Origin of the sequence: Chelativorans salis (assembly GCF_025336525.1) — a bacterium.
Classification (GTDB): Bacteria; Pseudomonadota; Alphaproteobacteria; order Rhizobiales; family Rhizobiaceae; genus Chelativorans; species Chelativorans salis.
In genome coordinates this window covers 165,479-220,388 of record NZ_JAOCZP010000007.1, presented here as the reverse complement: position 1 = coordinate 220,388, position 54,910 = coordinate 165,479, and the positions used below count along the sequence as shown (strand labels likewise).

The following is a 54,910-nucleotide window of genomic DNA, read 5'->3' as shown; positions in this document are numbered from 1 at the left end:
CAGCACCACGGGCGATGACGAGTTCGAGGGCGACACGATGACCCTGCCGCGCGTGGAAACCCGCGCCGTCCCGGCCGAGGAGCGCGACCCCAACGATCCCGCCACCTGGGGCAAGGTCGGCCGCAACGAACCCTGCCCCTGCGGCTCCGGCAAGAAGTACAAGCACTGCCACGGGGCGTTTGCGTAGGCGCAAATTCTTCCGGTCACGCCAGGACTTTACCGTCCCTGGTTACTGTAAGACAGCTGCCAGGTGACGCGCCGGAAGCGGCGGTGTGGGGATTCGAAATTTTCCTACTCCGCCGGTAGCCCTTCAACCAGGTACTGTCTGGTATCGGCCGTTCGGTGCCGAATTCCTTTGACGGCGCTATACTCGGGAGATGTCAGCCATTTCTGAGCTTGGTCGACGCTGCCGAATTTTATGATGACGATATTTCCGTTCGGTTCTGCGCCTTCGACAGTCTGCGCGGTTGCTCCAAGAACCATAAAAGCTCCGCCATGTTGGTGTACCGTCTCGGTCGCCTTCTCGGCATATTCGTTGAACCCTTCCTGATCTTTCACATTCACCTCAACCACGAGGTAGGCTGGACCAGGTTGGCTCTGCGCCCATGTTGCCGTCGTCCCGGCGAATGCGAGAGCAATGACGGACCCGGCAACCGTTGCCATCTTAAGCATCGGTTTCATCGTTGATCTCCTGATATGCAAACACGTCCTGCTCCGACCGAGGTCTTGGTCGGCGATGTCCGGCGAAAGCAGTGGAAGGTATCTTGCGCCTGTCCCGTCAGTGGCCCGAATGGTGCTCGCAGGTTATCGTGGCATGAAAGGGCTGAACCGCTGCATCGGCGTCGTCACCTCTGAAGTAGACGTGCTGATCATAATGCGCTTCGAAACCATGGGCTTCATCTCCCGGCGTTGTGGGATCGTCTTCCATGGAATCCCAAGGTCGTCCCGCGAAGGCTGGGGGTTCTGTATTGCCCGCCGCCGCCCATGCTTTCTTGAACACCAGGTTCTCGGCCCCCACGAGAAGCAGGGAGCCATCGGCCTGCGGTTCGTATAGAAGGATCGCCGGTTTATCGAAATCGGTGTGAATCCCGGTGCCATCCACGCGAGGCTTCGTTGCGGTGATGCCCAGCAGTCCCGGGTGCAAATAATGGATGCCCATCCCGCCCAATTCCGCGGGAAGTCCTTCGGCTGCGGCCGTCACGCAGTGGCTGCCCGGATCCGCGACATAACCCTCGGCCAGCGCGACATTGACATCCTGGAACCGTTCCGCGGCAACTTTGACCTTGGCTATCGCCTCCGCCAGATCCTCGGCTAAGGCCATTTGGGGGAAGAGGGATATCAGCCCCACGGCCGCAAAGGCGATGTGGCAAGACTTCCTCGATTTCGTTGGCGTTGCGTTCATGGGGCTCTCCTCCGGCGACCCAAAATTGGTCTTGGCCGCGCTGATGAGCTAGATTTTACCCGCCGGCACTACCTTCCGGGAAATTGTCTTTTGATATTGGGGCTATTCCCATGGTCAATTTTGCCGCCCTGGACCTCAATCTCCTGCGCGTGTTCGACGCGATGATGATAGAATTGAGCACTGTGCGGGCGGGCGAACGGGTGGGTCTTACGCAGCCTGCCGTGAGCTCAGCCCTGGGACGGCTGCGCCAAATCCTGCACGATGATTTGTTCATTCGCGTCGGCAACAGGATGGTGCCCACGCCGAAGGCGCTTGCGTTGCGCGAACCCATACGCAACGCCTTGCGACAACTCGAAGACGCGTTCAATTCTACCGTCGAATTCGACCCTGCGAGGGCTGACCATAACTTCTTGATCGGCGGCTCAGACTACGTTTCCACGCTCCTGATGCCCGAGATTGCAAGGTCGCTCATGCCGGAAGCACCCGATATCACCTTTCAGATGCTCGACGTTTCGGCCAAACAGGTGTTTGCCGCTCTCAGCGAGGGCAAGGTGGACGTCGCTCTTGAACGAGAATTGGAGTCGCCCGACTGGATCAGCCGAAGGGCGCTATTTCGTTCCTTTGTCGTCTGTGTCGCGAGAAAGGGGCACCCATCCCTTGCGCAAAGCGGCATAGCGCCGGGCGGCCGTATTCCGCTCGAGATCTTCTGCTCGATTCCTCACGTATTTCTTTCAACCGACGGCAGCAAGGTAGGGTCACTCGGCCCGGGACTTCGTCAACGTGGACTAAGCAGAAGGATCGGAGCAACGGCCTCTCACTTTCAAGCGGTTGCCCTTGCCGCCGCAAGTAGCGACCTTCTCGGTAATCTGCCTGTCCGCTTTGCCCAATATGCTGTCAGACTGCTTGATCTTGATCTCTATCTGCCGCCTTTCGATCCACCTGTTGTCCAGATATGCATGTATTGGCACCGCCGAGTAGAGCGAGACCTCGCACAGATGTGGTTGAGGGAGAAGATCGCAGCCGCGATGGATTTCGACACGGCTTATCCGCCAGTCAATCTCGACAAGCTCGAAAAGCCACCTTGGGAAGCCTGAGGACTTCGGAACGTTTCACGCAGCGACCGGATGACCGGTTGGTGTGCAATCGTACCACAGATCGCAACAGCCGCGGCTTCCGCTCGCCACGCCAAGCCGACCTGTCCGGAAGAAGCTTGCATACCCTAACTGCGTTCCGTCTCCTCCTCCGCCAGCGCGATCAGATTCCTGATCGCCTCCACGCCCAGGCGGTTCATGTGCTTACGGCAAAGGGCGATGTCGATGCGCATGGCGATCATTTCCGGATCGGCGCCGGCGAGGTCGGAGAGACGTTCGATGCCGATCGCTTCGAGATAGGCGACCATTTTCGGTCCGATGGAATGGGCGCGCAGCATGCGCCGGCGCTCGCTCTCCTCGATCATGGTTCCCCTCTTACAACCTTTCGCAACCTGCTCTTAAAGACTTCTATCCTAAGAAACAGACTGAAAACGGCGAAGCGGAGAGTATAGCGTGCGCTTTTCAGCGGCAACGACGGCCGAACGCCTCCTGCCGGAGCGGCTGGCAGCGCGCGCTCTGCCGTGGGCGACGCGTTTCGATGCGCTGATGCGGTCGGCTGACGCGCGCGGTCAGGCCGGGCGCATGTCGCTGATCGTCTTCGGAGCTCGCATCGTCAACGCCGCCATCGCTTTTCTGAGCCAGGTGCTGCTCGCCCGCTACATGGGCGGCTTTGAATACGGCATCTTCGTCCTCGTTTGGGTGACGATGATCATCCTCGGCAGCGTCTCCTGCCTCGGCCTTCACAGCTCGATCATCCGCTTCGTCCCCGAATACCAGACCAAGGGGCAGCTGGCGGAACTGCGCGGCATCCTTGTCGGCAGCCGCCTGTTCGTGCTCGTCTTCTCCAGCGCCTGCGCGGCTCTGGGCGCATTGGGCATCTGGCTCCTCGAGCCATCCATTGAGAGCTACTATGTCGTGCCCTTCTATCTGGGCCTCATCTGCCTGCCGATGATCGCGCTGGGCGATCAGCTCGAGGGGTTGGCGCGGGCCCATTCCTGGGCTCTGTGGGCCATGGCGCCGGCCTATTTCATCCGTCCGCTGCTCATCCTCCTGTTCCTTTGGGGCGCGCACATGGCCGGATACGTGCCCGACGCCACGAGCGCGGTGATCGCCGCCATCCTCGCCACCTACATCACCACGATCATCCAGCTTGCAGTCGTCGCCAGGCGCGCCGACCGAGGCGTGCCGTCTACCAAGCCGCGCTTCCTGCCACGCCAGTGGGCAGCCGTGTCCCTGCCCATCTTCCTGGTGGAGGGCTTCTTCTTCCTTCTCACCAATGCCGACGTCCTGATGATCGGCCACTTCATGCCGCCCACCGACGTTGCGGTCTACTATGCGGCAATGAAGACGCTCTCCCTCGTTCATTTCGTCTATTTCGCCGTCAAGGCGGGCGTCGCACAGCGCTACGCCGCCTATATCCACGGCGGCGAGACGGCAGCGCTTGCCCGCTTCGCCCGCGAAACCGTCTCCTGGACCTTCTGGCCCTCGCTCGCCATGGGGCTGGTCGTGCTCGTCCTCGGCAAGCCGATCCTCATGTTGTTCGGCCCCGGCTTCGACGCCGGATACCCGCTTCTCTTCCTGCTTGTGGGCGCCCTCGTCGCCCGCTCAGCGGTGGGGCCGGCCGAAAGCCTGCTGACGATGAGCGGCCATCAGAACGCCTGCGCCGCCGTCTACGCTGTGACGCTGGCGATCAATATCGGGCTCAACATCATGCTGATCCCCGTGCTCGGTCTGTGGGGCGCGGCGATCGCCACCGCCGTCGCCATGCTCTTCGAGGCCACGGTGCTGTCACTCACCGCCTGGCGCAAGCTGGGCATCGCGATGGCCGTTTTCCTGCCCGCGATGCCGAAAAAGGAGGCCATGTAATGGCTGCTATACCGCTTATCGAGGAAGTCGGCGGCACCGCCTCGGGGGCCATGATCGGCGAGTTTGCCGGGGTGGAGAAGGCAGCCGAGAGCGCCGACATGGAACTCTTCTCATCCACCCGCCCCACCCGCAAGCTCGCCGTCTACTCCGCGTCCGCGGGCTTCGACCTGGTCGAGGAGCTCGACCATCTCGCCGCCCGCGCCATGGAGCCGAACGTCTTCTTCAATCCGCGCTTCCTGGCGCCGGCCATGCCGCGGCTGGAGGATCGCGAGGTGCGGCTTGCCGTCATCCGCGACGGCGACGAGGAGAAAAGCCGACTGCGCCTGCTGGTGCCTTTCTCCATTGAGCGGCCGGCCATCCCCATCGGCGCGACGGTAATGCGCACATGGTCGAACCCGTTTGGCCCGCTCGGTACGCCGCTGGTCGACTGTGACGATCCGGTCGGGGTGCTCGAGGATTTCTTCGCCATGCTGGCGCGGCCGCATCTCAAGCTGCCGAAGGTCTTCGTGCTGCCCGAGACGCGTTTTGACGGCCCCTTCGCGGCCACGCTTCGAACGGTTGCCGAGGCCTGCAACCTGCCTCTGGTGACGGCCAGCGAGGCCGAGCGTCCATTCCTCGAAAGCGATCTCGACGGCGAAGCCTACCTGCGGCAGAGCCTCAGTTCGCACCACCACCGCGAGTTCCGCCGCCTGAAGCGGCGGCTGGCCGAACAGGGACAGCTCGAACACCACATCGCCCGGCAACCCGAGGAAATCCGCCAGGGCATTGAGACGTTCCTGACGCTGGAGGCCTCCGGTTGGAAGGGCCGAACGCGCACGGCCATGGTCATCGACCGCTACCGCGCCGCCTTCGCGCGCGAGGCCGTGGACGGGCTGGCCGAGCGCGACCTGTGCCGCATCCACACGCTGACGCTAGACGGGAAGCCCATCGCCTGCATCGTCGTGTTCGTCGAATCCGGCCTCGCCTACACCTGGAAAACCGCCTTTGACGAGAACTATGCGGCATTTTCGCCAGGCACGCTCCTGATGATCGAGGTCACCAGGAACCACCTCGAGGATCCCAACATCGCCGCCACCGATTCCTGCGCAGTGCCGGACCACCCGGTGATGAGCCGCCTTTGGTCCGAGCGCCGTGCCATCGGCACGTTCATTGTGGGGTTGACGCCCGGCAGCGAAAAGCTCGCCCATCAGGCGGCGGGGCAGATCCACTTCCACCGGGAAACGCGCAACGCCATGCGCATCCTGCGCAACAGGGTGCGGCGGCTGGTGCGGCGGTGAATGGTGGCGGATTGGGTAAGGCGGTGCTGTGGAGCGTATGCCCACGAGCCGGGTCCGTTTTCGCTCTAAGGGCCAATGCGCGGCTGTGCCAGGCATAGCCCGTAAGGGCGAAGCGTGGTGCCCCTGGCCGGACTCGAACCAGCACTCCTTGCGGAAACCGATTTTGAGTCGGTCGCGTCTACCAATTCCGCCACAGGGGCCCTTTACCGATATGGGCAGGCGCGGACTATACGTGCAAGGGCGGCGACGTCAACTCTCGGATTGCTGCGTCGGCATGTCCGTTGCGCTGCTCTGTCCCGCTCGCTAGATAGGACACCTCACCGAGGACCCTTCATGCTTCGCAGACTTTACGACTTCACCATGTCGCTGGCGGCGACGCGGCATGCGGAAAAGGGGCTGGCCGGCGTTTCCTTCGTCGAAAGCTCGGTCTTCCCTATCCCGCCGGACGTGCTGCTCATCCCCATGGTGCTGGCGGAGCGGGCGAAATGGCTGCGCTACGCCTTCATCTGCACACTCGCCTCGGTGGCCGGCGCCCTGCTCGGCTATGCCATCGGCGCCTTTCTTTACGAGACTCTGGGTGAGCCCATCTTGCGTTTTTACGGCCAGAAAGATGCATTCCAGCGCGTTGCGGAATGGTATAATCGCTGGGGCGGCTGGGGCGTTCTCTTTGCCGCCGTCACGCCGTTTCCCTACAAGGTGTTGACCATTTTCTCCGGCGCCACCGGGCTAAATCTGCCGGTCTTCATCGCCGTCTCCATCGTCGGGCGGGGCTTGCGCTTCTACCTCGTTTCCTGGCTGCTCTACCATTTCGGACCACCGATCCGTATATTCATCGAGAAGAATCTCGGCCTTCTTTTCACCCTTTTCATGGTTTTGCTCGTCGGCGGCTTTGCCGCCGTACGCTACGTCTTTTAGAGGTTGGCATGACCCTTACCGCCCCGACCGGCAGGCTGCAGACCATCACCGCAGGTTTCCTGGCGCTCGCCATGGCGGCCACGGTGGGCACGGCGCTCGGCTTCGAGCATCTCGGCGGCTTCATCCCCTGCAAGCTGTGCCTGGAACAGCGCACACCCTACTATATCGGCGTGCCCCTTATGCTGGTGGCCCTCGTCTCGGCCACCATGCATTGGCCGGCGGTGCTTACACGCGGGCTGCTGCTTGCGGGCGGGCTGTTGATGCTGTGGGGACTGGGCCTCGGGGTCTACCATGCGGGCGTGGAGTGGAACTGGTGGCAGGGGCCCACCGACTGCGGCGCGGTGGCGCCGTCGAGTGGCTCCGGCAGCCTGCTCGACCAGCTCAACACGGTCGTCCCGCCCGCCTGCGACCAAGCGGCGGGGCGTTTCCTGGGACTGTCCTTCGCCGGCTGGAACGTGGTGGCAAGCGCCGTGCTTGCGGCGGTGGCGCTGCGCGGGGCCTTGAAGCGCTGAGAGCGCCTTACGGCTCCAGCTCGACGTCCCAGTAGAGAAAGTCCATCCAGCTTTCGTGCAAATAATTGGGCGGGAAAAGCCGCCCATTGTTATGCAGGTCGTGGACTGTCGGCCGAAACGGTTTCTGCTGCGGCCACATCTTGGCCTTTTCCGGCATCAGCCCGCCCTTCTTCAGGTTGCAGGGCGAGCAGGCGGCGACCACGTTCTCCCACGAGGTGACGCCGCCGGAGCGCCGGGGCACCACGTGGTCGAAGGTAAGGTCCTCCCTCGTCCCGCAATACTGGCACTCGAAGCGGTCGCGCAGGAAGACGTTGAAGCGCGTGAAGGCGGGATAGCGGGACGGCTTCACATAGGTCTTGAGGCTGACGACGCTGGGAACCTTCATCGAGAAGGAAGGCGAGGACACCGCATGCTCGTATTCGGCGACGATGTTCACCCGGTCGAGGAAGACAGCCTTGATGGCATCCTGCCACGACCACAGCGACAGGGGGTAGTAACTGAGCGGACGATAGTCCGCATTCAACACCAGAGCGGGCATTCCGTCCGGCGATACAGCGATCGTCACGTTCCCTGAACTCCTTCTCCAGGCAGATCGATCGGTGCGGATACTGTAAGCAGGTGATGACAGGAATGTGAAGCTGTTATTCGCCACGGCAAGGTGGCAAATGCACGAAACGGCTGATTTTCCAGCCTTTCAGGCCGCCGGAGCCGCCTCCCGGCCCTTCATTTCACGATAGTAGGCCCAGAAAAGCCGGGCCGCGACGGAGCGCCAGGGGCTCCATGATTCGGCCATCAGGGCGAGATTCTTGCCGTCGGGGCGCGAATCAAGCGCCAGCGCGTGCGCTGCAGCGCTTTGCAACGCGACGTCGCCGGCGGGGAAGATATCGGCGTGGCCTGCCGCTACCAGAAGGTAGACCTGGGCCGTCCACGGGCCAATGCCGGGAACCGTGGTCATGGCGGCGATCGCCTCGTCCGCGGACAGCGCGCCGAGGCCTTCGAGGTCCAGCGAGCCGTCGGCAAGCGCAGCGCAGAGCGCCACCAGCGCCCGCTGCTTGGCGCGCGAGAGGCCCGCCTGCACGAGCGCCGGTTCGCCGGCGACCAGGAGACGCTCCGGCGTCAGCGGCTCTACGAGCAGGCACAGCCGGCCGAAAATGGCATCGGCACTGGCCCTTGAGACCTGCTGCGAGACGATGACGGAGGCAAGGCTATGGAAGCCGGGCGGACTGCGCCTCAAGGGTACGACGCCCGCCGCTGCACGCACCGCGCCCAACCGGCGGTCGGCGGCGACCAGCGCATCGAGCCCATGGGCGATGTCCTCCGGCGTTTCGATACGCTGCATGTGCTCGGGTCCTTGCGGTTTTTCCGGCCGGAGCCTAGCAATGCCGGGATGGCCACCACAATCCGTTTCCCGCGCGGCTCATGACAACTCCTGTCTTCCGCTTCGCTCCCAGCCCCAACGGTGCCCTGCATCTGGGCCACGCCTATTCGGCGCTCCTGAATTTCGCCATGGCCCGCGAGGCGGGAGGCCGTTTCCTCCTGCGCATCGAGGACATCGACATCGCCCGCTGCACGCCGGAGTTGGAAGAACAGATCTACCGCGACCTTGCCTGGCTGGGGCTCGAATGGGAGACGCCGGTGCGCCGACAGTCAGAGCATTTCGACGACTACGCCGAGGCGCTGGAGCGCCTTGTCGAGGCGGAGATCGTCTATCCTTCCTTCATGAGCCGGGGCGAGGTGCGTGCCTACATCGCCGATGCAGAGGCCGACGGCCAGTCCTGGCCACGCGACCCCGACGGGGCGCCGCTCTTTCCGCCGCTCGACAAGGAGAGGCCGGCGTCCGAGAGGCGGCGGCGCATGGAAGAGGGAGAGCCCTTCGCCTGGCGGCTCGACATGGAAGCGGCCATGGCGCATTGGGGCCGGCCGCTTTTCTGGGACGATAGCGGCAGCGGGCCCGACGGCGAGACGGGCAGCGTGCCGGCGCGGCCGGAGGTCTGGGGCGACGTGGTGATCGCCCGCAAGGAGATGCCGGCGAGCTACCACCTGTCGGTGGTGGTGGACGATGCGTTGCAGGGCGTAACCCACGTGGTGCGCGGACGCGACCTATTTCACGCCACAGCGGTTCATCGGCTGTTGCAGGAGCTTTTGGGCCTGCCTGTGCCTGCCTATCACCACCACGCGCTTATCCTCGACGAGGACGGACGCAAGCTCTCCAAGAGCCGCGGGGACACCGGGATTGCCGCGCTGCGCGCGGCCGGCACCACGCCGGGGGATGTGGGGCGCATGGTGGGGCTGGAGGTGCCGGATGAGGGGTTCAGTCACCAGGCGAGGAGATGATGACGCCCTCTGTCCTGCCGGACATCTCCCCCACGAGGAGGGAGATTAAACGGCCGCTTTGACGGCGCTTTTCTGTAACACTGACGATTGGCGAAACCACCCGCGACGGCCAATCTCACCCCTCGTGGGGAGATGTGAGGCAAGACAGAGGGGGGCGCGAAGGGGCTTTGACCTCACCATTTGGACGAGATTAACAGCGCTCTCCTAAATCAGCCGGCTCAGTGCCAGCTTCGCCAGCACCAGCAGCATGAAGAGGATGAAGGCGCCCACGAGGCCGGCGAGTGCGGCGTCCAGCAGGCTGCCGAAGCGCGTGCCATACATGTTCACCGCCTGTATGGCCCCGAAGAAGCCGACCATGATGATCGCCGTGTTGCCGAGGACACCGAAGCCGGCGTCGTGCAGGAGGGCGTTAAGGGCGATGGAAAACAGGTAAGCAAGCAACGCCACCGTCACGATGGCGAAGATGAGCCAGCTCGCATCGAGCTTCATCAGCATGTGCGCCCCCGCCGGCCGTTGGGCCAGCGCTCCCGAGCTTCAGCACCATTGACAATAGGACGCAAAACTTTCGCTTTCCTTGCCGCCGCGAAAAGCGCAGAGAGCGCTCCGTTCAACAAATCTCTTCCGGATCATCGATGGCCGACGCCGCCAAAGTCATTCCCGTGCTTTTCGTCCTGCTCTGGGCTACCGGCTTCATTGGCGCGCGCTATGCCATGCCGTGGGCGGAGCCTTTCACCTTCCTGTGGGTGCGTTTTGCGCTGAGCTTCGCGCTCCTCCTGCTGCTTGTGCTAGTAATGAAGGCGCGGAAGCTCGCCCCGCGCACGGCCTTCCACGCAGGCATCGCCGGCATGCTCATGCATGGCGTCTATCTGGGCGGGGTGTTCTGGGCAATCCGCAACGGCCTGCCGGCGGGGCTGGCCGGCCTCATAATCGGGCTGCAGCCGCTGCTGACGGCGGCGATGGCCGGCGCGTTTGCCGGCGAATCGGTGGATCGGCGGCTCTGGCTGGGGCTTGGTGTCGGGCTCGTCGGCGTCGCCATCGTGCTTTCGCCGAAGCTGGGAGAAGCCACCGGTGGCGTGACGCCGGCGACGATCGGTGCGGGGCTTTTCGCCGTCATCGCCATGAGCGCCGGCACAGTGTGGCAAAAGCGTTTCGTTGCCAATGCCGACCTGGTCACGGCGACGCTCTATCAATACCTCGGCGGCTGGCTGATCGCTTTTACCGCCTCGCTCCTGCTGGAAAACCAGCAATTCGTACTCACCGGCGAACTCGTCTTCGCCATGGCGTGGCTGGTACTGGTGCTCTCACTGGGTGCGATCTTCCTTTTGATGGTACTGATCCGCAATGGGGCGGTGGCGCGTGTCGCCTCGCTTTTCTACCTCGTGCCGGCGGTAACGGCGGTGATGGCCTGGGCACTTTTCGGCGAGACGCTGACGCCGCTGCAGATCGCCGGCATGGCCGTCACCACGCTGGGCGTGGCGCTCGCCACGGGTCAGTCGGCCACCGTCCGCCGCCCGCGGTAGTGCATGATGGCGGCGTTGATCTCGGCGCCCAGAATGAAGATCACCGAGACGATGTAGAGGAAGACGACGGCGATCATGATCGAGGCGAGCCCGGCATAGGTGCTTGCATAGCTGTTGAAGCGGGCGAGATAGGCCGCGAACAGGCTGGAGCCGGCGATCCACCCGATGAGCGTGAAGACAATGCCGGGCATGATATCCGTCAGCGTTCGATGGCCTCCAGGTAGCCACAGATGCATGGTTATGAGCGCCGCCACTAACACGACCACCGCGATCACATAACTCCACATGTTGATCGTGCCGAGATAGGGCTTGATCCACTCCATGTGCCGGGCCGCCAGTTCGGCGGCCACGGGGGCGACCACCAGAAGCAAGCTGAGCGTCAGGAAGCCCGCCGTCGCGATAAGCACGAAACCCAGACTCTGCACCCGAAGCCGAATGAAGGAACGCTGTTCCCCCACGCGATAGGCACGGTTGAGCGACAGCCTGAGCGCCTCGACGCCATTCGAGGCGAAGAGGGCGGCGCCGACGACACCGAAGGTCAGAATATCGCTGCGCCGCACCTTCAGCACCTTATCCACCTCCGCACCGATCGGCCCCGCCACCTCCTCCGGCAAGGTTTCGAAAATGAGGTGCACCACCTCGTCCGCATAGGCGCCCGCACCGAGAAAGCTCGCTAGCGCCACGGCGAAGATCATGAACGGGAACAGCGCCATGATGGCGCTGATCGCCAGATGGCTGGCCATCGCCCAGCCGTCATCGGAATTGAAATGACCGAATGCTTCGCCGGTGATTTGTCTGAGCGCTGTCAATCCACGCACGATGAGCCCTCGACCATTCCCGCTTTCCCGGATCTGTCTCGCCTTGGCTGGATAGAGGTGCCGCCGCCCCTCCGCACGTCATCCCGGAAGCCGGTGCGAAGCGGCGGCTGTCGGGGACCCATTCCGAGACGTGGAAAGGTCACGGAATTGATCCCGGCTCTGCGGGAACTTACGCTCCCTTGACCGGGATGACGCTCGTTGTGTGATGCGCGAAGGGTCACCGGTATTTCCAAGACGGCTAGTTCCACCTGAACACTTCTCGAACTACTTATGTGGACCTAGGGTCCTTATAGGCAATCAGCCACCGCAACGAAACGACACCCGATGAACAAGAACAAGACCATCCTCCTCACCGGCGCCTCCTCCGGTATCGGCGCTTATTGCGCCCGTGCGCTCAAGCGCGAGGGGTGGCATGTCTTTGCCACGGCGCGCAAGGTGGAAGATTTGGCGGCGCTGGAGAAGGACGGTATGGAGGCCTTCTATCTCGACTACCGGGAGCCCGCTTCCATCGCCACGCTGGCCGATGAGGTTCTTTCGCGCACCGGCGGTACGCTCGACGCGCTGTTCAACAACGGCGCCTATGCGCAGGCGGGCGCGGTGGAGGATCTGCCGGTCGAAGCGCTGCGCGAGCAGTTCGAGGCGAACTTCTTCGGCTGGCACGACCTGACGCGGCGCATCGTGCCGGCGATGCGCGCCCAGGGGGATGGCCGCATCGTCCACTGCTCCTCCATCCTCGGCCTCGTGCCGGTCACCTATCGCGGCGCCTATGCGGCCTCAAAGCACGCGCTGGAGGGGCTGATGCTGTGCTTGCGGGCCGAGCTTCAGGGCTCGGGTGTTCACGTTTCCCTGATAGAGCCCGGCCCGATCCGCTCGAAGATCGCCATCAACGGCCTTCCCTGGTTCGAGAAGAACATCGACGTCGAGAACTCCGTCCACCGCGAAGCCTATCAGGCCCAGCTGACCCGCCTGCGCGGCGGGGGAACCAAATCGCGCCTGAAGCTCGGGCCGGAGGCCGTCCACAAGGTTTTGCGCCATGCGCTCCTTCACCCGCGCCCCCGACCGCATTATGTCGTAACCTTGCCGGCGAAGATCGGTGTGGCGCTAAAGCGACTGATACCCGCTTCCGCCCTCTATCGGATACTCGCCACCCAGGGCTGAACCAGCCCGCAGCAGAAGCAGGAGCCCATGTCCACCGCCTTCAACATCCTGGCCGTCATCGTCATGGTCGCGGTCGTCTTCGTGCTCATCCGCGGCCTCATCAACATGATGCGCGGCGGCTCGGGCAGCACGTCGAACAAGCTGATGCAGGCACGCGTGGCGCTGCAGTTCGTCGCTATCGTGCTGATCGTCCTGGCAATGTGGTACGCCCAGTCGCGGGGTTGAGCCATGGTGAAGCTGAACAAGATCTACACCCGTACGGGCGACGACGGCACGACGGGTCTTGTCGCCGGGGGCCGGCGGCTGAAATCGGATCTGCGCGTCGCCGCATACGGCACAGTGGACGAGGCCAGCGCCTGCATCGGCATGGCGCGCGTCCACACCGCGGAAACGCACCCCGAAATCGACGCTATGCTGATGAACGTGCAGAACGACCTTTTCGATCTCGGCGCCGACCTTGCCACGCCGGAGACCGATAAGAAGCCCGCCCATGAGCCGCTGCGCATCGTCGCCGCGCAGGTGGAGCGCGTGGAGCGTGACATCGACACGCTGAATGCCAAGCTCGCACCCCTCACCTCCTTCGTGCTGCCGGGCGGCACGCCGGCTTCCGCGGCACTGCACCTTGCCCGCACCGTCGCACGGCGTGCCGAGAGGCTGATGGTGGAACTGAGCCGGATGCCGGAAGAGGCGGTGAGCCGGGAGGCGATCGGCTACATCAACCGCGTCTCCGACCTCCTCTTTGTCGCCGCCCGTGTCGTCAATGACAACGGCGCGCGCGACGTGCTATGGGTGCCCGGGCAAAATCGCTGAGAAGAGCGGGCCGGTCGGCCCGGGACAAGGCCGATGTTCATACCGCTCCACGATGCCAATCGGCTGAAGCATATCGATCGCCAGCATGTTACCCTCGGCATCATCGCTCTCAATGTGCTCGTATGGCTGACGACAACGGTCGGCGGTGCCGATTTCGCGCAAGCGGCCGCCCTTGGCCTCGGCTACATCCCCTCCGTCGCCCATGATCTGGCGGTGCTGCCGCCGGAGCTCGAGTTGGTGCCGGCGCAGCTGACTTACGTCACCTATGCATTCCTGCACGGCGACATCATGCATCTGGGCGGCAATATGCTGTTTCTGTGGGTGTTCGGCGACAATATCGAGGATGCGCTTGGCCATGTCCGCTACCTTATCTTCTATCTCGCCTGCGCCATCGCGGGTGCGGCCTTTCATGGCATGGTGATGCCCGAATCCCAGGCTCCGCTCATCGGCGCCTCGGGCGCGGTGGCGGGTGTCATCGCCGCCTATCTGATGCTGCACCCCAGGGTGAAGCTGTGGGTGCTCGCATTTGCCCGTATCCCGCTGCGCGTGCCGGCGTTCCTGGCGCTGGCGCTGTGGATCGGCACGCAGTTCTTCATGTTCGTGGTCGACCGCGAGAACCAGATTTCCTGGGCGGCGCATATCGGCGGCATCCTGGCCGGCGCCGTCCTCGTTGTCGTCATGCGCCGGCCTGGCGTGCCGCTTCTCGATCGGCGTATCGTGCCGCCGGAGGCGGTGGAGTTGGAATAGAGTGAGTAGTGAATTGGGAATAGCGAAGAGCGGCGTCGGACGGCGCCAGCCGAGCGGTGTTCCGACCTTGCTTTTCTCTGCTCACTACTCACTATTCGCTATTCCCTAATCCCCCATATTGACGTGCACGTCAGGCCTCACTACGGTTCGGCGGCTTCCGGCAAAGCCGCACCTTTGGGGAACGACCCAGCTGTCTCGTTTTGCCCCGAACGTGGCGGAAATCAGCCATCGGACCGGACCTGGCGCTGCTATTCCAGCGCTGGGTTGCGGAGTTGAGAAAGGTGAATGCGCATGAAGGTCCTTGTACCGGTGAAGCGGGTGATCGACGCGAATGTGAAACCGCGCGTGAAAGCCGACGGCTCCGGCGTCGAGCTCGCCAACGTCAAGATGGCGATGAACCCGTTCGACGAGATTGCGGTGGAAGAGGCGATCCGCCTCAAGGAGACCGGCAAGGCCGAAGAGATCGTGGCCGTCTCCATTGGCCCGGCGCAGGCGCAGGAGACACTGAGGACGGCGCTCGCCATGGGTGCGGACCGCGCTATTCTCGTCAAGACGGACGAAGCGGTGGAACCGCTCGACGTGGCGAAGATCCTCAAGGGCGTGGCCGATGAGGAGAAGCCGGGCCTCGTCATTCTCGGCAAGCAGGCGATTGACGACGATTCCAACCAAACCGGGCAGATGCTGGCGGCCCTTCTTGGCTGGGCGCAAGGCACGTTTGCCTCCAACGTGGAGATCGCCGGCGAGAAGGCGACGGTGACGCGCGAGGTCGACGGCGGGCTGCAGGTGGTGGAACTCAAGCTGCCGGCGATCGTGACGACGGACCTGAGGCTCAACCAGCCGCGCTACGCCTCGCTGCCCAACATCATGAAGGCGAAGAAGAAGCCGCTCGACGAGAAGAGCCCGGCGGACTACGGCGTTGAGATAAAGACGCGGCTGAAGGTTCTGAAGACCGAGGAGCCGGCGGGCCGCAAGGCCGGTATCAAGGTAGGCTCGGTAGCCGAGCTGGTCGACAAGCTGAAGAACGAAGCCGGCGTGCTTTAGGGAAGGAAACCGACGAGATGGCAATTCTCCTCATCGCCGAACACGACAACCAGTCGCTCTCCGACCAGACAGCCAAGGCGCTTTCGGCGGCAGCCAAGATCGGCGGCGACATCGACATTCTGGTGGCCGGAAAGGACGCCAAGGCGGCGGCGGAAGCGGCAGGCAAGCTTGCCGGCGTGCGCAAGGTGCTTCTGGCCGAGAGCGACGCCCTTGCCGAGCGTCTGGCCGAGCCGCTGGCCGCCACCGTGCTTTCGTTGGCCGACGGCTACGACACGCTGATTGCGCCGGCCACGACGGCGGGCAAGAACGTCATGCCGCGCGTTGCAGCCCTCCTCGACGTAATGCAGGTCTCCGATATCGTCGAGGTGGTGGACGAAAAGACTTATCAGCGCCCCACCTATGCCGGCAACGCCATCCAGACGGTGGAGACGACCGACGCCAAGCGCGTTGTCACCGTGCGCACCTCCTCCTTCCAGGCGGCGGGTGAAGGCGGCTCGGCGCCGGTCGAGACGGTGAATGCGGCCGAAGACCCCGGCCTCTCCACTTTCATCGAGAACAAGATCGAGCATAGTGAGCGTCCCGAGCTGACCTCGGCGAAGATCATCATTTCCGGCGGTCGGGCCCTCGGCTCGGCGGAGAAGTTCCAGGAGGTGATCCTGCCGGTGGCCGACAAGCTGGGAGCTGCGGTCGGCGCTTCGCGCGCGGCCGTCGACGCCGGCTATGCGCCGAACGACTGGCAAGTGGGACAGACGGGCAAGGTGGTGGCGCCTGACCTCTACATCGCCTGCGGCATCTCCGGCGCTATCCAGCACTTGGCTGGCATGAAAGATTCCAAGGTGATCGTCGCCATTAACAAGGACGAGGAGGCGCCGATCTTCCAGGTCGCGGATTACGGGCTGGTGGCCGATCTCTTCGACGTCCTGCCGGAGCTTGAAAAGGCGCTTTGACATTCCTCAAGGCGCGTGCACAATTTGTGAAGGGCGGGGTAGACGCGGCTCTCCCGCCCTTTTAGGTTGCGCTGCAACAAGAACATGCGCGGGAGCGACAAGCACGCCGCGGCGGGATCGGTGAGATGACGGGCAAGATCGAGACGGTGGGTATCGTGGGCGCCGGCCAGATGGGCAGCGGTATTGCCCATGTAAGCGCGCTAGCCGGCTATCGCGTGAAGCTTTACGACATTTCGCCGGAGCGCATCGAGGCGGGCATCGCCACCATCAGCGGCAACATGGCGCGCCAGGTGTCCTCCGAAAAGCTCGAAGACAAGGAAAGGCAGAAGGCGCTCGGCCGCATCGCACCGGCGAACGCGCTGGAGGACCTGGCCGACTGCGATCTCGTCATCGAGGCGGCGACGGAAGACGAGACGATCAAGCGCAAGATCTTCGCCCAGCTCTGCCCGATCCTCAATCCGGAGGCGCTGGTCGCCACCAATACCTCCTCCATCTCGATCACGCGGCTGGCCTCGCAGACTGACCGCGCTGAGCGCTTCATCGGTATCCATTTCATGAACCCGGTGCCGGTGATGAAGCTGGTGGAACTGGTGCGCGGCATCGCCACCGAGGACCTGACCTTCGACACCGCCCGGGCCTTCGTCGAGAGCCTCGACAAGACCATTACTGTGGCGGAGGACTTCCCGGCCTTCATCGTCAACCGCATCCTGTTGCCGATGATCAACGAGGCGATCTACACGCTCTATGAGGGCGTGGGCTCGGTGGAAGCGATCGACACGGCCATGAAGCTCGGCGCCAACCATCCCATGGGGCCGCTGCAGCTTGCCGATTTCATCGGCCTCGATACGTGTCTGTCCATCATGCAGGTGCTCTACGAAGGGCTGGCCGATTCCAAATACCGCCCCTGCCCGCTGCTGGTGAAATATGTCGAGGCGGGATGGCTTGGCCGCAAAGCGGGCCGAGGCTTCTACGACTACCGCGAAGACCCGCCGGTTCCGACGCGCTGAAACGTCCTATGGGTACACCGGGCTTTAGTGCAGGGCCGCGCCTTGCGGCTGGTCGAAGCTGATGCGCGTCAGCATGATGCGATTGCGGCCGGCGTTCTTGGCCTCATAAAGGCGCTCGTCGGCAACGCGGAAGAGCTCGCTGAAGCCGACCCGGTGCGCGAACGTGGCACATCCCACGCTGACTGAAAGCGGGCAACTCTCGCCGCCAGGGTTAAACGCTGCGCGATTGACCCTCTGGCGGATGCGCTCGGCGACGCTTGCCGCTCCGCGCTCGGTCGCGCCCGGCAGGAAGACGCCAAACTCCTCCCCGCCGAGCCGGCCGACAAAATCTGTCTTGCGCACGGCGGAGCGGATGGCCTGGGCGATCGCCTTCAACGCCATATCGCCCTCGTAGTGGCCGAAGCGGTCGTTGATTTTCTTAAAGTGGTCTGCGTCGATCACCAGGAGCGCCCCTGTGACGGCCTGGTCATGGCCGCCGTCGACCAGCCATTTCTCAACGCGTGCGGAGAAGGAGCCGCGATTGAGGCAGCGCGTCAGGAAGTCCGTCGCCGCCGCGTCGGCCAGCTTGTAGTTGACGATGGCCAGTTCGCGCAGCTTGAGGGTCAGGTAGAAGAACAGCGGTCCAGCAAGCAGAATTGGGATCACTACGGCGGAGAGGATGGCCCGCTTCCGCACGACCTCGTCATAGGGAAGGAACAAGGCATAGTTGATGCTGACTGCGACAGCGATACAGCCTGCTGTACCGAGAATCGTCCAGCACGCCAGCTTGATGCGGCCGCGCCTGGACATTCCCCGTAATGAGGCAAGCAAACGCATTCTACCTGACCCCCCCGGTAATCCCCCAACCTTACAGGAAGATATAAAGAAAGGGTTTATCGCGGCGCCATCTGAAGGATCTACTGCGCCGGCTCCTTCTGGCGGCGGGTGCGGGTGCCGGATCTCTTCGCCTTCTTGTGCTGGGCGGCGATGGGGGAGATCTCGTCCATTGGAAAGGCGTCCACCGCGATCACTTTGTGAACGGCCTCCTTCACCTTGGCGACGAGGGCGGGCTCGCTTTCGGTGATGATGCCCTTTTCGTGGGCCGCCTGCGGGTCCTCGATCTTGCTATCGCGCATCTTCTTCTCGATGGGTGCGGCTTCCATGACGAGTTGGAACGCTTCCTCGAGGTCCTTGACGGGGTGCTCGGCATGGCCGGCGCCAACGTAGAGGCCCGGGGTCAGCCGATCGCGCTGGGCGGAGGGCTTCATGAGGATTTCCGCCACCTGCGAGATCAGGCGGTCGGAGGGAACAGGCTCCGGCACGCCCATGGGAAAGGCGATGATGCGAACGGACCAAGCGGCCCATCGCGCCGGCAAATTGTCCAGCACACCCTTGAAGGCCGCACCGATGCGGCTTTCGCCCTGGCGCATCAGATAATCGACGATCGGCCGGTCCTCCTCTTGCTGTCCCTCGTCCTCGAACCGCTTGAGGACGGCGCCGAGCAGATAGAGCTCGGCCAGGATGTCGCCTAGGCGCGCCGAGATCAGCTCCTTGCGCTTCAGGGCGCCGCCCAGGGTCAGGAGCGCAACGTCGGTGAGGAGTGCAAAGGCGGCGGCATAGCGCGACAGCCTCTTCCAGTGGCGCGGCATGGCGGCGCCGTTCGGCGCCGGGCCGATCCGCCCGCCCGACCAGCCGCGCACAATGGCCCGCCACTTGGTCTTCGCGACATGCCCGAAATGCGCCCAGAAGGAGCGGTCGAAGGCTTCCAGGCCTTCTGCCTTGTCGTCATTCGAAAGCGCCAGCATCTCCTTAAGTATGAAGGGGTGCGAGCGCACTGCGCCCTGGCCGAAGATCATCAGGCTGCGGGTGAGGATATTCGCCCCCTCGACGGTGATACCGATGGGCACCGAGCGGTAGCCGCTGGCCAGATAGTTGCGCGGGCCGTCGATGATGCCCTTGCCGCCGTGGATATCCATGGCGTGAGTGAGAGAGCGGCGCATGCGCTCGGTGGCGTGGTATTTCATGATCGCCGAGAGGACGGAAGGTCTGTGCCCCTGGTCGAGTGCCGCCACCGTCAGCCGCCGCGCAGCATCGATTAGGTAGGCGTTGCCGGCGATCTCAGCGAGCGGCTCCTGCACGCCCTCGAACAGGCCGATGGGTACGTTGAACTGGGTGCGCACCCGTGCATAGGCGCCCGTGACACGCGCGCACATGGCTGCCGATGCCGCCGACTGCGACGGGAGCGAGATGCTGCGGCCGGCGGCAAGTGCGGTCATCAGCATGGTCCAGCCCTGGCCGATCTGCTCTTCCCCGCCCAGGATATGGTCGAGCGGCACGAACACGTCCTTGCCGTAGAGAGGGCCGTTCTGGAAGAAGGTGAAGAGCGGGATGTGCCGCTCGCCATGGGTCACCCTCGGCGTGTCAGTGGGCAAGAGCGCCACGGTGATGCCCAATTCCTCGCCGCGGCCCAAATGGTTTTCCGGATCGCGCATCTTGAAGGCGAGTCCCATCACTGTGGCGATGGGGCCGAGTGTGATGTAGCGCTTGTGGAAATTGAGGCGCACACCCAGCACCTTTTTGCCCTTCCACGTGCCGTATTCGACCACGCCCGTATCGGCCATCGCCGCGGCATCCGAGCCGGCGTCGGGTGATGTGAGCCCGAAGCACGGAATTTCGCGGCCGTCGGCGAGCCTGGGGAGCCAGTAGTCGCGCTGCGCATCCGTGCCGAAGTGCATGAGAAGCTCGCCCGGGCCCAGCGAGTTGGGCACCATCACGGTGACGCCGGCCACCACGCTGGCCGAGGAGACCGTGCGCACCACTTCCGAGTGGGCCGTGTTGGAGAAGCCGAGCCCGCCATATTCCTTCGGGATGATCATGCCGAAGAACTTCTTCTTGCGCATGAAATCCCAGACAGGTTTGGCCAGGTCGCGGTCGCGCCAGTTGAGTGTCCAGTCGTCGACGAGAGCGCAGAGTTCGCGGACTTCCCCGTCCATGAACGCCTGCTCTTCCTCCGACAGCTTCGTCGGCGGCGTCGCCAGAAGCGCGTCCCAGTCCGGATTGCCGGAGAACAGCGCCCCGTCCCACCACACGGTGCCGGCATCGATCGCCTCGCGCTCCGTTTCAGAAATGGGCGGCATGATACTCGAGGCCCACTTGAAGATCGGGGCGGTGACGTAGTCGCGGCGAAGTGTGCGGAGATCCATGGCGCTGCCTTCCGTCCGTCTGCCTCTCATCGCGGGCCCTAATGCAGAATGGCCGGCCCTGTGACCATGTTCCGTCGGAGAAGGAGGCCTCCGATCGCACGGCGAGCCTGCCCTGACTATGGCAAAGAAACAACACTCCCCGGCAATCACGCAAAATATATGCCCGAAACGATGCGTTACTGATTGTGATAAATCTCGATTGCGATTATTTGGATGACCGGGAGCAGGTTTGTGTGAGCTGAACGCTTTCATGCCTTCTTGCGGGCGGCGGGGCTATGTTTCGATTTCCCATGCTCAGGTGGCTGAGCATTACCGGAATGGTTGCGACATTTGCGCTGGCGGCGGGTGCGCCGCCGGCGGCAACCGAGGACGGCACGGCGATCGGACTCTCCGACACCCTTGCCGCGCTTTCCCGGCAAAGAGGCAAGAGCGTGAAGAGCGCCAACCGGCAGCTTGAACTGGTCCGCGACCGCCTTGCGAATACGCGCGGCCCGCGCCTGAACGGCAGGAACATCAATGCAAGCTCGCTGGCGATGCGGTTCGCCGGCGGATCGAAGAAGGACAGCGCGGCCTTCGAGACCAAGCACCTTCTCGCACCGAAAAAGGAACGCCGCACGCGGCACCGCGCGGCCTGGCTCGGCGGCGATGTGATGCTCGACAGCGCACGCGCAGAGAATCCGCGCCTGGCGGCGCTTTACACCAATGGTCTCACCTTCGGCGCCGACGCGCGCCTCAGCTCTCGTCTTCTGGTGGGGAATGCCGTCGGCGCTGCCTTCGACAGGACACCCTTCGGTGCCGATGGTTCGCTGGGAACCTACTACCTGTCCAACACGCTCTACGGCAGCCTGACGACGTCGACGGAGACTTTTCTGGATGTCGCGCTCGGCGCTTCCCGCAGTGAATTCTCGGGCGACTACGGCGCCGCCGGGGGCTCCGCCTCGGGCCGCCGTTCGGCCAACCAGTTCTACGGTCAAGCGCGCTATAGCCATCGCTTCGAGCGCAATCGGGTGCGCGTCCGCTCCTATGGGCAGGCAAAGCTCCTGCATACGCGCCTCGGCGACTATGTGGAAAACGGCGACGGAGCCCATCTCGGCCAAGCGCAGTCGATGGGTTCGCTCGAACTTACGTTTGGCGTGCGCGGAGAAACATCTGTGATGTCCAGCGTCGGCAAGCTAACGCCGCACGCCGTCCTGGAGATGTCGCGGACGGCAAGGCGGGCGTCGAGCGCCGTTGTGACCTCGCTGGATGAGGCGACGGACGACAACCATGTGATTGCGTCGTCGAGCGCCCAATCGGGCAGGCTCACCGCCCGCACCGGGCTCAACTGGGCGATCAGCGACGACGCCACGTTCAAGGGCGAATATTCGGTCTCCTCGGGCATGGCCGAGTTTCGTCCGCGACAGAAGGTAACGGCCAGGTTCAAGCTGAAATTCTGATGCCGGGCCGCCCCGCCCGCGGTGTCAGCTCTCTCCGCCCAAGGCAGCAGTGACAAGCCGTTTGGCGTCCTCGCTCGCCCATTCGGCCGGGCCGTTCATATGGGCAAGCAGGCAGCCTTCTTCGTCGATCAGAAGCGTTACCGGCAGGCCGAGCGCCAGCCCGCGCCGCTTCAGATCGTTGAAGATGGCGAGCGATTCGTCGCGGTAGTAGCCGAGCGCGCGGATGCCGACCTCTTCGAGGAAGGCTTTTGGCTTTTCATTACCACCGCGGTCGATATTCACGGCCACCACCTCAAAGCGGTCGGACCCCATTTCCCGCTGCAGCACGTCGAGCGCTGGCATCTCCTCGCGGCAGGGGACGCACCAGGTTGCCCAAAGATTGACGAGCAACGTCTTGCCGGCAAAGTCGGCGACCGTCATGGCCTCGCCGTCAGGACCGTTGAAGGCAAGGTCGCTCAAGAATTGGGAGGGATCAGCCGGCAGCAGCGCAGCAACTTCACCGGTGATGGAGGGCTTAAGCGCGGCGGCTCTTTCGGTGGTGGCGGCGCAGGCCGTCTGCTCGCTTCCGCCGGCGGCGTTGTTGCCATCGGCCCCGCCCATCACGTATACGGCGATGGCCCCGGCGACGACGCCCGCCACCGCGGAGATCGCGATCAGGCGAAGCGCTGGAAGGTTCCGCATAGTGTCCGCCATTCCTAAAACACCACTCCGAGCCCGGTTATCACAATGAGCGAAAACAAAGCCAGCAACCGCATGTGGGGCGGACGTTTTGCCTCAGGCCCCGACGCCGTGATGGAAGCCATCAATGCGTCTATCGGCTTCGACAAGAAGCTCTACGCCCAGGACATCCGCGGCAGCCTGGCACACGCCGCCATGCTGGCCCAAACTGGCATAATCTCGGCGGAAGACGAACGAAAGATCGCTCACGGACTGAACACGATCCTGTCAGAGATCGAGGCCGGCACATTCGAGTTCTCCGCTAAGCTGGAGGACATCCACATGAATGTGGAGGCGCGGCTTGCCGAACTGATCGGCCCCGCCGCCGGACGGCTGCACACCGCGCGCTCGCGCAACGACCAGGTGGCGCTCGATTTCCGCCTGTGGGTGAAAGAAGAGTTGCAGCGCGTCGATGCAGCGCTTGGCGGGCTACTGGAGGCCTTTCTGGTTCGGGCCGAAGAGCATGCGGCGACGGTGATGCCGGGCTTCACGCATTTGCAGACCGCGCAGCCCGTCACCTTCGGCCATCACCTGATGGCATATGTGGAGATGTTCGGCCGCGACCGTTCACGCGTGCGCGACGCCATCGATCGGCTGGACGAATGCCCGCTGGGCGCCGCAGCGCTTGCCGGCACCGGCTTTCCCGTCGACCGGCACATGACAGCTAAGGCGCTCGGCTTTCGCGAGCCGACGCGCAATTCCATCGACACTGTGTCGGACCGCGATTTCGCGCTGGAGTTTCTTTCGGTGGCCGCCATCTGTGCGACCCATCTTTCGCGGCTTGCAGAGGAGATCGTCGTCTGGTCGACGCCGCAGTTCGGCTTCGTGCGGCTCTCCGACGCCTTCTCGACCGGCTCCTCCATCATGCCGCAGAAGAAGAACCCGGACGCCGCCGAGCTGATCCGCGCCAAGACCGGGCGCATAAATGGCGGGCTGGTCGGGCTGCTCACCGTGATGAAGGGCCTGCCGCTCGCCTATTCCAAGGACATGCAGGAGGACAAGGAAGCCATCTTCGACGCCGCCGAGACGCTCGACCTGATGCTTGCGGCCATGACCGGCATGGTGGGTGACCTGGAGGTGAACAGCCGAGCGATGAGGAAGGCCGCCGGTAGCGGCTTTTCCACCGCCACGGACCTCGCCGACTGGCTGGTGCGCGAGGCGAGCCTACCTTTCCGCGAGGCCCATCACGTGACCGGCCGCGCCGTGGCGCTGGCGGAGGAACGGAAATGCGGGCTGGAGAAGCTGCCGCTCGACGATCTCAAGGCGATCCATCCGGCAGTCACCGACGGTGTATATTCGGTCCTGTCGGTGATGAATTCGGTGAAGAGCCGCACCTCCTACGGCGGCACGGCGCCAGCCGAAGTGCGCCGGCAAATCCGTGCCTGGAGGAAACGGCTGAAAGCGGATGCAACGGCGATGAAAAGACGCTAAAAACCCCGCACCTTTGTTTGCTTGAAGAGAATGGACGGCTCATGACGGCCCGCGGAACGCTCATCTTTCTCGTGCTCGGCCTGGCGCTCGGCCTCGCCGCCTGCGGCCGCAAGGCGCCGCTCGACACGCCCTACGAGGCGGCCGTCGAAGCGCGCAAGGAGGCCGAGCGCAATGACGAGCCCCTGCCGCCGGAGCCGAAGAGGCCGGTCAGGGATCGGCCGTTCATTCTCGATGGATTGATCTAGACCGTGAACCACTTTCAGTACCAGGATGGCATCCTGCATGCCGAGGACGTGCCGCTGCCCGACATCGCGGCTGCCGTCGGCACCCCCTTCTATTGCTATTCCACCGCCACGCTGACGCGCCATTACCGCGTTTTCACGGAGGCGCTTTCGGGCCTCGATTCGCTTATCTGCTACGCCTTGAAGGCCAACTCGAACCAGGCGGTGGTGAAGACGCTGGGCGACCTCGGCGCCGGTGCCGACGTGGTGTCCGAGGGCGAGCTGCGCCGCGCACTCGCAGCCGACATTCCGCCGCAGAAGATCCTCTTCTCCGGCATCGGCAAGACGGAGCGCGAGATGGATTTCGCGCTTTCCGCCGGCATCCTCTGCTTCAACGTCGAGTCCTTACCCGAATTGGAACTTCTTTCCGCCCGTGCAGAGGCGCTGGGCCTCAAGGCGCCGGTCTCGCTGCGCATCAACCCGGACGTGGACGCCAGAACGCACAAGAAGATCTCCACCGGCAAGGCGGAGAACAAGTTCGGCATTCCCTGGAAGGATGCGCGTGATGCCTACCGGAGGGCGGCAAGCCTGCCCGGCCTCGAAGTCACGGGGATCGACATGCATATCGGCAGCCAGATCACCGAGCTCCAACCCTTCGACGACGCCTTTGCGCTTCTGACGGAGCTGACGGAGACGCTGCGCAAGGACGGCCACGCCATAGAGCATGTGGACCTTGGTGGTGGGCTCGGCGTGCCCTACCGCGAGGACAACGAGCCGCCGCCGCTGCCTGGAGCCTATGCCGGGATCGTGCGCAAGCACGTGACGCGGCTGGGCGTGAAGGTGTTTCTGGAACCGGGACGGCTGATCGCCGGCAATGCCGGGGTTCTGGTGTCTGAAGTTATCTACGTGAAGGAAGGCGAGGCGAAGAACTTCCTCATCGTCGACGCAGCGATGAACGACCTCATCCGCCCGACGCTCTACGACGCCTATCACGCCATCCGCCCGGTGCGCGAGCCGGCAGCGGATGCCTCGTGGATGACGGCGGACGTGGTGGGCCCGGTCTGCGAGACCGGGGACTTCCTGGCGCTGGACCGCGACCTGCCGGCGATGCGGTCGGGCGACCTGATCGCCATCGCCACGGCAGGTGCCTATGGGGCGGTGCAGGCAAGCACCTACAACTCACGCCTCCTGGTGCCGGAGGTGCTGGTCAAGGACGGGCGCTTCCACGTGGTGCGTCCGCGGATGACCTATGAGGCGCTCATCGGCTTGGATTCGATGCCCGACTGGCTTTGACTGGCTGCGGCGAGAGGCGGTTCGGGCAAGGCGGCGGTGCGCCTTTTCTTCTCCGAAGTCTCCGCGAGGAAACGAGCAACCGCGTATTGCAGGAGGATGCCGCCAAGGAGCAGCGCGGTGTCCTCCAGAACCGTCGTCTCGAAGCGCGCGCGCAGGACCTGCAGCGCGATCGATAGTACCGAACCCGTAGCGAAAACCGCCAAGCCGTTCTGCCCCATGAGCGCAATGGGCCGGAAGAAAGGTTCCGCCAGAAGGCGCGACACTGCTGCGAGGTTCGTCAATACGTAGGCCAGCGCCAGTGTGTGCAGCAGGCGCGGCAGGGACAGGAACGTCTTGTCGAATCCGGCGATGAAGAAGGGCAGATTTTGCCGACCGGGCAAGGCGCCCATACGAAACTTCACCCACACCAACGCGAAGGCGAGGAAGACGGCGGCGGCATAGAACAGCCTGCGGTCGAAAGGCACCAGCTTTCGCCCCTCGCTCGCGGACAGACCGGCGGCGATGCCGATGGCGTAGATGAGCTGCCAGGATAGCGGATTGAAGAACCAGCCGCCTGGGTTGGGGTAGTTAGGCAGGTTCAGCCGGAGCGTTCCCGCCGCCAGCCAGATCAGAGCGGCAAAGCCGATCATCTTCCAGCGGTTCCTCAGCCCGATCATGATGTAGAGCGGCGATGCGAGCAGCAGCGTAAAATAGAGCGGCAGGATGTTGAAATAGCCGAGCTGGTGGCCAAGCGTCGGCACGCCAACCATCGCCGAGAGCGGGCGGTCGAGAAGGCGGGTGAAGTTGAATTTTTCCACCAGCTCCGCCGTATCCAGGAACAAGATTCCGCTGGCGATGATCGCGATGGCGAACACGGTGATGACGATATGCGTGACATAGATCGTGCCGGCCCGCCGCCATACCCGCAGCAAAGCATTGCCGAGGTCGCCGGACCTGAAGCCGCGCGCATAGGCTAGCCCAACGGCAATGCCCGACATCAGAACGAAGGCCTCCGCCGCATCGGAGAAGCCGAAATTGCGCGACGTCAGCTCCTCGTAGATGTTGCCGGGAACATGATTGATGAAGATCGTCATCAAGGCCAGTCCGCGGAAGACGTCGAGACGATGGTCCCGACCCCCAACGGCCGGCGGAATAGATGTACTCAATGGGTTCTCCCCGCCCCGGCAGGTGTATGGGTATCACGCAGCGGCTGTATAGGTCGCGCCGCAGCCTCGCCTGCCTCTGCCGCCACGTCGCTTCTCCAGCGCAAAAGAATGCCCTCTTGCAGGCGCATCACCGAGGTCGGTACCCGCTCCTCGATGGTGGCGAAGAGGCCAAACCGCCGGCGAAGCGCGGCGGCGGCGAAAGATGTGCCGCTGATGAGAAGCGGCGCTAGAAGCTGCGGTCCCGTCACCAGCATGACATAGGGCAGGTAATCCGGCGCCAGCCGGTAGGCAGCGCCGATCGTCAGCGAGCCCGCCACGACGATCCACCAGCTTGCCGCCCACGCCTCGCTGAGGCTCACCCGCTCCGCCTCGCGGTTGGCCGCCGGCCATCCGGCATCCAACCCCGCCAGCACCTGGATCACGGCGCGCGACTGAAACATCATCATCACCGGGGCAAGCAGGCTCGTGCAGGCGACCTCGGCCACGACGCTGAAGAAACAGCGGAGCGATCCGCCGAAACGGCGGTTGCGCCCGGTCATCGCGCCATCGAGAAGAATGAGGAGCTTGGGCCCGATCAGGAGGCCGAAGACGCCCGTCAGAAGCGCCAGTGCGTTGGCCTGTTCCACGCGCGGAAACACCGGCAACAGCCCTGGGACGGGGAAATAGTCCGGGATCACCTTCATCGCCGGTGCGACGATGCTGGCGACAAGGAACAGCGCCCACAGGGGGGCGGCCACGTAGGCCATGATGCCCTGGATGAAGACGAAGCGGTTCCAGGCCTTCAAGCCGGGAACGGCGAGGAGACGACCATGCTGCAGGTTTCCCTGGCACCAGCGGCGGTCACGCTTGGCGAAGTCGACCACATTGTCCGGCCCTTCCTCGAAGGAGCCGCGCAGATCCGGGTCGAGACGCACTCTCCAGCCGTTGCGCGCGAGAAGCGCGGCTTCGACGTAGTCGTGGCTCAGAATATGGCCGCCGAAGGGCGGCTGGCCCGGCAGCTCGGGCAGGCCGCAGCTGCCGGCGAAAGCGCGCGTGCGCACGATGGCATTGTGCCCCCAGAACGGCCCTTCCCTGCCCTGCAGCATGGCCAGCCCGCGCGCATAAACGGGCGAATAATAGGAAGCGGAAAACTGGATCGCTCGGCCGAAGAAGGACCGAGCGCGGACGACCTTGGGCAGCGTCTGCAGGAGGCCGAGATCCGGCTCGGCCTCTATGCGCCGCACCATCTCCACCATCGTGGCGCCTTCCATCAAGCTGTCGGCGTCGAGGATGATGAGGTAATCGTAGAGCGCGCCGGACGTCTTGATGAAATCGGAGATGTTGCCGGCTTTCTTGCCTGGATTGGACTCCCGGCGGCGGTAGAACACCTTACAGGCCTCGCCCACCTCGCCCTTCAGCCGGGCGAGCCAGAATTCCTCCTGGCGCGCAATGCGCGGGTCGTTGGTATCGGAAAGGATGGCGAAGTCGAATTGCCCGCCGATGCCAAGGCGGTCGAGGCTTCTGGCCATCGCCGCAACATGCGAGAAGCTCTTGGTCGGGTCCTCGTTGTAGACAGGAACGAGCACCGCCGTCCTCGCCGTAGATACCCTCTGCGGGGGAGCGGCCAATGCTCTTTTTTCACGTGCCGAAAGCAGGCCGTTAAGGGCCAGCCCCGCACCCCAGGCGAGCCAGGCGGTGCTGATCGCCAGCAGCACGACGCGCGCCGGGTCGAGCCACTGCACGCCGTCGGCATAGAAATAGCCCGCCGCCAGGAAGCTAGCGATCGATGCCATCGTCACTGCGAACGAAAGGGAGAGAATACGCCGGAGCGTGACCATACATTGGACCCTATAAGGCCGGACTCACGCAGCGCCTAACGCAGCGCAAACCAGTGCATCAGCGGTCGCAGGAACAGGCTGCGGCGCTGTCGAACGAGTGTCTGCTCCGGCATCGCCATCGGGGCGGCTGGTAGGCCGCTTTCCTCGACAAGGTGACGCATGCGGCTTTTTCCCTCAGGAACGCCCATCACTTTCTCTCCACTGATACACCCACGTTTCCGATAACTTGCGGTCGCCCAGGTTCAGCGAACCGCTCAGTTCCACCGGCGCATCGCCCTCCGGCTCCAGATCGATCGCCATTCGCCATGCGCCGTTGGCGTCGATCCGCGACACTGCCGTATGCACAACCTCTGCGCGGCTGACGGAAATGATCGCTTCAACGCCTTCATCTGCAGAAAGGTTCCGCAGCGCCTCGCCCTCGAAATCGACCACGAACTTGCGCAGCGTCTGCGAGTTCTCGACGCCCGATACGCCGCCGATACCCGTCCTGAGGGCGGAGACGCGTGCCAGCGCATCGCTCGGCTCCTCGATAGCGCCCCATGTGAGACGGTAGCGGAACTCGAGCTCCTGGCCGGCCTTCACATCACCTTCCGGAATCCAGAAGGCGACGATGTTGTCGTTAATCTCCAGCTCCGTCGGCAGCTCGACCAGGTTGATCGCGCCCTTGCCCCAGTCGCCCACGGGCTCGACCAGCAGCGAGGGGCGGCGCTCGTAGCCGGCGCCGGCATCCTGGTAGTGGTCGAATTCGCGGTCGCGCTGGAAGAGGCCAAAGGCCTTCGGGCTCGTCTCCGAAAAGAACGAGTTGGCCAGCTCGTGCGGGTTGTTGAGGCTCCGCCACAATTCATCGCCGCTGGCGCGGACGATCTTCAGCCCGTCGCTGTCATGCACCTGGCCTCGGAAATCGTCAAAGGCGCTCTTGTTGTTCTCGGCGAAGAGGAACATGGAGGTCATGGGCGCAATGCCCAGGCGCTTGATGTCGTTGCGGATATAAAGCCGCGCCGTCACGTCCATCACGGTGTTCTGCCCGGGCGCGATCTTGAAGGCATAGGCGCCGGTCACGCTTTCGCTGTCGAGCGCGGCGTAGACAGTCACGTCGGCGCTTTCGCGGGTCGGCTTCTCTATCCAAAAATCGGTGAAGCGGGGAAACTCCTCCCCCTCGCTCGTCGCCGTGTTGACGGCGAGCCCGCGTGCCGAGAGCCCGTAGACGTTGCCACGGCCGAGCGCACGGAAATAACTGGCTCCGAGGAATGCCACCAACTCGTCCATCACCTGCGGATCGTTGAGCGGATAGTGCAGCCGGTAGCCGGCGACACCCGGCAGCTCGAGCCCTGCGAAATCCTCCGCGTTCAGCGGCTTGCGGTACTCGAACATGCTGCTGTCGATATGGACCGGCGAGGCGCGGCCATTCTCGACCACGTGGACCCTCACCGGCTGCTTGAAGAGCCAACCGGGATGGAAGGCCTGGAGCTCGAACGGCGCCTCGCCGACCCACAGCGCATCTTCCGGGCGAAAGCGGATGGCGCGGTGCTGGTCGTAGGTGAGCTCCGCAATGACGTCGGGCAGCGTGCTCTCCGGCGGCTCATAGGCTTCGCCGGCGCGCTGTTTCATGGCCGCGTTTAGCTGCTCGAACGAAAAGGCAGGGCTTTCGTCGGTCGCTTGGCCCCCTGCACGCGGCGTCTCCGTCCGCTCCTGTGCGAAGACGGCCGAGCCACTGAGAACCGCCGAAGCACCCAGCAGAAAACGGGCACCAGAAACGATGAATGAACGACGCTGCATGAACATCCTGCTTGGTTAACGGGAAGTGCGCGGAAGCTGCGATAGGCGCTCCGGAAGTCCCTTTGAATGCTATGAGTTGGAAAAGGTTGAGGCAGCTTTCATAAAATTCAGAGACGATCTGTCACAGAATATGAATAGCCGCCTAACCGCCGCCATAGTTGGACCGTCCCGGGGCAGGCGGTCGAATACGGAGGGCGCTGGTATTAGAGCGATTTCAGGAAAAATGGAAAGCGGATTTCTATCCGGAATTGCGACCGGTGAAAGTACTTGGATCGGACCACTCTTTCCGTAAAACGGCCATCCGATCCAAAGGCCGGAAAATCAACCTGAGAGCCTAATCCGCTTCGATGTCGAGCGCGCGCAATGTGGCCGCCTTGAGCCCTTGCCGGCTGCCATAGCTCTCCCAAGCGGATACCGCCTGCGGATCGGATCCGCCGAGGCGGAATACGTCTGCAGCATCGATTGAACCCAGTTCGTCCCAGTCGACGGGCCAGGCGAGCGGGGCGCCTTTTCTGGCGCGCGGCGAAAAAGGCGCGATCGCCGAAGCGCCGCGCTCGTTGCGGAAATAGTCGATGAAGATGCGTCCCTTGCGCTTTGCCTTACTCATGGTTGCGACATAACGCCCCGGATCATCTTCGACCATATGCTCGGCCAGCGCCTTGGCGAAGGCTTTTACCGTCGGCCATCGATAGCGGCGCACAAGCGGGCATACGACGTGAATGCCCTTGCCACCGGTAAGCAGAGGAAAGCTCGCAAGACCGTGCGCCTCAAGCACGTCGTGCATGTGAACCGCCGCTTCCCTGACCTTCTCGAAGCCGACCGTGGGGTCCGGATCGAGATCGAAGACGAGCCTGTTCGGCCTCTCGATATCGTCCACCCGCGAACCCCAGATGTGGAGTTCCAGGACTCCTATCTGCGCGGCCGCGACGAGCCCGGCCGTATCCCTGATGTAAAGATATTCTCCTTCGCCGCCTTTCTTCTGATGCACGTCGAGGCGGTGGAACTGCTGCGGCATGCCGGCGCTGCCGTGGCGCTGGAAGAAACACTGCTTTGCCCGGCCCTGAGGGCAACGCACCAGACTGACGAGCCTGTCCTTAAGGTAAGGCAGCATATGTCCCGATGCCTGCTCCATATAGACGGCGAGATCGCGCTTCGTGACGCCCTGCTCCTTGAACAGGATTCTTTCGGGGTGGCTGAGGCTAATTCCGGCGATTACTGAGGACTTATTCTTGACTTGGCCGGCAGCCTCTTCGACTGCCTTCGGTGCCACGCGGCGCACCTGTTTCATGGGTTTGTCCTCCCGCAGGGGTGAAGGAAAGGTTGGGATGTCTTCAACTATCGTCCACCTTTTCTCCCGGCAGCTCCACCTTCTCATGAAGGCTGTCTCGCACCCAGAGCTGTTTCACCGCGATAAGTAAGAGAACAGCAAGCGGCGTTGCGAGAACGACTCCAAGAGGGCCGAACAGGATCCCAAAGGCGAGGAGCGCAAAGAGCGTGACCGCCGGCGGAAGCATGACCGCCTGCTCCTGTATCAGCGGGAGCAGAAAATTCCCCTCGATCTGCTGAATGAAGAGATACAAGGCAGCAACCCATAGTGCGAGTCTCGGCCCCTCCGCCAGCGCGATAGCGATTGCCGGAGCGGCGCTCAGGATGGGACCCACAAAAGGAATGAACTCAAGCACGCCCGCGATGACGGCCAGAGCGAGGGCCGACGGGACGCCAAGAGACCGGAGACCGATATAGGTCAGCACCCCGACGAGCAGCATGGCAAGCAGTTGCCCCATCAGCCATCGCCGCAGGCCGGTGTCCATCGCATCGAACGTTTCTTCCGCATGCGGGCGGTAACGCGGAGGAAATAGATGGACCAGGCCGTATCGGTACAGTTCCGGGCGGTGGGCTATGTAGAGAGCGGCGACGAGAACAAGGACAACATTCGCCAGAAGCCCCACCGCCGCCGACGACAGTCCCGCAATGCGGCCGAGCAGGAAAGTCTGCGACATCATCGCTTCTGCCCGCTCCGCAAGCCAGGTCTCGGTGTCGCTCACACCCAGCCATCTCTCGACCGGCCTGATGAGTTCCGGCAGCCGGTTCCAAAGTTGCACCAGCTGTTGCTGGAGCTGAGATCCCAGGACGATGAAGAACACTATGAATAAAACGAATAACGCTACCGTGACTATTATAAACGATGCCGTTCGGTTGAGACGCGCATGTCTTTCAACGAAGGAGATCATGCTCGTTAGTGCGATCGATACAAGAATTGAAGAAAAGACAAGGAGAATGAGATCCTGCAGCCTCCAGGCTACCAATGCGGCAGCTATGACCAAGCCAACAGTCAGCAATTGCCAGGGGACAATCGCGAAATCCCTACTGTTTTTTCCTGTCATGCAAGATCACACCAGAAAAAGCCCAAATGATCCATCCACTGAAAGCGTCGGTTCCTGGGGCCTGGGAAACGTCGGATGCATGAACACAAACAGCAGCATGCACGGAAAGTTCCGTATCGCCGATCTGCTTCAACAGCGGAAACTATGCTGGGGGGGTTACCGTGAATGCTTGTGACAGTCAGCTCCAGCACATGATGGCGCACATGGTCGCCCCCTGCTTAAAAGACGTAGCGATCCCAGCTGCCATAGTGCTCTTTACTGCGCGCGCCGCGCGGCAAGCTCAACGCGATCAGTATAAGACCGGTGACGACGCCATGCGCCGCGGCTAGCGTGCCGCCGCCGGTCAGGAGCCAGGGTGCCGCGATCAGCCAGAGGCCGAAGGCGACGTTGATGAAGCGCAGGGGACGCCCCACCTCGGCCATGGCCATGACGGCGACGGTGATAATCAGCGCGCCGACCAGATGATCGCTGTCGGCCATCGGCGGTTCGGTGCCGAAGACCAGGCGGCTGAACATCAACCAGGCGCCGAGCACTGAGCTCGCGACCAGTGTCCACGGCACCGTCACACCGCGCGCGGCCGAACGGACAAGCTCGCCAATTGGCACGTCGAAGCCGGGCCGCTTCGTGTCCTTGCCGCTGCCCGGCAGCGCATCGCCCATGAAGAAGGAGCGCCAGAAGGGGTGGCCGCGGCGGGTGTTGGCAAGCTGGAACTGGCCCATCGCCACCAGCTCATCGAGAGCGAAGGGGATCATGATCAGCATGGCGAGCGCCGCCGCAAGGCACAGCGTGCAATAGGTGCCGATCATGATCGGCTGGATGATGATGAAGTAGATCGATATGACGCCGAGCGGCACCACGACGATGCCGAACAGAAGCACCATCCACGGCATGGTGCGCCAGCGCGACCGCCCGCCCATCACCCCCATCAGGATCTCGAACATGTAGCTGGTTGCACCCAGACCGCCGTCGGCGATGGGCCAGGCCTTTGACACGTCGGAGGTGATGATGAACTCGGTGCCGTTGCGGTCGCCTTCCCCCGCGAAGAAAGGCTCCCATACGTAGTCGATATGGCCGAGTTGATAGGCGGCGAGCGCGCGGGCGATGACGAAACCGATGGCGCCGAGCGCGATAATGGGGAGGCGCTGCAAATAGGTGGAGGGGCAGTAGGTCCATCCGGGCGGCATGTCGGATTCGTCCATCATGCCCTCGTGGCTCATGCCCGGCATCATCGGCACGAGGATGGAAAAGGTGATGACAAGCGCACCGACAAAAGTGTCGTTGGCGTAGACGGCCGCGCTCGGCGCCCAGAAGACGAGCGGCGCGAAGAGAAGCCATATACCGACCGCTGTATTGGCCCATGGCGCCCAGCTGAAGCGCGGCGAGAGCGCGAAGGCCGAGAACGCGACGATCAGGATGCCGCTTAACAAGTCGCTCCAGGCGGTGAGCGAACTGCGGAGCGAAGGATCCCACAGGCCGCGCTCCTCGGTCACGCGCATGACCGCGTCGCTGAAGGTGTCGGTGCCGAAGGTGCCGAAGACAAAGGGGCTTGTTGCCAGCCAGAGTCCGAGCAGCATATTGAAGAAGTGTACCCAGAGCACATCGAAGTGCATCATGCGCATCTGCTGCATGTGTTCGCGCATGGCAGCCTGATGTTGCTCGGGGTCCGTCTTCTCCTCTTCTTCGCGTTCCTCCGTCTCGACCTGCTCCGGCGCCACTGAGGCCGGATTGAGCTTGTTGGCCTTGTACCATCCCGCAGGATCGGCTTTCAGCGCGTCGATCATCCTGGGGAGGGTCTGGCGTAGAGAATGCTTTGGTTCCCAGTCCAGGAGCTTTCGGGCCCGCGAAATGTCCAGCTCATAATGGTCGTCCGAGATGTCGACCATCCACGGGCGGATGAAGGGATCCTGATCCAGCACCTTGCCCTGCACCCACGATCCGGTGCGCGCGATGCTCTTCGGGATTTGCCGTGTCTCCCACTCCTCGCCGTGAATCAGTCGACCGAGTTCCTTCTGCAGTTCACCAAAGCTCGGCGTCTCCGTCTCCCCGATGAGAAGCGGCAGTTCCGCCGGCAGCTCTTTCCTGCGTTCCACGACTGCAAGAAGTGCATCCATGAGATCATCGAGATGGACGAAAGGCTGACCCGTGTCCAAGTCGCCCGGATAGACATGGCTAACAAGCAGACGCTCGTGGATGCGGGCGATCTGGTGCGCGAGAAAGGTCGCGCGGCACATCTCGTCATAAACGCCGGCCGGCCGCACCAAGACGGCCGGAATGTTTCCCCGCTGCTCGCGGATCAGCTTTTCCGTCCTGATTTTCGAGGCGCGGTAGGGAAGCTTGGGATCGAGCGGCCAGTCCTCGTTGATCGGCTGCCCCTTCTTACCCGGAGCGTGGACCAGCATGGTGCTCGAAAAGACGAATTGCTCGACCTCGAAATCCTGCAGCGCCCGGAGCAGCCGCTCCGTGCCGCGCACCGTCACTGCTTCATACTTCGGGTCCGGTTCTCCGGTCAGGTCGAAATAGGCGGCCAGGTGGATCACGGAGGCGATGCGGTCGCCGTAGCGCTCCCGCACTTGCCCCAGCGCCTGGCCGACGCTCTCGTCGGAGGTCAGGTCGATGTGGATGTATTCCGCGTCTGCCGGGGTGTGCTCCGGTACGAAAAGGTCGAGGCCGACCGGCACAAACCGGTCCGCCAGCTTCTTAACCAGCGTGGAACCGATAAAGCCGCTGCTGCCCGTGACAATGACGACGTCCTGCCTGCTATTCATTCGTATCCCGTTGGCGAGCGATGCGCCCGTCCTACGTCTTCAGCTTTCTGGTGTGTGCGGCGAGCACGGGGATTATTGGGGTGTTTGCAGATCACCAGCGGGCTCGTTCGGAGCGATCGCCACGCCGTAGATTTCAGCACCCCACCATGCGAGCGCCGCAAGCAGAAGCCCCACGATCAATATGAAGAGAACCGGGAAACCGCGGCGGCCCTGTCTCGCTTTGTTTCTGGGGACCTTTTTAGGCATCAGAACCTCTCCCGTGGATCTTCGATTTCCCAACACCTGCACGGTGGGAACCGCTACGGTAGGGGCTGCGGGATCATGCAGTTGTGCGTCTCGCGCCAATGCCGGCGGATGTCCTCTGGCAGCATTGTCTGCTCTATTTCAGTCCTCAACAAAATCACGCGGCCGAATGTTCCCGTGCCACGGTTCATACCGGAAAGGGAACTTCGCTCCGGGTTCGACGTTGCTGTGAAAGGTTGCTTTGACAGTAAGAAAGGAAGCTTCCCGATGGCAACCACGACCAGAAAATCCCGTAAAACGGAGGGAAAGATGAGCGTATCGACAAGCGATATCGAAGACGATATCCGGCAACTGCGTGCCGATGTGGGTCAGCTCATGACCCATCTGAAAGAAATGGGCGGACAAACCGGCCCCGCTGCTCGCAGGGCCGCGAGCGACGGACTTGACCAGCTGCGTGCGCAGGGCGAAGCGGCAATGGAGAATGTAAAGGGCAGCGCCGAGGAATTGGGGCAAGGGGTATCTCAAATGGTTCGCGATCGGCCTTTCAGCTCTCTTTTACTCGCGGGCGGGCTCGGCTTTCTGCTTGCACTTGCGACAAGGCGGTAAGCGCTCGGCGATGCTAGCGCGATCGCTCACGTCCATGGCGGCAGGGGAAGTCCTGATCGCCGTAAAGAGACTGCGCCTTGCAGCGGTATTCTATGCCGTGGCGGCATTGCTGGGGCTCGTCAGCGCAGGCTTTCTCGTCTTCGCAGCCTATATCGTGGCGTCGGCACGTTGGGGAAACGTTACGGCGGCGGTTGGCTTTGGCGTGGCATTTGCAGTCCTGTCGCTCGCAGTCATATTGACCTTGAGAATTTTGGCGAGACGGCGCACCCGCCGCCTGCGCCAGCAGCAAAAGGCCAACGCAGATATGATTGCGGGGAATGTCGTTCTGAACTTGCTACCGACGCTTATGGCTCGTCCCGGCGGCGTTGCAGCTTTCGCTCTGCCGTTCATGGTGTTGGCCGGATACGCGCTCGCGCGATCCATCAGGAAAACTTCCAGTGGGGCGGCAACTGAACGGGAGGTGCACCGAGACAGGAGGTGACCGTGGAACCGCTGATGAACTACCTGTGGCTTTTCGCCGTCGCCGGCGGCCCCGCCATCCTCGCGGCTGCGTTTATATACGCCCTTCTGAAGCGCCGGCGGCTCAAAAGGGAAGAGCGCAAGAAACGCGACGAGGCCACCCGCGAGCTCTACCGTCAATAGGCTCAAGATCTTGCCGCTTCTCTTGAGAGGTAGCGCTGCGGAAGCATCCGCCGACAAGCCGTATTCATAAAATGTTTGGACGCGGCGCCTGATCCCCTAAGATGCCGTCATGAGCAAGGATGATTCCATCGGCGGCAAGAATACCCCTCCTGGTGCGTACCCGCGGGACATACAGCTTCTTCTGACCGAGATCGAAAAAGAGCCTGTTCCGGAACGGATTCTGGCCTTGGCCATGGAGTTGCAGGCAGCGCTCGTAGAACATCGCCAACGGGAGGCCGCAAGGCGCCGATAGCATCCGCCGCTCTCCTCCCGTCTCTGGGACGAACGAATCGGCGCGCGTGCGGTTTGGTTCAGCATGTAGAACTGGTTGGACGAAAACAGTGGCGCGGCAAGCGCCCTCCCCGCAGTGATGACGCTGATGGTCTGGGCGCTTTATTTCCAAGTTGCTGCTCAACAGCTACCGCATCGCGTCCGTCCCAAGATACTCATAAACATGGGGCCGGCTACACGACCCGCGCCAGATGCGTTATCGCCAAAATGAGCGCCGAACCGCTCTACGTCGACCCCGAAAGGGAAAGGCGGCCGCTGGGGCGTCTGCTCCTTGAGCGATCTGGACGTTCCGCTTTCGGCGAAGACCGACCACCGCCCGCAATGGTATCAGGGTCCGCTCACCAGCGGCGAGCACATCGACATCGGCTCCTTCGGAGGGCTCATCAGCCGTGCCGCCAAAAACCTCGATGGCGAAGATGGTGACAGCGTCAAGGGGGAACCGATCGAGAGGCTCCCGGGACATATACGGCCGATGACGGCGTGATAGCAGCGGAGCGTAGCTCCAAGGTGAGAGACGTGGACGGAAAACGGCGGCTGCTGCCGGAAACCTTCTCCGCACGTCAAATCCGGTCCCGCAGAAAGCGCCGTGCGATTGAAAGGTTTATCCTGGATTGGCACAAGAAATATGGCCGCGCCGACTGACGCGGCGCCCGGTGCAGCGCGCCGTCACTCCACGAGAGAACCGTTCTTTATCGAAGCGACGGGATGTTCATTGGTTGATTCCACAGTGGACCGGGAAGCATTCTCGCCCAACTCGTCGAGAAGCCGCAGGCGGGCGCGGTTGAGGCGGCTTTTGACCGTTCCCATCGCACAGCCGCAAATCTCAGCCGCTTCCTGGTAGCTGACACCGAGAACGCCGACGAGCACGAGCACCTGGCGTTGCTGCTCGGGAAGTCGCTGGAGGGCTTCACGCACTTCGATTCCACGCACCGACCATTCCTGCTCCGGGTCGACCGCCGGGCGCATGGAAGCACAGTCCTCGAACCCGGGCAGCTCACGCTTGGCGATCTTGCCGCGCGTGCAGAACGTGTTGCGCATGATGGTGAAAAGCCAGGACTTCATGCTGGTGCCGGCTTGAAACCGATGGATGTTCGCCAGCCCCTTGGTCAGCGTCTCCTGGACCAGATCGTCCGCATCGCAACGATCACGGTAGAAGGTGCGGGCGAAGGCTCTGAGTGCGGGAATAAGATCGAGTAGTTCACTGTCTTTCTGAGGTAGTTCACTATCTTTCGGAACGCCAATTTGCGGGCGCGGTGACGGCAGCATACCGTGATCTCCTGTGGGTTCGAGTAACAACCAAACCTCAGGCCCCCGGTGTCACCCCTTCCCATTAATGCGCTGTGAGCAATAGCGTTCCGAGGCAGTAACACACAGTGATAGCTCGACCGCGGCCGGGGCGGAACGCTTGAAAGTTCTCGGCTTTTCCGCTGCTCCGCCCCCGGAACATTTCCCGCAGCATCTTGTTCGGCTGGAACAGAATCAGCGAACGAGCAAACGAAATGGCATCCGCTTCCACAGCACTGTCTGGCCAAACGTCCTTGCGCCGGGGCGCGCAAACGATGCGTGGCGCCGTCGTGACTGGGCCCGGCGAGATAGCAATCAAAGAGATGCCGATCCCGGAACCCGCAGCCGGGGAGGTGCGCGTGCGCCTGGAAGGCTGTGGGGTCTGCGCCTCAAATCTTGGGCCGTGGTCCGGTCCCGAGTGGATGCAGTTTCCCACGGAACCCGGCGATCTTGGCCATGAGGGCTGGGGCGTCGTGGATGAAGTAGGACCGGGCGTCGAAGGGCTGAGGCCTGGCGACCGCGTGGCCGCCCTCTTCTACCGCAGCTATGCGGAATTCGATGTCGGACCGGCAAGTTCGGTCGTGCCGTTGCCGCCAGCCTTTGCCGGGCAGCCTTTCCCCGGCGAGCCGCTTGGCTGTGCCATGAACGTCTTCCGCCGCAGCGATATCGAGCCGGGACAGACGGTGGCGATCGTCGGGATCGGCTTCCTCGGCGCGCTGCTCACCCAACTCGCGACGGCAGCCGGCGCTCGCGTGATCGCCATCTCGCGACGCGCGTTCGCACTGGAAGTGGCACGCGAGATGGGTGCATCCGAAACTATGACGACGGACGATCCGGCTGCCGTCATCAACCGGGTTGCGGAGATCACCGGCGGTACGCTGTGCGACCGTGTGATCGAGGCAACGGGGCTGGCGGGCCCGCTGGAGCTTTCTGCGGAACTGACAAGGGAACGCGGCCGTCTCGTCATCGCCGGCTATCACCAGGACGGGCCAAGACAGGTCAACATGCAACTCTGGAACTGGCGCGGTCTCGATGTGGTCAATGCCCACGAACGCAACCCCGCAGTCTATGTCCAGGGCATGCGCGCGGCGGTGGAGGCAGTTGCCGACGGTCGGCTCGATCCCGCACCGCTGCTCACGCACACCTATCCGCTGGAGCGTCTCGATGCGGCACTGAACGCGACGCGGGATAGGCCGCACGGCTTCCTCAAAGCCATGGTAGTCATGTGACGGATGCATCAGCAAAGAGCCATCGCCACACGCTTGCCAAGCCGCGCCTCGGCTTCCTCGGCGTCGGGTGGATCGGGCGGCACAGGATGCAGGCAATCATCGAAAGCGGGATGGCGGAAGCCGTGGCGATTGCCGATCAAACGCCGGAAATCGCCGCGACGGCAGCCGAACTCGCGCCGGACGCCGAGATCGCGCAATCGCTCGATGACATTCTCGATACCGGCGTGGACGGCCTCGTCATCGCAACGCCAAGCGCCTTGCACGCATCGCAGACGATCCGCGCCCTCAAGCGTGGCGCCGCTGTTTTCTGTCAGAAGCCGCTTGGCCGCACCGCTCATGAAGTGGGCTCCGTCATCGACACCGCACGTATGGTCGACCGATTGCTTGGCGTCGACATGTCGTACCGCTTCACGGAGGCTGCACGGCAGGTTCGCGATGTGGTCACTTCCGGCGGGATCGGGCGTGTACATGCGGTGGAAATGACGTTTCACAATGCCTACGGGCCGGATAAGGCCTGGTTCCATGATGCCAGGCTCTCGGGTGGCGGCTGTGTCATGGATCTTGGCGTCCATCTGGTTGACCTGGCGCTGTGGGTTTTGGATTTCCCACGCGCCCACGGCGTCTCGAGCAGACTGCACGCGCGCGGGGCGCCTTTGCGCGACGGCTCGGGAACCGTTGAAGACTATGCAGTCGCGACGATCGATCTCGAAGGAGACACGGTGGTTCGGCTCGCCTGTTCCTGGAACCTTTCGGCAGGCTGCGATGCCGTCATCTCCGCCGCTTTCCATGGGACAGAAGGCAGCGCCGCGCTAACGAACATAGACGGATCTTTCTACGATTTCACGGCCGAGCGATATCACGGCACCGCGCGTGAGGTGCTTGCCCGGCCGCCGGATGCGTGGGGAGGCCGCGCTGCCATCGACTGGGCGGCGCGATTGGCTGAGAGCAATCGCTTCAATCCCTCAGTCGAAAGGCTGGCAGACGTCGCCGAGATTCTTGACCGCATTTATGGACGAGATGGGTGACTTCGGCCGGCATAACGCGCCACTCCACCAGAAAATATGACTTCTTCCCCGAACAATCTGCGCCGCTTGGCGGTTGGGATGGAATGCAGTCCCGACTCAGCAACGGCCGGCCTACAGTCGAGCAGCTTCGCGACGACATCGACCATGGGCGCGCGGGCGACAAGGTCGCATATCCCGACCCCGCCGCAGCGCCACTGGGCGCCGACGACGAGGCGGGCGGTCATCCGCCGACCGCCGATCAGGTGGCCGAAGCAATGCGGTGTGAGCTATCGCGGTACGAAGAGGAGGAGCCGAGGATGCCGGCCTCCCTGCGCCTGCTCCTCAGGGAGACCATGATGGAACCGCTCCCCACGCGTCTACTCGAACTGGCGCGCCGCCTCGAGAAAGCGCTTGCCGCGCATCAAGATGACCGCTGACCGCGCCTGCGGTTGAATTGCTAGCCCTCGCCGAAGCGACCTTTCTCTTGCGATGGATTGCGCAGAAGGTCGGACTCTTCCTCCGAGTCGGGAAGTGCTTCGTCCGGTTGCTGATAAGGATTGTCGTCTTCCTCTTCCAGCGAAGGTGTCGCGACCGGCGTCTCCAAGGCGCGGCCCGAGGCATCAACCTCGACATCTGACAATGGCAGCGGATCTTCGCCTTCGGTGGCCGAGACCGCATCGAGCAGAGCCGCCCGGGCGCTGCCGACAAGCATGCCACTGTCCTCGGTAATCTGATCCTCCGAGTGGGGAAGGCTGACGACGATCGTTTCGCCTCTGGTGCCACGAAAGGTCACCACCGCCCGATAGCCGTCCCCGGCGCCGAGCCGCTGCACCTGCACATCGTTGAACTGCATTTGCCCTGTTCCTTATGTCTGTTACGGACGGAAACGGGAAAGCGGGGCAGATAGTTTCAAGAATATCGGAGGCGTCAAAGCGGCGGCGGCTCGACCATCTCCGGTCTCCTGTCGCGCCGGCACAGATAGACCTCGCGCTCCGGGTGCTTCTCGATGCGGAAGCCGGCGCTGCGCAACATGGCTTCCACGGCCGCACGATTGGGAATGAACCAGTTCGTCGGGTCAGCAGCATAGCAATGCTCGACAAAGTGGAGGCGCGGAAAATCCGCCTGCTCGAAAACCTGCCACTCCGAGAACGGATAGTCGGCGCAGACCTCCGGCACCGCGTCCCGACCACGCTGCAGAGACTGCATGAGAAGCATGTCCCCCGCCACATGCTCATAGATGAGATCAAGCGCCAGCAGCGGGTGGCGCAGATGGTAGAGCACGCCCAGAAAGAGAACGATATCGAACTTCCGACCCAACCTGCCGACGTCGTAGACCGACATCTGATGCAGATCGAGGTCTACGCCAGCCTGCGTCGCGGCGAACTCCGCCTGCGCCAGATAGCGCGGATCGGAATCCACGCCGACGACGAGTCCAGCGCCGCGCCGCTTCATCTCGATCGCGTAAAAACCGGCATTGCACCCGATATCGAGCACGGTGCGGCCTGCAATATCCTGCGGAAGGACATGCGCGAACTTCTCCCACTTGCAGCGCGGATAATCGCCAAGGAAATGGTTGGGAGCGGTCGGCACGCCGCCGATGGTCATGTTGTGGAACCATGGCGCCAGTTCCTCGATGCGTCGGCGGATTGACGACTGCCGGCTGGGATGGGCGTCCACATTCATTCGGCTCTCCCTCGAAACATGAGATCAGAGGCTCGTTGCATGCTGCGTGGCCGGCCGGCGCCCGCCGCGCTGCTGCGTCGTGAGCTGGAACCACTTGATGGTTCTGCGCAGGCCTTCTTCGAGCGGCACGCGCGGCTGCCAGCCCAGGGTAGCTTGTGCGCGGCGGATATCCGGCCGGCGCCGCTGCGGATCGTCTTCCGACATGGGCAGTCGCACGACTTCGGGCATGACGCCGATCTGCCGTGCCAGAAGGTGAATGAACTCGTTCACCGTGAGTTCGCTCGGGTTGCCGAGATTGATCGGCCGGCCGGGATTTTGCGGCTTGCGCATCAGGAGGATGAGGCCGTGCACAAGGTCGGAGACGTAGCAGAAGGAGCGCGTTTGCTCGCCGGTCCCGTGAATGGTGATCTGGGCGCCCGACAGCGCCTGACAGATGAAGGTGGATACGATGCGTCCGTCATCCGGCTGCATGCGCGGTCCGTAGGTGTTGAAGATACGCGCAACACGGACATTGGCGCGGTTCAAGCGCAGGAAATCAAAGCAGAGCGCTTCCGCCGCGCGCTTGCCCTCGTCGTAGCAGGCGCGTGGGCCGGTACAGTTGACGTTTCCGCAATAATCCTCGTGCTGCGGGTGTTCTCGAGGATCGCCATACACCTCGCTTGTCGATGCCTGGAGAAAGGTAGCACCCTTGCGCTCGGCCAGCCGGAGCAGATTATGCGTGCCCAGAACGCTGGACATCATGGTGTGGACAGGATCAGCACGGTAGCGTGGAGGCGAGGCGGCGCAGGCGAGATTATAGATCTCGTCGATCCTTTCGCCAATTTCGATGGGCGTGCAAATATCTTTCTCGACCAGCCTGAACCGGTCATTGGCGCGCCAGGGCACAACGTTGGCGCGCGCGCCCGTAAGAAAGCTGTCGACGCAGATTACGCGGTTTCCCTCCCGCAGGATCGCTTCGCAAAGGTGAGAGCCGAGAAAGCCTGCGCCACCGGCAATTAGTACCGTCTTCATTGCGGCTGACCTTCGCTTCTGATCTCGGGAGCGTGCTGCCTCGGGGCGCACTCGCCGCGTACCGGGGGCTTGTTCAGCGTTTCGATGTAGCTGGTGAGTTCGCCCGCACGCGCAGCTGCCGTATGGCTTGCCAGAACACGCGCACGCGCATTTTCGGCCACGCCGCGGCGTATTTCCTCGGGGATCTCCGTCAGCACGCGCACGACGTCGTCCGTCGCGTCAGCTATGAAGATGGCCTCGCTCTCAGGCAGGAGCACGTCCAGCCCCGGCCAGCGATCGCTGATGATGGGCGTTGCGCAGGCAGCGGCCTCGAAGATACGCACGCTTGGTGAGAAACCGGCAGCGACCATATCGGCGCGGGTTATATTCAGCGTGAAGCGGCATCTGCTGTAGAAAGACGCATGCGCGGAAGGTGGCAGGTGATCGATCCGCTCGACATTTGTCGGCCAGTCGATGTCCGCAGGATATTGCGGGCCGGCGACCGCGAAGCGCTTTTCCGGCAGTCGCCTGGCGGGTTCTATGAGGAGCTGTTCGAGCGCCGGTTGCCGGTCCGGGCTGTAGGTACCCAGATAGCCGAGATCCCAGCGCATGTCCTCGCCGGTAGGGATATAGAGACCGGAATCGACCGAGCAAAAGAGCGCTTCGGACCGTTTGGCGCCATAGCGGTTTTCAAGAAGCTCGAGCATGCGGCCGCCTGCAAAGGAGAGGTAGAGGTCGAAATACGGCACCTGATGGCGTGCCAGATAGTCTTCCTCGCCCGCTTCGAGCCGCGCGACCGTGACCGGCGTGTCGATATCGTAGAAACCGAGAAGCGACGGGTTCATCGCGCGGATGCGCTCGATCACGGCACGCCCCTCCGGAACAAACGAGCCGATGATGACTGCGTCAGCTCCGGAGATTTCCGGCAAGAACGCATCGAGCTCCTCAAGGCTGCGGTAGTATTCGAGGCGGCAGAAATCCGGTGTGGCCAGATCGCGGTGATCGGCGTACCACGGCACGTCGCGCTCCAGGAAGAGGACGTCGTGGCCATTGCCGTGCAGGCCCCTGAGTAACGACCGATACGTGGTGGCATGGCCGTTGCCCCAGGACGACGACAGGGAAAGGCCAACGACGACGATGTTGAGCTGGCGGTTCATTCGGCAGCCTCCGTGTGCTGCTTGGGCAGGAAGCCGGAGAGGATCTGATGCACCTGCTCGGCCCGATGGGCGTAGGTGTGCTCGCGCGTCACGCGCTGCCGTGCCGCCTCTCCAATCTTCGCGGCTTCAGCCGGCGTCAGCCGGTTCAGTATGTCGGCGACATCTTTCCCATCACGCGCCACCAGCACTTCACTGCCCTCGGCAAGGAAAAGGTCGAGCCCGGCCCAACTGTCGGTAATCAGGCATGCGCCGGCGCCTGCAGCCTCGAAGACGCGGGTGGCCGGCGAGTAGCCGTTGCTAGCCATGCTCTGTCGGTTGACGTTTAGCACGGCCTTGGGCGAGGCGTTGAAGGCGTTGTGATCGCGCGTCGGCACGTGGCCGTGATAGCGCACGTTGTCCGGCAGAGACCGGCTGGACCAGCCGGAACCGCCTAGAACAAACGTCTGATCGGGAAGGAGTGACGCCGCGCCGAAGAAAAACGTCTCTACCCTTTCCTCGCGATCCGGCAGGCGGTTACCCAGGAAGGCGAGGTCGGCTGCAAAGCGGGGATCGGCAGCGACGGGGTGATGGGTGAGAGGGTCGAGCGCGTTGTATACGGGGATACAATGCAGCGCGCCGCGTGCACGGTATCCGTAGACCACCGGATCGCCGCCGCCATAGGTCAGGACGAGATCGATCCGTGAAAGCTCGCGGAGCAACGGATGTTCGCGATCACGGTCGATTTCGGCGAGAGTGGCAGGTGCATCGACATCCCAGAAGATCGTAAGTGTTTCCGGCCGGGCAGCATTCAGGACCAACTGCAGCAGCTCGCTATCCTCGAAGCCGACGCCGCTTGCCTTGACGACCACATCGGCGTCCGCCGCCTGCTCTGTTGCATGCTTCATCGACGCGCTATCACAATCATAGACGACGACGCGGCACCAGTCGGGTGGCTCCATGTCCCGATTTTGCTGCCGCTCGCGGATGTTGGGCTCATAGAAGGTGATGTCGTAGCCGAGCTTGGACAGCGCCTGCAGCAGGCCGCGATAGTATGTCGCTGCTCCGTTCCAATAGGAGGAAAGGAGACTTGATCCATAGAACGCGATCTTCATTCGGCTGCCTCCTTCCGCATTGAGCTTTCCGTCCCTGCTCTGTCCAGGATCGAAACGATCGACAGGAGTTCGCGTGCCCTGTGACGGCAGGTGTGCCTCGCTCGGATTGTCTCCAGACCGGAGGCCGCGAGGGCTTCCGAGCGCTCCCGATCAGCCAGGATCTCTCGCAGAAACGCAGACATCTCGGCGCCGTTGCGTGCAAAGAGGAAATCCTCGCCGGGCCGGAAGAGATTTTCCGTATCGTTCCAGGGCGCCGAGATCAGAGGGATGCCGCAAGCAAGAGCCTCAAAGACACGGATCGTCGGAATACCCGGCAGTGCCTTGACATACGGGCGACGCGGGATGTGCATGGTTGCGCGGTGGCATGCGAATGCGGCCGGTACATCTGCATTGGCGATCCAGCCGCCATAGTCGAGCCCCGCTTCGGCAAGTGCGTCCAACGCGCGACGCGGATAGCGCACGCCGCGCACGGTGCCTGAAAGGCCAAGCCTTGCCGCCGGCTCAATCAGGAATTCGCGCAGCTCGGCGCTGCGTTCATTGTCACCCCAATTGCCGATCCAGATCAAATCGCGGCAGTCGCCTTCATGCGATATGGGCTTGAATAGAGCGGTGTCGGCTGCCTCGTGCCAGGTGAACACGCTGCGGCCCCATCCAGCCCCCAGATAACGCTGGCGCAGAGATTCCCCGAATGCCAAGACGCCGTCATACTCTTCAAGGTGAAGTGCCTCGATATCCCGATGCGCCGAGACGGCACGATGGTGCGTATCGTGAAAAAGGAGCGTGAAGCGGCCACTCTCCTGGCGCGCCCGGCCGATACGCTCGACCAGCGAGCGCTCCGTCCACTCGTGGACGATTACAACGTCGGCGCTCTGCAGCACCTCCTCATGGAGGAAGCCGGAACCGTACGCGACCGAGCGCAAGCCGGGGAAGTCACGCGCGAAGCGATCGACGGCGGCAGAACCCTGGTCGGCCTTCAGGTTCTTGCGGCTCCAGCCATTGGCGGGCTCGAGCGCAAGCACCTCATGCCCGAGTGTCGTGAGCTCGCGCATCACGCCGCGCAGGAAGTGTGCGTTGCCATGGTTCCAGTCGGACGTGAGCGAGTGGGTGTAGAAAAGAATGCGCATGGTCACGCTCCCGCGGCGCTGTGCTGGCGGCTGGCGGCGAACATTGAGCGGTAGAGCGCCATCATTGCCTCCGCCTGCGCCTTTGGGGTGAAATGCCCTGCGCGCTCTGAAGCCTGCATAGCCAGGTCCCGCTGCAGCGCCTTATCGGCAGCCAAACGCTCAAGTGCGGCGGCAAGGCTTGCGGCGTCGTTCGGGTCGAAGAAAAGCGCGGCGTCCGCCCACAGCTCGCGGTAGGTGGGGATGTCGGAAAGAACGAGCGCGCAGCCTGCATGCGCGGCCTCGAGCGCCACCAGGCCAAAGGGCTCGTAAAGCGAGGGCGAGACGACAACGGCGGCGCGTTGCATGTGCTCGAGAACCTCGCGGTTGCTCAACTCGCCGCAGTAGTAGGCGTGTTCGGGCATGAAGTGTTGGCCATCGGGACTTGAGAGAGGGCCTGCCATGAGAAGCGGCCAGGATTCCTGCCGCGCTGCAATGTCGAGGATTTCGCCGTTCTTGCTCTCGTCCCACCAGCGCGCTGCGGCGAATGCGAACTCCTCCTTTGGCCCCGGTTCCGGAGCAACCGCGAGCGCATTCGGGACCACGGCAAGGCCCGGCAACTCGCCATAACACTTTTCAAGAGATCTGGCGTGGCTGCGGCTCGGCGCCACTATGCCGTCCGCGCGCTCGAAACCGGACTTGTTGCGCGCCAAGTGCCATTGCCACTCGTCCGGCAGCGGCGCTCGGCGCATCGTCCGCCACCAGGTCGGGAGGCAGGAATGGGAAACCACAAGGGTCGGGACGTCGATCTTCAGATCGCAGGCCTGGGAGGGAAGATTGAGGTGAACGAGATCGATCTGGTGTTCGTCCGCCAGATGCCGCAGCAACTCGGGCAGGACGTCCAGTTCGGCCTCTTGCCTGCATGTCCAGTCGAGCGGCACATCGAGCCAGACGAGCTCGCCGAGCACCTGCGCTTCGGCACGCTGCTCCGCAGTCGGGGCTGGTCCGAGGCCGACGAAGACGATGGAGACCCCATAGGGCGCGAGCGCGCGCGCCAAACCCATCGCGTAGCGCCACACCCCGCCCACGGCATCCACAGTCATCAGCAGGCGCATGGGTGCATGCGGCTGCGGATGCCGGCGCGTCGATGTTGCGGAAAATTCCTGCATCATCGCGCAATCGTTCTTGTAGTGGCGCGCACCTCGGGCACTGAGACCCTTTCTGCACGCAACCAGGCTGTAAGATCCTCCAGGCCATCGCTCCAAGGCACTTTGGGGCTCCAGCCGATACGCTTCAGGCGACGTGTGTCGGCCACGAAGTAGAGCTGGTCGCCGACCCGCCAGTCCTTGCGCCTGACCTGCGGCTTTCTGCCCTTCAGATGTGCGATCTTCTGCAGGACGACCTGCAAGCTGACCGCGTTGGCTGGGCCACCACCAAGGTTGAAGGCTTGGCCGCTAAGCTCCTCGATATTGCGCAGCACCAGCCGATAGGCAGCCACGGCATCGCTCACGTGCAGCACATCGCGAACCTGCTTGCCGTCGCCGAAGACGGTGATCGGCTTGTTCTCCAGCGCACGGATGAGGAAATGGGCGATCCAGCCCTGGTCCTCCGTGCCGAACTGGCGGGGACCGTAGATGCAGCTCATGCGCAGGACCGCCACCGGCAGGCCATAGGAGGTGGCGTAGTCGAGCACATATTGATCCGCCACCCCCTTTGAGCAGCCGTAGGGCGTGCAGAACTGAAGGCCGCGATCTTCGCTAATGCCGTATTTGCGCACCTGCCGGTCGGCCGGCATGTAGCGATCTTCCAGTTCGATCATCTCCAGGTCGTCGAGCGACCCGTAGACTTTGTTCGTGCTGGCGAAGACGATCGGTATGGACCGCCCCGACTGGCGGGCCGCCTCCAGCACGTTCAGCGTTCCGCGGCCGTTGACCTCGAAGTCGTCAAAGGGCTGCACGAGACTGCTCGTTACGGCTGTCTGAGCTGCCAGGTGAAAGATCGCTCCGGCGTCAGAGACGGCGGGATAGATGGTCATATAGTCGCGCACGTCGGCTAGGAACGGATGCACGCGATCGCCGTGCCTCTCCTTCAGCCAGCCAAGATTCTCATCGACGCCAGGGCGGCTCAGATTGTCGAGGACGATGACCTCCTCGCCGTCCTTGAGCAGGCTGTCCGCGAGATTGGCGCCGATAAAACCGCTGCCACCCGTGATCAGCACGGGTTCGGTTTTGCTGCCGATGGAGGGAGCGGCGAGGCTTGCGATCTCCGCCACCTTGTCGACGCCGTCATCGGTCAAGAGCCGCGCCAACAACTTCAGACGGCCGGAATTGTCGACAGCGCCCAGATGATAATGGCGGACGTCGAACCACAGACCTTCCTGCACCGCCACGTCGTGCGGCACGTCGCGCCAGCTGTACCAGTACATGCGGTCGGCCGGCACATCGAGCGCGCTGATGAAGCGCCGCGCCTGCTCAACCTCGTCATTGCGCCAGGTCGAATAGCCGGTCTCGGTGATCCAGATCCCAGCCGCCTTGTTGTAGCGGTCGACGATGCGTCGCATCTCGCCGATATGCAGGTCCCAACCGCCCCAGCTTCCCTTCTCGCTGTCCCACGTACCGGGGAACCCATGGAACCCGATGGCGCTGACGCAATCCAGAATGCCCCGCTCGCCCATCAGATCGAGCCAGTAGGGATCGAAAGGCGACGGTCCTCCGAGCACCGGATGCCAGCCGCGTTCCCGTGCCCAATGGGCGGCATCGCCGATCATCTCGCAGAAGAGCTGGAAATCCGTGTCTTCGCGCCAGTCCCAGTCGAGAAGGTTGTTCGGCTCGTTCCACAGTTCGATGTGGCGGAAGTGGTGCCCATACCGCGTCAGCACGTGATCCACGAAGTCAGCATAGTCGCGGAGGCGGCGCGGCGCGCCTGAGGTCTTGCCCGTGCGCGAAATGGAGGGCGGGGTGTAGTGGATGCACGGCAACACATCCAGCTTCTCGGCAAGCCTTGGCAAGAGCCAGTCGAACCACTCCGGCCCGCCCGGCGCGAAATACTCTGCCCAAGACAGGTGCGTGCGCAGATAGGAGGCGCCGGAAGCGACAATTTCGGGAAGCACCGTCTCCGTACGCTCGTACTCGCCGGGGCGGAACCACTCGACGAACCCGAATTTGCGCTCGCTATGAGAAGGACGTTCTGTGACGGTCATGATACGAGCCCCCTTTCCTCGAGGTGACGTTTCATCTCCGCACCTCGATCGACGGCGCCCGATCGCCGCACCCATTCGGCCAGTTCCACCAGCGAATCCTCGAGCAGGTACGCAGGCTCGAAGTCGAGCAAAGCGCGTGCGCGCGAGATATCGGCAAAGCAATGGCGGATGTCGCCCGCGCGTGCCTTGCCGAGAATCTCAGGCTCGACATCCGGCATGTCCATCGCCTCGGCCAGCAACCGCGCCACGCTGCTGATCGTGTAGGCACGGCCGCTGCCTATGTTGATGACGTTGCCGCGCGCCTCCGGCTTGCGCAGAGCCAAACTGAAGGCGCGCGCGACATCTTGCACATGCACGAAGTCGCGCCGCTGCGCACCGTCCTCGAAGATGAGCGGCGGCTCGCCGTTGATCAGGCGCGCAGCGAAGTTGGCAAGCACCCCCGTATAGGGGTTCGACAGTGCCTGGCCCGGCCCGAAGACATTAAACAGCCTCAGCGCCACCGCATCGATGCCGTAGGCCTCGGCGAAGATGAGAACGGCACGCTCCTGCGCAAATTTAGTCAGCGCATAGATCGATGCGAGCTCGACCGGCTTATCTTCGGTCGTGGCGATAGGCAGGAGCGGCTCGCCGTCAGGGGTGGCAGGATCCCACAATCTGGCCTCTATGCGCGATCGTTCCCTTCGCACATCGTCGTAGACACGGCCGGCCGCATTCCGGTAGAGCCCCTCGCCATAAACGCTCATGGACGAAGCGACGACGATACGCCGGACTGGCTGAGCCGCGATCTCCTGAAGCAGGACGGCCGTGCCGTAGTCGTTGGCGCCGACATAGCGCTCGATCTCATACATGGATTGACCGACACCGACTTCTGCCGCCAAGTGCACCACCAGGCTCACCCCATTCAGCGCACGCCGCACTGCATCGGGATCGCGGATGTCGCCGCGCGTGAACGCGACTCCGTCAGGCAGAACGGCGGGCTGGCCCCCATGCACCTGATCGACAAGGCTGTCGAAAACGCGCACTTCAAAGCCATTGTCCAGCAGCTCGCTTGCAACATGGCGACCGATAAATCCGCCGCCTCCTGTGATCAGCACGATATCTTTCACAGTTGCTCCTGTTTATGTTGACGACAGGCTCTTCAGTGGCTTCGAAGTCTTCCAACCGCAGCAGGAAGCTTTTGTTCCTATCGGCGTGCGACCATGTGGAACAGAAGGCCTTCTCGCGTGTTTGGCGGCCCAAACCACATGCAGGAGAAGACGAATGAGCGCGGCAGTAACCACAACAGACCACGAGGAGATCAGGAAATGGGCCGAGGCAAGGGGCGGCCGGCCGGCTCGAGTGAAGGTGACCAGGCCCGGCGGAATATTGAGGATCGACTTCGGCGAACCCGAAGAGGAACTGGAACCAATTACCTGGGCCGATTTCTTCCGTATATTCGATGAGAACAACCTGGCATTCCTCTATCAGGAGCGCACGGACGACGACCGTATCAGCCGTTTCAATAAACTGGTGGAGCGCGACTAAGGCGATCTGGGCCAAGGACACCTCGCCCCGGGCCCAGACCTGATGAACTAGTCACGGGCCGGCGCCGCTACGCGCTGGTCTGAACCGGTCAGCGCCGACACACGCCCTCTCGTGGTTTTCCTGGTCGGAGAAACGGGAGGGCGACCAAGGCTGAGATAGGTCAGCCCATGTGCCGCGACCGCTCGTGGATTAAGCACGTTCCGGTAGTCGAAGACGACACGTCGGGACATCGTGCAGGCGAGCCGGCCAAGGTCGAGATTCTTGTACTCTTCCCATTCGGTCAGAATGACAACCGCGTCGGCACCGTGTGCCGCCTCATAGGCGGTATCCGTCCATTCGACGTCGCGCAGCCATTGCCGCGCATTTGTCGCAGCCTTCGGGTCGTGTGCCTTCACCCTAAGCCCTGCCTTCTGCAGGATGGGGATGATCCTCAGCGCAGCAGCCTCTCGGATGTCGTCGGTGTTCGCTTTGAAGGCCAAGCCCAGCACCGCAACGACAGAGCCTTTGCGTAACTCGCCTTGCGCAATGATCCGCCTTGCCAGTGCTGCCTTGCGCTTCTCGTTTCTTTCGATCAGCGTCTCGATCAGAAACTGCCGCGCGCCATGGTCGCGGCCGGTGGCTGCGAAAGCGCACGTGTCTTTCGGAAAACACGACCCGCCATAGCCCGGCCCAGGTCGTAGAAAGCTCGGGCCGATGCGCCGGTCGAGGCCGATACCTTCAGCGACGGGACCGACATCCGCGCCTGTTTCCGCGCACAGGTCGGCCACCTCGTTTATGAAGCCGATCTTGAGAGCCAGGAAGGCATTTGCCGCGTACTTGATCAGTTCGGCATTTGTGGTGCTCGTCAGAACTTTCGGCGTGCCGCGCTCCGTCAGTGGTCGATAGACTTCGGACAGTAACAAGGCGGACCTGCGGTCATCGCACCCGATGACGATCCTGTCAGGACACAGGAAATCCTCCATCGCCGATCCTTCGCGCAGGAATTCGGGATTGGCAGCCACGCTGAAATCGAGCGACTTGCGCTCCTCTGCCATGATCTCGCGAACACGACGGCATGTCCCGGCAACGACGGTGGATTTGATCACGACCACTGCACCCGGCTTCAGCCATCGGCTGACGAGCCGTGCCGCAGCTTCCACTTGCGACAAGTCTATACGTCCATCGGGCGTGGCGGGTGTACCGACAGCCAGAAACGCGATGTCGGCACCGCCTACGCAATTGGCGCCTGAACGTGAAAAGCGCAATTTACCGGAGGCTACCATACGCTGCATGGCCTCCTCCAGGCGGGGTTCATAAATAGGCAGTTCACCCGCTTCAAGCTGGCTGATACGTTCACTATCCGTGTCATGGCAGGCGACGTCGTGACCCATCTCGGCAAAACACGTTGCCGTCGTGAGGCCCACATAGCCTGCGCCGATCATTGCGATATGCATAAGCGGCTCCCGCTCGGTTTAGCTTCTGCCGCTCCTAACCACAGCCGGTTGCCGATGTTCCCATAGACATTGAAGATGAGGAACGATGAGGGTATCGGCAGCTACAGACGAACCAGACGCACAGCGTGCCCGGCTTATCTCTCCGTTTCTCGGTCGCGCAGTTTTTGGACAACGTCTTCGACCGCCGCAGGTTCGATCCCGAGCTGCTCAAATCCGGGAAAATCAGCGGCAGCGACATTGTCGTGCCGCATAAGCTCGACCTGGTTTCGCGTGAGAGGCACGCTCGGCATCTGTTCCGCCAGCCGCGCCATCACGCTCCACACGACGAAAGGCATAGGCACCGGGAGGGTATGCGCAGAAGACTGCCGTGCAATGGTTTTGACGAGTTCGCGATAGAGATAGACGCGCGGCCCGCCCAGTTCATAACAGGGGGCGCTGTCCCGCCTATCGAGCACGCGCGCAACCGCCTCGGCCACGTCCTCCACATGGACCGGCTGCAGCCGTGTCTTTCCGCTGCCGAACAACGGGTAGACAGGCGACAGCCGCGCTAGCCGAGCGACGGTTGTCAGAAACGCATCGTCCGGCCCGACCATGACCGCAGGGCGGATGATCGTCACCCCGGGAAAAGCTTCCCTGACAGCGTTTTCGCCTCTGCCCCGAGCGCTGATATAGTCGGAATTGGAAAGCGGATCGGAACCAATCCCCGATATATGAACAAGTTGGCTTATGCCGACGTCGCGCGCCACCCGTGCAACACGAGCGGCGGCCCTGACGTGTATCGCATCGAAGGTCAGCTCGCCGTGCTCGACATAAAGACTAACGGCGTTGACGACATTGGCGCAACGCGCAAGGGCGGCATTAAGCGAGAGCTCATCCGTTACATCGGCACGGACAGCCTCGACCGCCGCCTCTCCGAAGATGCTGTGCGCCCGTTCAGGATGGCGGGACCCTGAACGGACTTTGAAACCGCACTCGAGCAGATGACGAACAATGCGGCGGCCGAGAAATCCTGTCCCGCCTAGTACAACCGCGGAACGGGCTTCCCTCTTGGTGCGGGCCATGCCTCAGGCTTGCGCATCGCCCGATTGGCGATGAATGCCGCCCGGACGCGCTACGCCCTGGAGCGCCTCGCCGGCTGGTTCCGGCCCTTCCTTGAATGCAAGGTCGCCGAGTGAAAGGATACCGACCAGACGCTTATCCCGATTCACGACCGGAATGCGCCTGATCTGCTGGTCGCCCATATTGTGCGCAACGTGGTCCGTATCCTCATCCTCGAAGCAGTATTTGATATCGGGTGTCATCACTTCGCGGACCTGCGTATCTGGATCGCGCCCCTGCGCTACTGCCCGTATCGCCAGATCCCGGTCGGTCAACATGCCGACCAAGCGATCGTCCTGGCCAACCGGCACGACGCCGGCATCGATCTCGGCCATGATCTTCGCCGCCTCGCGGATGGATTGGTCAGGGCTCACGGTGCGCACATTCCGCGTCATCGCTTCGCTTACTTTCATCACACGTTCTCCTTCTTGCCAGTGCTCTGGTCCCGGTGCTCGTGAAAAGTAGCGGCTCGTCCTCATGAACGCAGAGGCCGCCTCCTTTTACTCCGCTCCCAGGTGACAAGATTTCCCTGCCACTCGAACCCATCGCGAGGCTGTTTGTTCCCGAACTGCCGGGAGCGGATACCTATCTCACCAATTCGAGGACACCGCATGCAATACGTGCGCCCGAACCGCCCTCGGAATCCGTACTGTAATCGTCAGGGGCGGCATGCAGGACGACGGCC

Annotated in this window: 60 protein-coding genes and 1 tRNA gene (2 of these 61 cut by a window edge); 28 read left to right on the top strand and 33 right to left on the bottom strand. The window is 63.0% G+C overall.

Annotated features, from left to right (window positions below):
• Positions 1-187 carry the 3' portion of a preprotein translocase subunit SecA gene (gene secA / locus N5A92_RS20835; protein ID WP_260906050.1) on the top strand. Its footprint begins 2,540 nt before the window's first position, so only the last 187 of its 2,727 coding nucleotides appear in the window; its start codon lies off the left edge, out of view; its stop codon occupies positions 185-187.
• A gap of 104 nt (positions 188-291) precedes the next feature.
• On the opposite strand, the gene N5A92_RS20830 is transcribed toward secA, so the two are convergent.
• Both N5A92_RS20830 and N5A92_RS20825 read right to left on the bottom strand, forming a co-directional pair.
• Positions 292-681 carry a DUF1330 domain-containing protein gene (locus tag N5A92_RS20830; protein WP_260905984.1) on the bottom strand — a complete coding sequence of 130 codons (390 nt, stop codon included), beginning with the start codon at positions 679-681 and terminating at the stop codon, positions 292-294.
• A gap of 97 nt (positions 682-778) precedes the next feature.
• Positions 779-1,402: a hypothetical protein gene (locus N5A92_RS20825; RefSeq protein WP_260905982.1), complete on the bottom strand. Its 624-nt coding sequence runs from the start codon at positions 1,400-1,402 to the stop codon at positions 779-781.
• A 110-nt stretch (positions 1,403-1,512) separates the two neighbouring features.
• Between N5A92_RS20825 and N5A92_RS20820 the strand changes: the two genes are divergently transcribed.
• A complete protein-coding gene (locus N5A92_RS20820; RefSeq protein ID WP_260905980.1) occupies positions 1,513-2,496 on the top strand; it encodes a LysR family transcriptional regulator in 984 nt (327 codons plus the stop codon).
• Between the two features lie 125 nt (positions 2,497-2,621).
• Here N5A92_RS20820 and N5A92_RS20815 read toward each other — a convergent pair whose 3' ends face one another.
• A complete protein-coding gene (locus N5A92_RS20815; RefSeq protein WP_260905978.1) occupies positions 2,622-2,858 on the bottom strand; it encodes a helix-hairpin-helix domain-containing protein in 237 nt (78 codons plus the stop codon).
• 88 nt (positions 2,859-2,946) lie between these two features.
• Here N5A92_RS20815 and N5A92_RS20810 point away from each other — a divergent pair, with 88 nt between their 5' ends.
• Complete coding sequence (locus N5A92_RS20810) at positions 2,947-4,359, top strand: lipopolysaccharide biosynthesis protein (protein ID WP_260905976.1); 1,413 nt, start codon at positions 2,947-2,949, stop codon at positions 4,357-4,359.
• A complete protein-coding gene (locus N5A92_RS20805) occupies positions 4,359-5,636 on the top strand; it encodes a GNAT family N-acetyltransferase (RefSeq protein ID WP_260905974.1) in 1,278 nt (425 codons plus the stop codon). Before N5A92_RS20810 ends, N5A92_RS20805 begins: the two co-directional genes overlap by 1 nt.
• A 115-nt stretch (positions 5,637-5,751) precedes the next feature.
• Here N5A92_RS20805 and N5A92_RS20800 read toward each other — a convergent pair.
• A tRNA-Leu gene (locus N5A92_RS20800) sits at positions 5,752-5,836 on the bottom strand.
• Between the two features lie 133 nt (positions 5,837-5,969).
• Between N5A92_RS20800 and N5A92_RS20795 the strand changes: the two genes are divergently transcribed.
• Both N5A92_RS20795 and N5A92_RS20790 read left to right on the top strand, forming a co-directional pair.
• Entirely contained in the window at positions 5,970-6,551 is a 582-nt protein-coding gene (locus tag N5A92_RS20795; RefSeq protein WP_260905972.1) for a YqaA family protein, read from the top strand.
• 8 nt (positions 6,552-6,559) lie between these two features.
• Entirely contained in the window at positions 6,560-7,063 is a 504-nt protein-coding gene (locus tag N5A92_RS20790; protein WP_260905970.1) for a disulfide bond formation protein B, read from the top strand.
• A 7-nt stretch (positions 7,064-7,070) separates the two neighbouring features.
• Here the strand turns inward: N5A92_RS20790 and N5A92_RS20785 are convergent, their stop codons facing one another.
• Together N5A92_RS20785 and N5A92_RS20780 are read right to left on the bottom strand one after the other, a co-directional pair.
• The gene (locus tag N5A92_RS20785) at positions 7,071-7,628 is read right to left on the bottom strand and encodes an HNH endonuclease (RefSeq protein WP_260905968.1); all 558 of its coding nucleotides are present in this window, start codon (positions 7,626-7,628) and stop codon (positions 7,071-7,073) included.
• 129 nt (positions 7,629-7,757) lie between these two features.
• Entirely contained in the window at positions 7,758-8,402 is a 645-nt protein-coding gene (locus N5A92_RS20780; protein WP_260905967.1) for a DNA-3-methyladenine glycosylase family protein, read from the bottom strand.
• A gap of 80 nt (positions 8,403-8,482) precedes the next feature.
• Between N5A92_RS20780 and gluQRS the strand changes: the two genes are divergently transcribed.
• Positions 8,483-9,397: a tRNA glutamyl-Q(34) synthetase GluQRS gene (gluQRS, locus tag N5A92_RS20775; RefSeq protein ID WP_260905966.1), complete on the top strand. Its 915-nt coding sequence runs from the start codon at positions 8,483-8,485 to the stop codon at positions 9,395-9,397.
• Positions 9,398-9,601: 204 nt separating this feature from the next.
• On the opposite strand, the gene N5A92_RS20770 is transcribed toward gluQRS, so the two are convergent.
• Positions 9,602-9,892: a hypothetical protein gene (locus tag N5A92_RS20770; protein WP_260905965.1), complete on the bottom strand. Its 291-nt coding sequence runs from the start codon at positions 9,890-9,892 to the stop codon at positions 9,602-9,604.
• Positions 9,893-10,029: 137 nt separating this feature from the next.
• On the opposite strand from N5A92_RS20770, the gene N5A92_RS20765 reads away from it, so the two are divergent.
• Positions 10,030-10,917 (top strand): DMT family transporter, encoded by an 888-nt coding sequence (locus tag N5A92_RS20765; protein WP_260905964.1) that lies wholly within the window; start codon positions 10,030-10,032, stop codon positions 10,915-10,917.
• Here N5A92_RS20765 and N5A92_RS20760 read toward each other — a convergent pair.
• Positions 10,887-11,738, bottom strand: a complete 852-nt coding sequence (locus tag N5A92_RS20760) for a YihY/virulence factor BrkB family protein (RefSeq protein WP_260906048.1) — start codon at positions 11,736-11,738, stop codon at positions 10,887-10,889. The genes N5A92_RS20765 and N5A92_RS20760 overlap by 31 nt on opposite strands.
• A gap of 321 nt (positions 11,739-12,059) precedes the next feature.
• On the opposite strand from N5A92_RS20760, the gene N5A92_RS20755 reads away from it, so the two are divergent.
• The 7 genes from N5A92_RS20755 to N5A92_RS20725 all read left to right on the top strand — a co-directional run bounded on the left by N5A92_RS20755 (position 12,060) and on the right by N5A92_RS20725 (position 17,445).
• Complete coding sequence (locus tag N5A92_RS20755) at positions 12,060-12,893, top strand: SDR family oxidoreductase (RefSeq protein ID WP_260905963.1); 834 nt, start codon at positions 12,060-12,062, stop codon at positions 12,891-12,893.
• A gap of 27 nt (positions 12,894-12,920) precedes the next feature.
• Entirely contained in the window at positions 12,921-13,118 is a 198-nt protein-coding gene (locus N5A92_RS20750; protein ID WP_260905962.1) for a twin transmembrane helix small protein, read from the top strand.
• A 3-nt stretch (positions 13,119-13,121) separates the two neighbouring features.
• Positions 13,122-13,703 carry a cob(I)yrinic acid a,c-diamide adenosyltransferase gene (locus N5A92_RS20745; RefSeq protein WP_260905961.1) on the top strand — a complete coding sequence of 194 codons (582 nt, stop codon included), beginning with the start codon at positions 13,122-13,124 and terminating at the stop codon, positions 13,701-13,703.
• 33 nt (positions 13,704-13,736) lie between these two features.
• Positions 13,737-14,450, top strand: coding sequence for a rhomboid family intramembrane serine protease (locus N5A92_RS20740; RefSeq protein WP_260905960.1), 714 nt, complete (start codon positions 13,737-13,739; stop codon positions 14,448-14,450).
• A gap of 291 nt (positions 14,451-14,741) precedes the next feature.
• Positions 14,742-15,491 carry an electron transfer flavoprotein subunit beta/FixA family protein gene (locus N5A92_RS20735; protein ID WP_260905958.1) on the top strand — a complete coding sequence of 250 codons (750 nt, stop codon included), beginning with the start codon at positions 14,742-14,744 and terminating at the stop codon, positions 15,489-15,491.
• A gap of 17 nt (positions 15,492-15,508) precedes the next feature.
• On the top strand, positions 15,509-16,438 hold the full coding sequence (locus N5A92_RS20730; protein ID WP_260905956.1) for an electron transfer flavoprotein subunit alpha/FixB family protein: 930 nt from the start codon (positions 15,509-15,511) through the stop codon (positions 16,436-16,438).
• A 125-nt stretch (positions 16,439-16,563) separates the two neighbouring features.
• The gene (locus N5A92_RS20725; RefSeq protein ID WP_260905954.1) at positions 16,564-17,445 is read left to right on the top strand and encodes a 3-hydroxybutyryl-CoA dehydrogenase; all 882 of its coding nucleotides are present in this window, start codon (positions 16,564-16,566) and stop codon (positions 17,443-17,445) included.
• 24 nt (positions 17,446-17,469) lie between these two features.
• Here the strand turns inward: N5A92_RS20725 and N5A92_RS20720 are convergent, their stop codons facing one another.
• Together N5A92_RS20720 and N5A92_RS20715 are read right to left on the bottom strand one after the other, a co-directional pair.
• Positions 17,470-18,234 carry a GGDEF domain-containing protein gene (locus tag N5A92_RS20720; RefSeq protein ID WP_260905952.1) on the bottom strand — a complete coding sequence of 255 codons (765 nt, stop codon included), beginning with the start codon at positions 18,232-18,234 and terminating at the stop codon, positions 17,470-17,472.
• Between the two features lie 107 nt (positions 18,235-18,341).
• Complete coding sequence (locus N5A92_RS20715) at positions 18,342-20,627, bottom strand: acyl-CoA dehydrogenase (RefSeq protein ID WP_260905950.1); 2,286 nt, start codon at positions 20,625-20,627, stop codon at positions 18,342-18,344.
• 317 nt (positions 20,628-20,944) lie between these two features.
• Between N5A92_RS20715 and N5A92_RS20710 the strand changes: the two genes are divergently transcribed.
• Positions 20,945-22,063: an autotransporter outer membrane beta-barrel domain-containing protein gene (locus N5A92_RS20710; protein ID WP_260905948.1), complete on the top strand. Its 1,119-nt coding sequence runs from the start codon at positions 20,945-20,947 to the stop codon at positions 22,061-22,063.
• Positions 22,064-22,087: 24 nt separating this feature from the next.
• Here N5A92_RS20710 and tlpA read toward each other — a convergent pair whose 3' ends face one another.
• Complete coding sequence (gene tlpA, locus N5A92_RS20705) at positions 22,088-22,756, bottom strand: thiol:disulfide interchange protein TlpA (protein ID WP_260905947.1); 669 nt, start codon at positions 22,754-22,756, stop codon at positions 22,088-22,090.
• Between the two features lie 33 nt (positions 22,757-22,789).
• Between tlpA and argH the strand changes: the two genes are divergently transcribed.
• From argH to lysA, 3 genes are read left to right on the top strand one after another with little or no spacing between them, the layout of a single operon-like run.
• Positions 22,790-24,211: an argininosuccinate lyase gene (gene argH / locus N5A92_RS20700; RefSeq protein ID WP_260905946.1), complete on the top strand. Its 1,422-nt coding sequence runs from the start codon at positions 22,790-22,792 to the stop codon at positions 24,209-24,211.
• Between the two features lie 41 nt (positions 24,212-24,252).
• On the top strand, positions 24,253-24,456 hold the full coding sequence (lptM, locus tag N5A92_RS20695) for an LPS translocon maturation chaperone LptM (RefSeq protein ID WP_260905945.1): 204 nt from the start codon (positions 24,253-24,255) through the stop codon (positions 24,454-24,456).
• Positions 24,457-24,459: 3 nt separating this feature from the next.
• Positions 24,460-25,725: a diaminopimelate decarboxylase gene (gene lysA, locus N5A92_RS20690; protein WP_260905944.1), complete on the top strand. Its 1,266-nt coding sequence runs from the start codon at positions 24,460-24,462 to the stop codon at positions 25,723-25,725.
• Here the strand turns inward: lysA and N5A92_RS20685 are convergent.
• The 8 genes from N5A92_RS20685 to N5A92_RS20650 all read right to left on the bottom strand — a co-directional run bounded on the left by N5A92_RS20685 (position 25,680) and on the right by N5A92_RS20650 (position 35,858).
• Positions 25,680-26,870 (bottom strand): OpgC family protein, encoded by a 1,191-nt coding sequence (locus tag N5A92_RS20685; RefSeq protein ID WP_260905943.1) that lies wholly within the window; start codon positions 26,868-26,870, stop codon positions 25,680-25,682. The genes lysA and N5A92_RS20685 overlap by 46 nt on opposite strands.
• Positions 26,867-28,642: a glucans biosynthesis glucosyltransferase MdoH gene (gene mdoH / locus N5A92_RS20680; RefSeq protein ID WP_425248621.1), complete on the bottom strand. Its 1,776-nt coding sequence runs from the start codon at positions 28,640-28,642 to the stop codon at positions 26,867-26,869. The genes N5A92_RS20685 and mdoH overlap by 4 nt, the downstream gene beginning before the upstream one ends.
• An 80-nt stretch (positions 28,643-28,722) precedes the next feature.
• Positions 28,723-28,848: a hypothetical protein gene (locus tag N5A92_RS20675; RefSeq protein WP_260905940.1), complete on the bottom strand. Its 126-nt coding sequence runs from the start codon at positions 28,846-28,848 to the stop codon at positions 28,723-28,725.
• A gap of 13 nt (positions 28,849-28,861) precedes the next feature.
• Entirely contained in the window at positions 28,862-30,463 is a 1,602-nt protein-coding gene (locus N5A92_RS20670; protein ID WP_260905938.1) for an OpgD/OpgG family glucan biosynthesis protein, read from the bottom strand.
• Between the two features lie 334 nt (positions 30,464-30,797).
• A complete protein-coding gene (gene ligD / locus N5A92_RS20665) occupies positions 30,798-31,751 on the bottom strand; it encodes a non-homologous end-joining DNA ligase (RefSeq protein ID WP_260905937.1) in 954 nt (317 codons plus the stop codon).
• Positions 31,752-31,794: 43 nt separating this feature from the next.
• Positions 31,795-32,847 carry an AI-2E family transporter gene (locus N5A92_RS20660; RefSeq protein ID WP_260905935.1) on the bottom strand — a complete coding sequence of 351 codons (1,053 nt, stop codon included), beginning with the start codon at positions 32,845-32,847 and terminating at the stop codon, positions 31,795-31,797.
• 218 nt (positions 32,848-33,065) lie between these two features.
• The gene (locus tag N5A92_RS20655; protein ID WP_260905933.1) at positions 33,066-35,612 is read right to left on the bottom strand and encodes an SPW repeat domain-containing protein; all 2,547 of its coding nucleotides are present in this window, start codon (positions 35,610-35,612) and stop codon (positions 33,066-33,068) included.
• A gap of 72 nt (positions 35,613-35,684) precedes the next feature.
• Positions 35,685-35,858, bottom strand: a complete 174-nt coding sequence (locus N5A92_RS20650; RefSeq protein ID WP_260905931.1) for a hypothetical protein — start codon at positions 35,856-35,858, stop codon at positions 35,685-35,687.
• A gap of 264 nt (positions 35,859-36,122) precedes the next feature.
• Between N5A92_RS20650 and N5A92_RS20645 the strand changes: the two genes are divergently transcribed.
• From N5A92_RS20645 to N5A92_RS20625, 5 genes are all read left to right on the top strand, one after another.
• Positions 36,123-36,461 (top strand): ElaB/YgaM/YqjD family protein, encoded by a 339-nt coding sequence (locus N5A92_RS20645; protein WP_260905928.1) that lies wholly within the window; start codon positions 36,123-36,125, stop codon positions 36,459-36,461.
• Between the two features lie 34 nt (positions 36,462-36,495).
• Positions 36,496-36,942: a hypothetical protein gene (locus tag N5A92_RS20640; protein ID WP_260905926.1), complete on the top strand. Its 447-nt coding sequence runs from the start codon at positions 36,496-36,498 to the stop codon at positions 36,940-36,942.
• A 2-nt stretch (positions 36,943-36,944) separates the two neighbouring features.
• Complete coding sequence (locus N5A92_RS20635; RefSeq protein WP_260905925.1) at positions 36,945-37,103, top strand: hypothetical protein; 159 nt, start codon at positions 36,945-36,947, stop codon at positions 37,101-37,103.
• A gap of 109 nt (positions 37,104-37,212) precedes the next feature.
• Positions 37,213-37,395, top strand: a complete 183-nt coding sequence (locus tag N5A92_RS20630; protein ID WP_260905924.1) for a hypothetical protein — start codon at positions 37,213-37,215, stop codon at positions 37,393-37,395.
• A gap of 309 nt (positions 37,396-37,704) precedes the next feature.
• Complete coding sequence (locus N5A92_RS20625) at positions 37,705-37,917, top strand: hypothetical protein (protein ID WP_260905922.1); 213 nt, start codon at positions 37,705-37,707, stop codon at positions 37,915-37,917.
• Between the two features lie 182 nt (positions 37,918-38,099).
• On the opposite strand, the gene N5A92_RS20620 is transcribed toward N5A92_RS20625, so the two are convergent.
• Positions 38,100-38,699: a sigma-70 family RNA polymerase sigma factor gene (locus tag N5A92_RS20620; RefSeq protein WP_260905921.1), complete on the bottom strand. Its 600-nt coding sequence runs from the start codon at positions 38,697-38,699 to the stop codon at positions 38,100-38,102.
• A 293-nt stretch (positions 38,700-38,992) separates the two neighbouring features.
• On the opposite strand from N5A92_RS20620, the gene N5A92_RS20615 reads away from it, so the two are divergent.
• The 3 genes from N5A92_RS20615 (at position 38,993) to N5A92_RS20605 (ending at position 41,387) form a co-directional block, all read left to right on the top strand.
• Positions 38,993-39,946, top strand: a complete 954-nt coding sequence (locus N5A92_RS20615) for an MDR/zinc-dependent alcohol dehydrogenase-like family protein (RefSeq protein ID WP_260905919.1) — start codon at positions 38,993-38,995, stop codon at positions 39,944-39,946.
• Positions 39,943-40,971 carry a Gfo/Idh/MocA family protein gene (locus tag N5A92_RS20610; RefSeq protein WP_260905918.1) on the top strand — a complete coding sequence of 343 codons (1,029 nt, stop codon included), beginning with the start codon at positions 39,943-39,945 and terminating at the stop codon, positions 40,969-40,971. The genes N5A92_RS20615 and N5A92_RS20610 overlap by 4 nt, the downstream gene beginning before the upstream one ends.
• Before the next feature lie 83 nt (positions 40,972-41,054).
• Positions 41,055-41,387 (top strand): hypothetical protein, encoded by a 333-nt coding sequence (locus tag N5A92_RS20605; protein WP_260905915.1) that lies wholly within the window; start codon positions 41,055-41,057, stop codon positions 41,385-41,387.
• A 20-nt stretch (positions 41,388-41,407) separates the two neighbouring features.
• On the opposite strand, the gene N5A92_RS20600 is transcribed toward N5A92_RS20605, so the two are convergent.
• The 9 genes from N5A92_RS20600 to N5A92_RS20560 all read right to left on the bottom strand — a co-directional run bounded on the left by N5A92_RS20600 (position 41,408) and on the right by N5A92_RS20560 (position 51,276).
• Entirely contained in the window at positions 41,408-41,803 is a 396-nt protein-coding gene (locus N5A92_RS20600; RefSeq protein WP_260905913.1) for a hypothetical protein, read from the bottom strand.
• 74 nt (positions 41,804-41,877) lie between these two features.
• Positions 41,878-42,633 (bottom strand): TIGR04290 family methyltransferase, encoded by a 756-nt coding sequence (locus tag N5A92_RS20595; protein WP_260905912.1) that lies wholly within the window; start codon positions 42,631-42,633, stop codon positions 41,878-41,880.
• Between the two features lie 24 nt (positions 42,634-42,657).
• Complete coding sequence (locus N5A92_RS20590; protein ID WP_260905911.1) at positions 42,658-43,644, bottom strand: UDP-glucuronic acid decarboxylase family protein; 987 nt, start codon at positions 43,642-43,644, stop codon at positions 42,658-42,660.
• Entirely contained in the window at positions 43,641-44,780 is a 1,140-nt protein-coding gene (locus tag N5A92_RS20585; RefSeq protein ID WP_260905909.1) for a CgeB family protein, read from the bottom strand. The genes N5A92_RS20590 and N5A92_RS20585 overlap by 4 nt, the downstream gene beginning before the upstream one ends.
• The gene (locus tag N5A92_RS20580; protein WP_260905907.1) at positions 44,777-45,871 is read right to left on the bottom strand and encodes a CgeB family protein; all 1,095 of its coding nucleotides are present in this window, start codon (positions 45,869-45,871) and stop codon (positions 44,777-44,779) included. The genes N5A92_RS20585 and N5A92_RS20580 overlap by 4 nt, the downstream gene beginning before the upstream one ends.
• Entirely contained in the window at positions 45,868-46,995 is a 1,128-nt protein-coding gene (locus tag N5A92_RS20575) for a CgeB family protein (RefSeq protein ID WP_260905905.1), read from the bottom strand. Before N5A92_RS20575 ends, N5A92_RS20580 begins: the two co-directional genes overlap by 4 nt.
• Positions 46,996-46,997: 2 nt before the next feature.
• The gene (locus tag N5A92_RS20570; protein ID WP_313958440.1) at positions 46,998-48,143 is read right to left on the bottom strand and encodes a glycosyltransferase family 4 protein; all 1,146 of its coding nucleotides are present in this window, start codon (positions 48,141-48,143) and stop codon (positions 46,998-47,000) included.
• The gene (locus tag N5A92_RS20565; protein WP_260905903.1) at positions 48,140-50,170 is read right to left on the bottom strand and encodes an NAD-dependent epimerase/dehydratase family protein; all 2,031 of its coding nucleotides are present in this window, start codon (positions 50,168-50,170) and stop codon (positions 48,140-48,142) included. The genes N5A92_RS20570 and N5A92_RS20565 overlap by 4 nt, the downstream gene beginning before the upstream one ends.
• Entirely contained in the window at positions 50,167-51,276 is a 1,110-nt protein-coding gene (locus tag N5A92_RS20560; RefSeq protein WP_260905901.1) for an NAD-dependent epimerase/dehydratase family protein, read from the bottom strand. Before N5A92_RS20560 ends, N5A92_RS20565 begins: the two co-directional genes overlap by 4 nt.
• 154 nt (positions 51,277-51,430) lie before the next feature.
• Here N5A92_RS20560 and N5A92_RS20555 point away from each other — a divergent pair, with 154 nt between their 5' ends.
• Complete coding sequence (locus N5A92_RS20555; RefSeq protein WP_260905899.1) at positions 51,431-51,694, top strand: hypothetical protein; 264 nt, start codon at positions 51,431-51,433, stop codon at positions 51,692-51,694.
• A 47-nt stretch (positions 51,695-51,741) separates the two neighbouring features.
• Here the strand turns inward: N5A92_RS20555 and N5A92_RS20550 are convergent, their stop codons facing one another.
• The 4 genes from N5A92_RS20550 to N5A92_RS20535 form a co-directional block, all read right to left on the bottom strand.
• The gene (locus tag N5A92_RS20550; RefSeq protein ID WP_260905897.1) at positions 51,742-53,127 is read right to left on the bottom strand and encodes a UDP-glucose dehydrogenase family protein; all 1,386 of its coding nucleotides are present in this window, start codon (positions 53,125-53,127) and stop codon (positions 51,742-51,744) included.
• Positions 53,128-53,261: 134 nt separating this feature from the next.
• Positions 53,262-54,188 carry a complex I NDUFA9 subunit family protein gene (locus N5A92_RS20545; RefSeq protein WP_260905896.1) on the bottom strand — a complete coding sequence of 309 codons (927 nt, stop codon included), beginning with the start codon at positions 54,186-54,188 and terminating at the stop codon, positions 53,262-53,264.
• A 3-nt stretch (positions 54,189-54,191) separates the two neighbouring features.
• Entirely contained in the window at positions 54,192-54,638 is a 447-nt protein-coding gene (locus tag N5A92_RS20540; protein WP_260905895.1) for a CBS domain-containing protein, read from the bottom strand.
• Between the two features lie 172 nt (positions 54,639-54,810).
• Positions 54,811-54,910: the 3' portion of a superoxide dismutase family protein gene (locus N5A92_RS20535; protein WP_260905894.1), read on the bottom strand. 431 nt of this gene lie beyond the right edge of the window; only the last 100 of its 531 coding nucleotides appear in the window; its start codon lies off the right edge, out of view; the stop codon is at positions 54,811-54,813.

Coding starts and splice junctions, on each gene's coding strand:
- N5A92_RS20600 (WP_260905913.1), bottom strand. CDS start 41,803: ATGCAGTTCAACGATGTGCAGGTGCAGCGGCTCGGCGCCGGGGACGGC.
- mdoH (WP_425248621.1), bottom strand. CDS start 28,642: ATGGCATCGATCGCTAGCTTCCTGGCGGCGGGCTATTTCTATGCCGAC.
- lptM (WP_260905945.1), top strand. CDS start 24,253: ATGACGGCCCGCGGAACGCTCATCTTTCTCGTGCTCGGCCTGGCGCTC.
- N5A92_RS20805 (WP_260905974.1), top strand. CDS start 4,359: ATGGCTGCTATACCGCTTATCGAGGAAGTCGGCGGCACCGCCTCGGGG.
- N5A92_RS20660 (WP_260905935.1), bottom strand. CDS start 32,847: ATGACAGGAAAAAACAGTAGGGATTTCGCGATTGTCCCCTGGCAATTG.
- N5A92_RS20740 (WP_260905960.1), top strand. CDS start 13,737: ATGTTCATACCGCTCCACGATGCCAATCGGCTGAAGCATATCGATCGC.
- N5A92_RS20830 (WP_260905984.1), bottom strand. CDS start 681: ATGAAACCGATGCTTAAGATGGCAACGGTTGCCGGGTCCGTCATTGCT.
- N5A92_RS20715 (WP_260905950.1), bottom strand. CDS start 20,627: ATGGATCTCCGCACACTTCGCCGCGACTACGTCACCGCCCCGATCTTC.
- argH (WP_260905946.1), top strand. CDS start 22,790: ATGAGCGAAAACAAAGCCAGCAACCGCATGTGGGGCGGACGTTTTGCC.
- N5A92_RS20670 (WP_260905938.1), bottom strand. CDS start 30,463: ATGCAGCGTCGTTCATTCATCGTTTCTGGTGCCCGTTTTCTGCTGGGT.
- N5A92_RS20570 (WP_313958440.1), bottom strand. CDS start 48,143: ATGATGCAGGAATTTTCCGCAACATCGACGCGCCGGCATCCGCAGCCG.
- N5A92_RS20795 (WP_260905972.1), top strand. CDS start 5,970: ATGCTTCGCAGACTTTACGACTTCACCATGTCGCTGGCGGCGACGCGG.
- tlpA (WP_260905947.1), bottom strand. CDS start 22,756: ATGGCGGACACTATGCGGAACCTTCCAGCGCTTCGCCTGATCGCGATC.
- N5A92_RS20725 (WP_260905954.1), top strand. CDS start 16,564: ATGACGGGCAAGATCGAGACGGTGGGTATCGTGGGCGCCGGCCAGATG.
- N5A92_RS20765 (WP_260905964.1), top strand. CDS start 10,030: ATGGCCGACGCCGCCAAAGTCATTCCCGTGCTTTTCGTCCTGCTCTGG.
- N5A92_RS20540 (WP_260905895.1), bottom strand. CDS start 54,638: ATGAAAGTAAGCGAAGCGATGACGCGGAATGTGCGCACCGTGAGCCCT.
- N5A92_RS20545 (WP_260905896.1), bottom strand. CDS start 54,188: ATGGCCCGCACCAAGAGGGAAGCCCGTTCCGCGGTTGTACTAGGCGGG.
- N5A92_RS20565 (WP_260905903.1), bottom strand. CDS start 50,170: ATGACCGTCACAGAACGTCCTTCTCATAGCGAGCGCAAATTCGGGTTC.
- ligD (WP_260905937.1), bottom strand. CDS start 31,751: ATGAAACAGGTGCGCCGCGTGGCACCGAAGGCAGTCGAAGAGGCTGCC.
- N5A92_RS20820 (WP_260905980.1), top strand. CDS start 1,513: ATGGTCAATTTTGCCGCCCTGGACCTCAATCTCCTGCGCGTGTTCGAC.
- N5A92_RS20790 (WP_260905970.1), top strand. CDS start 6,560: ATGACCCTTACCGCCCCGACCGGCAGGCTGCAGACCATCACCGCAGGT.
- N5A92_RS20770 (WP_260905965.1), bottom strand. CDS start 9,892: ATGCTGATGAAGCTCGATGCGAGCTGGCTCATCTTCGCCATCGTGACG.
- N5A92_RS20615 (WP_260905919.1), top strand. CDS start 38,993: ATGCGTGGCGCCGTCGTGACTGGGCCCGGCGAGATAGCAATCAAAGAG.
- N5A92_RS20595 (WP_260905912.1), bottom strand. CDS start 42,633: ATGAATGTGGACGCCCATCCCAGCCGGCAGTCGTCAATCCGCCGACGC.
- N5A92_RS20745 (WP_260905961.1), top strand. CDS start 13,122: ATGGTGAAGCTGAACAAGATCTACACCCGTACGGGCGACGACGGCACG.
- N5A92_RS20730 (WP_260905956.1), top strand. CDS start 15,509: ATGGCAATTCTCCTCATCGCCGAACACGACAACCAGTCGCTCTCCGAC.
- N5A92_RS20630 (WP_260905924.1), top strand. CDS start 37,213: ATGAGCAAGGATGATTCCATCGGCGGCAAGAATACCCCTCCTGGTGCG.
- N5A92_RS20620 (WP_260905921.1), bottom strand. CDS start 38,699: ATGCTGCCGTCACCGCGCCCGCAAATTGGCGTTCCGAAAGATAGTGAA.
- gluQRS (WP_260905966.1), top strand. CDS start 8,483: ATGACAACTCCTGTCTTCCGCTTCGCTCCCAGCCCCAACGGTGCCCTG.
- N5A92_RS20585 (WP_260905909.1), bottom strand. CDS start 44,780: ATGAACCGCCAGCTCAACATCGTCGTCGTTGGCCTTTCCCTGTCGTCG.
- N5A92_RS20580 (WP_260905907.1), bottom strand. CDS start 45,871: ATGAAGATCGCGTTCTATGGATCAAGTCTCCTTTCCTCCTATTGGAAC.
- N5A92_RS20650 (WP_260905931.1), bottom strand. CDS start 35,858: ATGCCTAAAAAGGTCCCCAGAAACAAAGCGAGACAGGGCCGCCGCGGT.
- N5A92_RS20755 (WP_260905963.1), top strand. CDS start 12,060: ATGAACAAGAACAAGACCATCCTCCTCACCGGCGCCTCCTCCGGTATC.
- N5A92_RS20750 (WP_260905962.1), top strand. CDS start 12,921: ATGTCCACCGCCTTCAACATCCTGGCCGTCATCGTCATGGTCGCGGTC.
- N5A92_RS20555 (WP_260905899.1), top strand. CDS start 51,431: ATGAGCGCGGCAGTAACCACAACAGACCACGAGGAGATCAGGAAATGG.
- N5A92_RS20815 (WP_260905978.1), bottom strand. CDS start 2,858: ATGATCGAGGAGAGCGAGCGCCGGCGCATGCTGCGCGCCCATTCCATC.
- N5A92_RS20550 (WP_260905897.1), bottom strand. CDS start 53,127: ATGCATATCGCAATGATCGGCGCAGGCTATGTGGGCCTCACGACGGCA.
- N5A92_RS20710 (WP_260905948.1), top strand. CDS start 20,945: ATGGTTGCGACATTTGCGCTGGCGGCGGGTGCGCCGCCGGCGGCAACC.
- N5A92_RS20640 (WP_260905926.1), top strand. CDS start 36,496: ATGGCGGCAGGGGAAGTCCTGATCGCCGTAAAGAGACTGCGCCTTGCA.
- N5A92_RS20590 (WP_260905911.1), bottom strand. CDS start 43,644: ATGAAGACGGTACTAATTGCCGGTGGCGCAGGCTTTCTCGGCTCTCAC.
- N5A92_RS20645 (WP_260905928.1), top strand. CDS start 36,123: ATGGCAACCACGACCAGAAAATCCCGTAAAACGGAGGGAAAGATGAGC.
- N5A92_RS20825 (WP_260905982.1), bottom strand. CDS start 1,402: ATGAACGCAACGCCAACGAAATCGAGGAAGTCTTGCCACATCGCCTTT.
- N5A92_RS20780 (WP_260905967.1), bottom strand. CDS start 8,402: ATGCAGCGTATCGAAACGCCGGAGGACATCGCCCATGGGCTCGATGCG.
- N5A92_RS20735 (WP_260905958.1), top strand. CDS start 14,742: ATGAAGGTCCTTGTACCGGTGAAGCGGGTGATCGACGCGAATGTGAAA.
- N5A92_RS20655 (WP_260905933.1), bottom strand. CDS start 35,612: ATGAATAGCAGGCAGGACGTCGTCATTGTCACGGGCAGCAGCGGCTTT.
- N5A92_RS20720 (WP_260905952.1), bottom strand. CDS start 18,234: ATGTCCAGGCGCGGCCGCATCAAGCTGGCGTGCTGGACGATTCTCGGT.
- N5A92_RS20605 (WP_260905915.1), top strand. CDS start 41,055: ATGCAGTCCCGACTCAGCAACGGCCGGCCTACAGTCGAGCAGCTTCGC.
- N5A92_RS20675 (WP_260905940.1), bottom strand. CDS start 28,848: ATGCGTCACCTTGTCGAGGAAAGCGGCCTACCAGCCGCCCCGATGGCG.
- N5A92_RS20575 (WP_260905905.1), bottom strand. CDS start 46,995: ATGCGCATTCTTTTCTACACCCACTCGCTCACGTCCGACTGGAACCAT.